Raw genomic sequence first — 57,671 nt, 5'->3', positions numbered from 1 at the left:
TCGGAGGGCAGGAGTTCGTGCAACAGCGCCCGGCCTCCCTCAGGCGCCCCGACCGCCGGCAGGCACGTGCCAGGGCCAGCCGCGTCTCCCACCAGGGCGTGCCCGCCACTGCCCCGCCGGCGGGCTTCGGTACGGCCCGCAGTGCCGCGCGCAACCAGGTGACCGCCGTGTCCGGGCTGTCGTCCATCACCGCCAGCGCCGCCGACACGAGGACCGCTGCCCCTTCCGTGTCCCCGTGGCGCAGCGCGATCCGGAGGTGCGGGGCGCACACGACATCCGGTGCGCCGCGTGAGCGCAAGTGGTCGGCGGCCCGCCGATGCGCGCCGATGCGCCGTGCGGGGCCGCCGAGCCGCGGGGCGTGAGCCCGCACCGGCTGTCCGAGGGCGCGGTTCCCGGAGTCCGGCAGCTCGCCGGGCGGACAGCCGAGCGCCGCGACGAGCCGCCGGTGGGCGGGTGGGTGGAGCAGGACGTGCCGCTGAACGGTGAGGGACTGCTCGTCGACCCGGTGGACGCCGTCCAGGAGGAGGAGTACGACCCCGCCGGGACCGGTGCTGCCCGCCGGCAGCTCCCCGGTCCGCTGCCGGACGACGGTGCCCGCCTCGTCCTCCACCCCCTCGGCCGGGTCCGCGCGTCCGACGGCGTCACCGTCGAGGAGACCGAGCCAGAGCCCGAACGGTGCGTCGGAGCTGTGGGGTCGGTCGCGAACCCACGTCGTGACGGGAATGCCCGCCAGGCGTGCCGTCACGCCGAGTTCCTCAAGGATCCTGCGTCGGTCGGACCCTGCGCTCATGGCGGGGCTCACTCCGGTCTCGTTTCCCGTCACGACGTGGGTTCGCGGGACCGGCGGCCGGGGAGACGGGCAGCGGGGTCGTAACGGGTTCCATAAGTTGACTGTACAGCCATTCAATGAACAGTCAATCACAATGACGGACCGTCATATCTGCTGTGGGAAAGCCCAGTTGGCGCAGACGGCGAACGGAACGCGACGGGGCGAGGGTGAGGGGGAATCCGCAGCCCGCCCTCGCCGCGGGTGTGCCGAGCGCGGGGCGGAGCGCTTCTTGTCGGGGTCGGTGGGGCCGCCTATCCTCTGTGCCAACGCGTCGAGGGAGACGAGTAACCGCGGAGTCGCATGAGTGGGAGAGAGCCGCCGGTAGCTGGGAAGGCGGCCTCATGTCCGAGGTGAAGACCCTCCTGAGTGCGGGGAGGAACGGCGTCGTGCGGCGCCCAATGCCCCGCCGGCCGGCTCCCGTCACAGAGCCCATCGAGGTCGCGGCCGGGGTATCGGCCCGCGACGAAGGCGTGGTGGCACCGCGAGCACCCTCTCGCCCACGCTCCCAAGGGATTCGCCGTCCCCGCCGGAGGCCTGGTTTCATGCGTCGTCCGAGAACGTCAGTCCCGTCCTCGCCCTTGCCGGTGAGGCGGACGCCGTCCGTCCCGTCGCGCGAGGTGTCCTGCCCCCGGCGGCACCTCGACGGGCTCACCCGGTGAGCGCCGACGGGATCTACGGGGTGGGCCCGGTCGCCGCACACGGTGTCGATGTCTCCGTCGTCATCCCCACCTACAACCGCGCCCGGGAACTCGAGGGCACCCTCAGGACCCTGGCCGCACAGGATCTGAGGACCGACCGGTACGAGGTGATCGTCGCCGACGACGGCTCGCACGACGACACCCGCGCCGTCGCGGAGACCGACTGGCCGATGCCGGTGCGGTACGTCCGCCAGGACGACCGCGGATTCCGTGCCGGGCAGGCCCGCAACCTGGGCGCCGCGCAGGCCGAAGGCGACGTACTGGTCTTCTTCGACAGCGGGATGCGGGCATCGCACACCATGCTGTCGGGCCATCTCGCCGTCCACCGGGCCGCCGGGAACCCGGTGGTGCTCGGCTACATGTACGGCTACAGCAACGACCCGGCGGAGCGCCTGCGTTCCGACGAGCTCGAAGCCGACGTGGACGAGATCATCGCGTGGTGCGGCGCCGGGGACCGCTGTCTGGACGCCCGCCACGACAACTACCGTGCGCTGGACGGCGATCTCGGCCGGTCGACCGTGCCGTGGGTCTACTGCTGGTCGGGCAACCTGTCGGTGCCGGCCGCGGACTTCCGGGCCGTGGGCGGCTTCGACGAGGACTTCGTCGGCTGGAGCGGCGAGGACGTGGAGTTGGGGATCCGGTTGCACCGCAGAGGTCTGCCGTTCGTCGTCGGCCGGGAGGCCGCCGCGGTGGAGATCCCCCACGAGCGCGATCTGGACGCCCTGTTGCCGAGCTACCGCGAGCACGCGATTCTCACCCTGCGCAAACACCCCGATCCGTGGGTCGAGTTGTCCACGATGTTCTGGGCGCACGAACTGGACGACAAGGTGTGGCAGCTCCAACCGGCGCTGCGGGAAAGGCGTCTTGTCGCCGGGCGGATCCCGACAGGGCGGGCGGTGACCCTGGCCCCGGCGGACGGCCGGGTGGTGGTCTTCGGGGCCGATGCCCTCGCGGCGGCCCCTGGTGCCGCCCTGTGCGTCGAACCCGCGGCGGAACTCCTCAAGGCGGCGGCCGGTCCCGGAGCCGCACCCGGCACCGTGCTGCCGCAGTTCGGATTCCGGACGCTGCGCGCGGAGCGTGAGTTCGACACCGCGCTTCTGGCGCCGACCCTGCGGTCGTATCCCGCCTGGGCGGTGGAACTGCTCACCGCCGAGGCGGAACGCATCGCGTCACGGACCCGGTGGGCCGGCTGAGGACCGTCGCGGGGAAGGCCGTCCGCTGCCGACGCGCCTCACACCAGCAGCCTGCGCCGCAGTGACCGCAGCGCCAGCGGTGTCAGTACGGCGGCCAGGGCGAGCAGGTATCCGAGGTGGACCAGCACTCCCGAGACCTGGCCCCGCGCGACCAGCTCCCGGCTGAGGGCCACGCCGTGCTGGAGCGGCGAGACCTCCGCGACGGCACGCAACGGCAGCGGCAGTCGGGAGACGGGGAAGAAGACCCCGCTGAGCATGGTCAGCGGGGTCAGCACCAGCGTGTAGAAGTACGAGTAGGCGTTGATCGCGGTGACCGAGCTGGTGAACAGCAGCCCCGCGCAGGCGAACACCAGGCCCAGCGGCAGCAGGCACGGTACGGCGAGCAGCGCCACGGCGGAAGTGACCTGCCCCGAAGCGGCGAGCACCCCGAGGAAGACCGCCGTGTAGACGGCGCACCGGGTCATCGCCCACAGGATCTCGCCCAGCGCGATGTCGGGCGGTTCGACCGGCGTGGTGACGGCGGCGTCGTAGCTGCGCGCGTGGCGCAGCCGGACGAACACGTTGTACGTCACCTCGAACACCGCGCCGTTCATCGCGGTGACGGCCAGCAGCCCGGGGGCGACGTAGAGCAGGTAGGACGAGCCCAGGGCCGCCTCGGGAATGTAGCTGCCCAGTCCGGCCCCGAGCGCCAGGAGCATGATCACCGGTTCGAAGAAGTTCGGCACGATGGTGGTCCGGTAGGACTTGCGGAACAGGACCAGATTCCGATGCCAGACATGGGCGGCCAGGGTGAGCGAGGCAGCCTGGTCGGTGCGGCGGGGCGAGCCGCGTCGGATGCGCGAGGGCCGTCCGGTGTCCCGGCTCCCGGCCGTGCCCTCGTGTGCGGTCGTGCCCTCGCCCGAGCCCGCCCCGTCCGCCAGACGGTCCGCGGCCCTCGCGTCCAACGCGTCCTCCAGCGTGCTGGGCCGGACGACGGCCGGTGAGCCGGAGTGCCCCGCGGGTCCGACGAGGCCGGCGGGCTCCCACGAGAAGGTGCGGACCCGGCGGCCTGTGCGCAGCCGCGTCCGGTCGGCGTTCCAGACCGGGGCGGGCACCGGAGTGCGGTCGGGGGCGTCGGACTCGGCGACATAGGGCGGGACGGTCGACGCCGTCAGTTCGGCGGGGTCGCCGGTCCACTCGACGCGGCCGGCCCGCAGCAGCGTGAGGCTGTCGCAGAGCCGGGAGACCTCCTCCAGGTAGTGGGTGGTGAACAGCAGGCTCATGCCGTCGGCGCAGCGGTCGTCGAGCAGATCCCACAGCAGGTGACGGCTCTCCGGGTCGAGGCCGGTGGTCGGTTCGTCGAGCAGCAGCAGACGGGGCCGGTTCATCAGCGCTCTGGCGATCAGCAGGCGGCGCTGCATGCCGCCGGACAGGGTGGCGGGCATGGCACGGGCCCTGTTCGTCAGGCCCATCGACTCGATCAGCTCGTCGGCCCGTTCGTCCGCCAGGGCACGACCGAGTCCGTGGTAGCGCCCGAAGGAGGTCATGTTCTCCCGGACGGTGATCTCGTTGTCGTAGGTCATGCCCTGCGGTACCACCCCGATGCGGGACTTGAGGGCACGCGGTGCGGCGAGGGCGTCGTGGCCCAGGACGCGCAAGGTGCCGCCGTGGGGTGCGAGGGTGGCGCAGACCATGCGCATCACGGTGGTCTTGCCCGCTCCGTTGGGGCCGATCAGAGCGTGTCTGCCGGCGAGGGGAACCTGAAGGGTGACGCCGTTGACCGCCCAGAGATCGCCGTGACGTCGGCGCAGGTCGACGGCGTCGACGGCCAGTTCGGCCGGGCTGGTCGAGGGGAGGGGGTCGTGTCCGGATTCCAGGAATTCCAGGGAGTCGTACACGGCCCGCATGCTAAAGGCTGTCCTCCGGCCCCACCATGCGCCGGCCCCCTCTGTCCACTAGTGGCCAGCGTCCCGACCGCTGTTTACAAGTCACTGACCCACAGCGTAGAAAAATTACCCCGCCCTCGGCCCGGGATCGTTGTCCGGGCGGCGTGTTCCGGATGGCGGCATCCGCTGCGACCTTTCTCCGAAAGGACCTCTGGCATGTCCGAAAACGCCGAGCCCGTGACCGAGCTGGCCGTCAGGACATTGACGGACGAGGAGAACGCGGACCTCCGCTCCCGGCTGAGCGGGGTCCGCGCGAACCCGTACACCGATTTCGACGCCTTCCTGGCGGAGGCACGCGCGGAGGTGGCCGCGCTGACCCCCGCCGTCCACGAGGCGCTCACGGAGATCGGCGCGGGACGGGGAGCGGGTGCCCTCCTGGTGCGCAACCTGCCGATCCCCGCGGACCTGCGGCCCACCCCCGACCGCTCCTTCCAGGAACTGGACGACATCGTGCCCATGGGCACCGAAGCGATGCTGGCTGTCGTCGCACAGACCCTCGGCGAGGCGTTCAGCTATCGGGAATGGGACGCCGGCGCGCTCGTGCACAACAAATACCCCCTTCGCGCGCACCGCGATGTGCAGTTCGGCTCCAACGCGGTGGAGTTCCTCCTGCACACGGAGACACCGTTCCGCGATGTCTCGCCCGATCACCTGGCGTTGCTGTGCCTGCGGGGCGACCCGACGGGCCGCGCCACCACCCTGGTCGCCGACCTGGCGAAGACCGTCGACGCGCTGGACGCCCCCCTGATCGCCCAGCTCTCCCGGCCCGCCTTCGCCTTCGAGACCGACAACCCGCTGGTCGTGCTGGCCGACGGGCGCGGAGTGACCGAGCCGCAGCCGGTGATCGGCAGCCGGGAAGGGCAGCGGGTGCTGGAGTTCGTCGGCGACCTGGTCGCGGTGGACGCCGAGTCGGCTGCGGCGCTGGCGGAGCTGACCGCTCGGATCAAGGCGGCGGCCGTACCGGTGCCACTCGCCTCCGGTGACCTGCTGGTGCTGGACAACCGGCGCATGGTGCACGGACGCAACGCCATCGACCCGCGCTACGACGGAACCGATCGCTGGCTGCAACGGATGCTCGTCACCTCAAGGCTGGTCCGCACGTCGCCGACCGCCGCGGAACGGCTGGTCTCGGACCGGCGGTACGCCAACTATCCGACCGAGTACCGGCAGGTGCTGTCGGGCACGCCCCGCTGACCACCCGGCCGCTCCCGTCCCACAGCCGTACCGACAGCTTCCTGACACACCGTCGGCAGGAGGAGACGCACCATGTGGAACGGCCACCAGGTCGTGGACACCGACAGTCACGTGATGGAACCGGGCACCCTCTGGGAGGCGTACGTCGACCCGCGGTTCCGGGCGACCTGCCTGCGGATCGAGCGCGACGCGCGGGACGGGGACAGACTGCTCATCGACGGCGCCCCCTCCCGGATGATCCGCCGCCTGGGCGGGATCGCCTACGCCGAGGGCGAGCCGATCCACGACTGGAACTCGCTGGCCAAGGACGACTACGCCTCCTACCGGGACTCCTGCGCGCCCGCCTCCTACGACGGCCCGGCCCGGCTGCGGTGGCTGGACGCCCACGGGATAGACGCCACCCTGCTGTTCCCCTCGCTGGGGCTGATCTGGCCGCGCGAGATCCCGCCCGCCTCCCCCTACGCGGTCGCTCACCTGAGGGCGTACAACCGATGGCTGCTCGACTTCTCCTCCGCCGATCCGGCCCGGCTGCTGCCGGTCGGGCAACTCGCCCTGTCACCAGACGCACCGGTCGGCGCGGAGGTCGACACCCTGGCGGCGGCGGGCTTCGGGCACGTGATGCTGCCCCACGGCATCGACCGGATCGGCGCGGATCTCGATCCCTTCTGGGCAGCGGCGCAGTCCCACGGCCTGGTGGTGCACGTCCACAAGGTCGCGGTACCGCACCTGCTGACCATCGAGCCGCCCACCCGGTTCGCCTCGCCGCTGGCCGGCACCTTCTTCAACCACGTCAACGAGCTGCTCCCCGGCCAGCTGTTCCTCGCGGGTCTGCTCGACGCCCGGGTGCCGGACCGCTACCCGCGGCTGCGCGTCGCCTTCCACGAGTGCAACGTGGGCTGGCTGCCCTCCTGGCTGGACCGGGCCGAGGAGTCGTACGAGACCCTGGCGGACGGAGACCGCCCGCGTCCTGACCGGGCACCGTCCGCGTACTTCACCGACCAGGACACCTTCTTCTTCTCCACCGGTCTGGGCGAGCGCATCGAGCGACTGCCCGAGGAACTGCACGGCCGGGTCCTGATGGCGACGGACTTTCCGCACCCCGGCACCCCGGTGGACCCCGAGGACGCATGGCGGGAGCGCATCGCCCGGCTGCCGGCGAGCTACGGCGCCGCCGTGCTCGGCGAGAACGCCCTGCGCATGCTCAAGGGCCAGTAGGCCCCGGGGCGCGCGGTTCGGGTTCGTGACATCTCTGGAGGGAAATCATGAAGCACACGAGCCAGGTGGAGCGTTCACCACTGGAACTCGCCAACGCCTCGAAGGTACGGCTGGAGGAGGTCTTCCGGCTCGGTGCCCTGCGGGACGGAGTGCAGCTGTCCACCACGGACATCAGGCTGCCCATCCTGGGGCAGGTCGTACCACGGATCGAGATCGTCGTCTCGGGACCGGACTTCCTGAAGAAGGTCACCGTCCGCGTCAACCAGGAGTCGCCCTTCGTCTTCTCCGGCGAGACCCTTACCGCGATGATCAACGGTGACGAAGTCTCCGTGGACTGCGCGCAGTTCGTGGACGAGGGCCGGGCACCGACCGGCATGTACAACTTCGGTCTCCTGCGGGAGAACGGCACCCGCAGTTTCGTCTTCGACTACCACACCTACTGCGCCTATTCCTGCGACTTCTGCTTCAAGGAAAGCGAATGGGAGGTGCTGTCGGTCCAGCAGGCCAACACCGGCAACTACAAGGCCAATTACCAGGAATGCCTCGACTACGTCGGCGAGCACGCGGAGGAGTTCCGGACGCGGTACGACATCGTCTGGCTGTGCACCGGCAGCATCCTCAACGAGCAGGTGGAGCTGGACCGGCACTGTGGGATGGCCGCCCGTCTGCGCGACCAGGGCTACACCGAGGGGATCTACGTCTCCCAGGTGATACCCCCAAGCCTCGCCAAGGACCGCGGCAGACGGCTGGCCTATCTGCGCAGGCTCCGCGACGCGGGTGTCTCCCGCTTCAACAGCGGGATCGAGATCGTGAACGCCGACTACCGGGCGAAGTACATCCACGGCTACAAGGGCACCCTGGACTTCGACGACTACGTGGCCGTGTTCGCCGACGCCGTCGAGGTCTTCGGCGCCCACAACGTGGGCAGTTGCCTGCTCGCGGGCATCGAGCCGTCCGCGGAGACGTTACGCGGGCTGGAGACCATCGCCGAGTTGGGCGTCGTGCCCTCGCCCACGGTGTTCACCGCGTTCGTGACCAAGCAGCACAGGATTCCCTTCCAGTACGACCTGGACGAACTGATCGACGTGCACGTCGCCTTCAACAAGATCATCGAACGGTACGAACTGCCGGTGTTCTCAGGGGTCTTCAGCCTTGCGTGACGCCCCGACGCCGCCGCTGCCCGCGGTCCGCCTGACCGCGCGCGCCGCCGACACGCTGATGGAATGGTCCACCGGGCAGCGGACGCGGCCCTACGGCACACCGGACGGCCCGTCCCGGCCGCCCGCCGAGGCGCCCCTGCCGGACGAGGTCGCCCAGGCCGTGACACGGTTCGGCGCACAACTCGGCGCGGCCGGCGCGCTGTTGGTGTCCGGACTGCCCGTCCCCGCCGACCTGCCGGCCACACCCGACCGCCCGTACCCCCTGATCCGGCGGAGCGTGGGCACCGAACCGCTGCTCCAGGCGGTCGCCGACCCGGTCGGAGAGATCTTCGGATACGCCGACTGGCACGACGGCGACCGGGTGCAGAACCTCTACCCGCTGCCCGAACAGGCCCGCGGACAGAACGCCAGCAACTCCGTGCGCCTGGAGATGCACACGGAGACCGCCTTCCGGCCCGACACGCCGGACGCGCTGGCCCTCTACTGCCTGCGCGGCGACCCGCGCGCCCAGACCGTGCTGTGCGACCTCGCGCGGGTGTGCGCGGGCCTGCCCGCGGCCCAGGCGGAGGCGCTGGCCGAACCCGCCTACGGCTTCGCCCTGCCCGACGGCACACTGACCGCGCCGCTGCCGGTGATCGGCCGCTGGCGGGACCGTCCCCGCTACCACTACGCCGACGCCCTCGTCCCGCACGACGCCGCCCACGCCGGCCCGCTGGAGGCCCTGCGCACCGCCGTCCGGGAGACGGCGACGCGGATCGTGCTGCGGGCAGGCGATCTGCTGCTGCTGGACAACGTCCACATGGTGCACGGCCGTACCGCCTACCGGCCGCGCTACGACGGCACCGACCGCTGGCTCCAGCGGTGCCTGGTCCACGCGCCCGCGACCGCCGGCCCGCTGGGATGACGACGCCCGCACCCGCCACGGCCCCGCCGCTGCGGATCGGCGCGGCCTGCACCGGCTGGATCGGCGGATGGGCGCTCCACGGCCCGGTGACGGCCGGCGCCCGCGCGACGGTGACGTTCGTCGCCTCCCGGGACCGCGACCGGGCCCGCCGGCACGCCGAGGCCAACAGTGTTCCAGCGTACGGGAGTTGGCCGGAACTGCTGATGTGTTCCGACGTGGACGCCGTCTACCTGGCCACGCCCAACTCCGACCACCTCACCAAAGCACGCCAGGCGGTCCTGGCAGGCAAGCACGTGCTGTGCGAGAAACCGCTGAGCTGCGACGCGAGCGCGGTCGAGGAACTGCTGGCCCTGGCCGCACGACGCGGGGTGCTCGTCCAGGAGGCCTACCACTACCGGGATCATCCGGCGGTGGCCCGGGTGCTCGCCGCGCTCCGGGCCGGGGCGATCGGGCGGGTCCGGCGGATCACCGTCGACTACGGCTGGCTGCTGGACCGCCCCTGCGACGTACGGCTGCGCCCCGAACTCGACGGCGGCGCCTTCCTGGACGTGGGCTGCTACGGAGTCGACCTCCTGCACAGCCTGGTGCCGGGAACCTGGAGCGTGCTCGACGTGCAAGCGGTACGCGGACCGACCGGAGTCGATCTGGAGAGCCGGGCCCGACTGGCCCTCCGCAGCCCTCATCCGGTGCGTGCGGAGGTCCGTGCCGCTCTGCGCGCCCCGGCCACCGTCTGCGAGGCCCACATCGAGGGCACCGAGGGCGCCGTACGTCTCCTCTCACCGTTCGCCCCCGTACCGCCGCCGGGAGCCGGCACGGCGGGCCTTGGGTTCCGGGCCGAATGGGAGCACTCCGCAGGCGCCCCGATCGAGCCGGTCCCGATCAGGGCGGCCACCTCCTACCACCATCAGCTCGACGCCTTCGCCGCCCGTGTCGCCTCCCGTGCACCGGCCGAGACGGCCGCGCTCGTATCCCGGGCCAGGGTGCTCGCGGAGGTCCGCAACCGAATGGAGAAGAACCGATGAGCAACGTCTGCGACGTGGGCGTCGATCCCCGCCGCTGGTATCCGGCCTGCCGCAGCGCGGAACTGCCGTCCCGAGCCACCAGGGAGGTTGTCTTCCTCGGCCGTTCCTTCATGGTCTACCGGGACACCGAGGGCACGGCACACTGCCTGGACAACGCCTGCGCACACCGCCGGGTCGCTCTTCATGAGGGAGAGGTCTCGGGCTGCCGCGTGGTGTGCCCCTACCACGGCTGGGAGTACGACCCGGACGGCACCGTGGCACGCGTCCCCACGCTGGAGCCAGGCAGGCCGCTGCCCCGGCTGGGCGTGCGCGGCTTTCCCGTCGTCGAGCGCGGCGGCTTCGTCTGGTTCCTGCCGGAGCCGGTGACACCAATGCCGCCCGAACCGCCGGACACCACCGAGTGGGACGCAGACGCCTGGTTCTCCTTCCGGCAGGACCGGGTCTTCCCCAACCACTACGGCATCGGCCTGGTCAACGGCATGGACTACACGCACTTCCATCTGCACCGCAAATACCAGCCGTGGTCGGACCTCGTGCTGGACGAACTGGTCACGGGCCCGGACAGCGTCCTCGGCCGCTACCGCATCACCAGCGGCCGAGGACGCTCCGAACGGGTGCTGCGACTGCTCCTGGGCTCCGGCAGGACGGCGGCCACCGTCACCAACCCGCTGGAAGTGCACTACGACTACCCGCACCACCACGCCCACCTGGGCGACGGCCTGGTGGTCTGGGTGTTCTTCCGGCCCGAGGCCCGCGACCGCGTCGCCGTCTACATCACCCTCTACCTCAAGGCCCGGCCCGCGACCCGCCGCCTCCGGCAGTTGTTCGAACCGTTCTTCCGCAAGCTGGTGCTGGCGCGGATCCAGGAACAGGACGCATGGATAGGCGAGTTGGAGCAGGTGGCCTGGGAGACCCGGCCCGACGAGCCGCGCAGCGAGCTGAACCCGGTGGCCTCCGCTGCCGAGCGGCTGCTGCGGTCCCGCTGGCGCGACTACGTCACGGAGGTCTCCCCGCCCGCCGACCGCTGGCCCGCCGCCCTCCTCGACGTGCCTCCCGCCACGCCCTCTCGCGCGCCCGCCCCCGCCCCCGCCGACCCGTACGGCACCTCCATGACCAGCGCCCCGGCCGCGTCGTGACCGGACGCCCCGCGGTCACCCCGCTGTCCGCCGACACCGGGACCGGCCCTGCCGCCCGCGCGACCGTCGTCCGGGTCGAGAACGTGTCCAAGACCTTCGGCGCGGGCGCCGGAGCGGTGCACGCGCTGCGCGAAATCGGCCTCGACATCGGGGAGAAGGAGTTCGTGGCGGTCCTCGGCCCCTCCGGCTGCGGCAAGTCCACACTGCTGCGCATGATGGCCGGCCTCGAACAGCCCACCACGGGCCGGGTCACCTGCTGGGACGACGACCCGCGGGAACTGGCGGCACGGCACGCGCTGGGCGTGGCGTTCCAGGACCCGACGCTGCTGCCCTGGGCGTCGCTGCGGGCCAATGTGGAGTTCGTCTACAAGGTGTGCGGGCAGCGGACCGACCGGGACCGGGTGACCGAGGTCCTGGAGATGGTGGGGCTGGCCGAACTCGCCCATCTGCGGCCCCACCAGGCGTCCGGCGGCATGCGCCAGCGCACCTCGCTGGCCAGGGCTCTGGTGATGCGGCCCCGACTGCTGCTGCTCGACGAGCCGTTCGGCGCCCTGGACGCCGTCACCCGGCACCGGCTCAACGACGAGCTGGAGGCCGTGTGGTCCCGTACCCACGTCACATCCGTCCTGGTCACCCACTCCGCGGAGGAAGCCGTCCGGCTGGCCGACCGGGTACTGGTGATGTCCGACCGGCCCTCGATGATCGTGCAGGAACTGGCCGTACCGCTGGAACGGCCGAGGCCGCCGGCCTCGGACCCGGTGATGCGCGAACTGATCCAGCACTGCCTGGGGGCGCTGCATGTCTGAATCCGGACGGCGACTCGCGCGGTGGTGCGCGGGCGCTCTCCTCGTCATGACGATCGCCCTGTGGCAGTGGGGTGGCACAGCGCACGCCCTGCGGCCGTCCACGGTCGCAGGTACGTTGCGCGCGGACCGGACCCTGCTGACCGAGGCGACGCTCGCGACACTGCGGTCCACCGGGCTCGGCCTGCTGGCGGGCTGCGCGATCGGAGTCGCCGCGGCCTGGGCCGCCTATCTGCTGCCGCCCGTCAGAGCACTGGTCAACCGCACGCTGCTGGTGGGCTACGTCCTGCCCCTGGTCGGCGTGGGGCCGCTGCTGGCGCTGGTGCTGGACCGCAACATCGTGCCGGTGGTGAGCGCCACCGTCGGCGTGACCTTCCCCGTCTTCGCCACCACCCACTCCGGACTCCTGCGCGAACCCGTCTCCTTCAAGGCACTGCTGGCCGTCCACGGCGCCCGCCGCACGCGCCGGCTGCGGCTGGTGACCCTGCCCTACAGCGTGCCCTTCGTCCTCGACGCGACCCGCCTCGCCGTGCCGACCGCGTTGCTCGGGGCGCTGATAGGGGAGTGGTTCGGCGCGGACAAGGGACTGGGCGTACTGCTGGCCTCGGGCATGCGCGACAGCCAGGACGATCTGGTGATGGCGGACACCGTGCTGGTGGTGGCCGTCTCACTGGCCGGGTACGGGCTGGTGTCGCACCTGGCCCGTGCGGTCGACCGGCGCCGCGGGCTGACCGGGGGCCCGGCATGAACCGGGCGTGGGCGCGATCGCTGCTGGGCTGGGCGCTGGCGGCGACGGCCGTGGGCGCCCTGTGGGTGGGGCTGTCCGCGGATTCCGGGGTTCCCGCGCTGCTGCTGCCCGCCCCGCACCGCGTGCTCGACTCCTTCCTGGACGACGTGCTCACCCCGTGGCACGCCCTGCCCGTCACCCTGGTCCGTGCCTCCGTCGGCACGGCCGTGGGCCTGCTGCTCGGTACGTCGCTCGCCCTGGTCGCCTACATGTTCCCCGCGCTGGAGCACCTGACGCGGACCTTCGGCATGGTGATGCGCTGTGTGCCGATCATCGCGCTCGCCCCGACCATCACGGTCATCGTCGGCTTCGGCTGGACGGCTGCTGTGATCACCACCGTGGTGATGAGCTTCTTCCCGGCCTTCGCCTTGGTGACCGGCGCCCTCCACCGGATACCCGTCGGTTTCGCCCATCTGACGGCCGCGGCGGGAGGGCGCCGCTGGCGGGCGCTGTGGCACGTCGGGGTGCCGATGGCGCTCCCGGAGTTCGTCCTCGCCGCACGGCTCACCTCCTGCATGGCCGTACTGGCCTGCATGACCGCCGAGTACCTGACGGCCAATGACGGGCTGGGCGCGTCCCTCGCCCATGCCCAGGCGTTGATGGCCACACAGACCGTCTGGGCGATCCTGCTCACCTCCACGGTGTTCTCCCTGCTCGCCTGGACGGTCGGCGAGCACGTCGACCGCCGGGTCCGGGACCACCTGTCCCTGGACCGGGCGTGACCGCCGCTCCGGCCCCTCCCTGCCGCTTGTGCATCCCTCCGGGCACGACACACGGAAAGACGAGGACGACATGAACGGGCACCACACAGCACGGCCGCTCTCGCGGCGCACCCTGCTCGGCGCGGTGTCGGGACTCGGCGCGGCCGGACTGCTGTCGGCGTGCGGCGGCGTCGCGGCGGGCAGCAGCGGCGGTGGCAGCGTGCGGACGCAGCTGTCGTGGCTCAAGGACGTGACGTTCGCGGGCCACTACATCGCCGACCACGAAGGCTACTTCAGGAGCGAACACATCAAGGGCGCCCTGGTGCCGGGCGGCCCGAGCGTCCCCGACACCGTCACCCCGGCGGTCGCGGGGGCCGCCGACGTGGCCCTCGCGGACTTCGCGGCCGTCATCGCGGCCCGCGCACAGGGCGCCGACCTGGTGGCGATCGGCGCGGTGCTCCAGACGTCGCCCGGCGGGTTCGTCAGCCTCGCCTCCAGACCGGTGCGCACCGCGAAGGACCTCGTGGGCAGCCGGATCGGGCTCTCCCCCGGCAGCGAGGTGCTGGTCGAGGCCATCCTGCGGCTGAACCGTCTGCCGGTGCGCTACACCCGCGTCCCGGTCGGCTCCGGCACCGCCGCGCTGACCAAGGGCCAGTGCGACGTCATGGCCTGCTACGTCACCTCCCAGCCGCTGGCCCTGAAAGCGGCGGGACACGACGTGGTGGCGGTGACCCAGAGCGACCTCGGCATGCCCGACTACGCTCTTGTCATGGCGGCCCGCCGGTCCGACATCGACAAGCGCCGCGACGACTACGTCGGCTACCTGCGTGCGGTGGCCCGCGGTTACCGGCGCAACCTCGACTCCCCCGCCCTGGGCACGAAGCTCACCCTGGAGGTCTACGGCAAGAGCCTCGGCCTCGACCCCGGCATCACCGCGGCGGAGAACCTGGCCCAGAACCACCTGGTGACCAACGCCTACACCGACGTGCACGGGCTGTGCGCAGTGGACCCGGAACAGTTGTCCGCCCACGTGTACCCCGGACTGCGGGCCCGCGGCACCAAGACCCTGCCGCCCGTCCCGGAACTGCTCGACGGCAGCCTCATCGCCGAGGCGCACGGATGAGCCGGACGGCGGGGCACCCGGCCCGCACCGCGTCCCGACCCCAACAGCCCCCCGCCGTACGGCTGAGCGCCACCGTGATGGCCCACCCCCGGCGGGCCGCCTCGGCCGGGCGACTGGCCCGACTGCTCGGCGGCGACGCGGAAGTGGTCTACGACCCGCTGCCGGACGGCCCGTCCAACGCCATGCGCACGGCGGTCGAGGCATGGTCACGCTGTCCGGCCGGCAGCACTCACCACATGGTGCTCCAGGACGACGTGGTACCGACCGCCGACTTCACCGCGCTGGCCGTGGCGGCGGCGGCCCGGCACCCGGACGCGGCCATCGCCCTGTACGCGAACTCCAACAGCTGGAACGGCGTGACCGCCCGGACGGCTCTGCTGGCCGGCTACCGCTGGGTGCCGACCGTGCCGTACGACTACTTCCCGACCCAAGTGGCGCTGATGCCCTGCGCGATGGCCCACGAGTTCGTCGCGTACGCCCGCCCGATCGTGCCCTTCGACGGCGCGGACGACGAGGCGCTGACCCGCTTCCTCGACGAGCGCGGACATCCCTCGGCACTACGGGTGCCGAACTTGGTCCAGCACGACGACCAGCCGAGCCTGACCGGCCTGGACCACCAGGGCATCCGGCGTTCGGTGGTGTTCATGGAGGCGGCGGGCTCCTCGCCCGGCACCGACGACGCCTGCTTCCACCTCCTTCCGGCGCTGCCGTTCTTCCGGCAGCGCCGGGCTCGGCTGCGCGTGCTGCTGAGCGGGCGCGGCCGGACGCAGGGGTACTGGACGGTCGGCCGCGGCGCCCAGCTGGACCTGCTGGGCATGGACCGGCGGCGCATCGCCGCGGTGGCCGACAGCGTGGTGGCACGGATGGGCGAGAGCGGCGGACTGCCTCAACGGCGTGCCGTGACAGCCGCGTTCGTCGCAGAGGTGTACCTGGGCGCGCTGGGCCTGGGCTGGGCGGCGGCCCGGCTGGCCCGCGACCACGGACGCCACATGGCGGTCCTGCCGTCCCCGGTCCACGACAGGGTGCTGGACTCCTACGTCGAGTCGGGTCTCGGCTTCGACGCGGACCTCACGGTGTGGCGCCCCCACCTCGGGCTGCTGCGGGAACTGGCCCTGAGAGGTGTCAACGAGTCGACGGGGGAGGGCGGATGACCGCTGGGGGCCTGTTCGCGTCCGCCGGACGATGGTGGACCCTGACACGTCTGCTGTACGGAGCCGGCCGGCCGCTCGCGGCGGGGGCGGTCGCTTTCAACGTGCTGCTCGGGCTGCTGCCGGTGGCGTTCGCGGTGAGCACGAGTGTGGTCCTGGGCGATCTGCCGACCGGGACCGCCGATCCGGCCGGCTGGTCGCGCCCGCTGGTCGTGGGCCTGGCCGGCGCGGTCGCCTCCTTCACGCTCCATCAGATCCTCACCCCCTTCCAGGCGGCCGTGGGCGAGACGGTGGCCCGCGCCGTGGACGGCCGGTGCGCCGAAGTCCTCATGACGACCGTCCTGGAACGGGCCCCGCTCGCCACCGCCGAGGCCGCCGAGGCCGACGGGCTCCTCGCGGACGCGCGGGACGGTCTCGCCCGCACCCCGCCGACCCCCGGCCACGCGGTGGCGGGCCTCCTCGCGCTGGTCGCCCGCTACAGCCAGCTGTCCGTCAGCGTGGCGCTGCTGTCTGCCGTACTGAATCCACCGGCCGGCCTGATCGCCGGGTGCACGGCGGTGGCCATCCGCTTCGGCCGCCGGGGCTCGTCGCGCGCCCTGGGCCTGGTGTGGACCCGACTCACCCCGCTGCGGCAGCGCGTCACCTATCTGCGCACGGCGGGCATCTCCCCGCGCTCCGCCAAGGAGTTCCGGATGCTGGGCATGTTCGACTGGTACCGCGAACGGCACCGCCGCGACTCCCGCGCCTACCTCGCCCCGCTGTGGGCGGGCCGACGGGCGGCGATGTTCTGGCCGTTCATCGGCTACACGGTCATCGGGCTGGCCGGGTTCGCCGTGGTACTCCACCAGCTCACCGTCTCGGCGGTGGACGGCGGGACGGACGTGCTGTCGTTCTCACTCGCGCTCCAGACCGCGCTGATGTGCTTCCGCTTCGGCACGCACTTCCCGGAGAGCGACGACCAGACACAGTTCGGACTCCAGGCCTACGACGCGCTGCGCGAGCTGGCGCGCAGAGCCGAGTGGGACCGGGCGGTGGAGACGCCCGCCCCGACCGCGGCGCGGCCTCGCGACACACCCCGCCCGGCCGTGCTGCCGGCACGCTCCGTGATCGCCTTCGAGGACGTCGAGTTCGCCTACCCCGGCCGGAACCGGCTGGTCCTCGACGGCCTGAACCTGGAGCTGCCGGCCGGGACCTCCACCGCGATCGTCGGCCTCAACGGCGCAGGGAAGACCACCCTGATCAAACTCCTCGCCCGGCTGTACGAGCCCACCGGCGGCCGGATCACCGTGGACGGTACCGATCTGCGCGACCTCTCCCCTCAGGAGTGGCAGCGCAGGCTGGCCGTCATCTTCCAGGACTTCGTCCGCTACGAGCTGTCCGCGCGGATGAACGTCGCGCTCGGCGCACCCGGTCTGCTCGCCGACGAACCGGCCCTGCTGGCGGCTGTCGAGCGGGCCGGGGCGGCGAACGCCGTGCGGGCACTGCCGTACGGGCTCGACACACCGCTGTCCCGTCAGTACGCCGAAGGGGTCGACCTCTCCGGCGGTCAGTGGCAGCGCCTCGCCCTGGCGCGGGCGTTCGGCGCGGTGGGCCAGGGCGCGTCGGTGCTGATCCTCGACGAGCCCACCGCCGAACTCGACGTCCGGGCCGAGGCCGCCTTCCACGACGAGTTCCTCGACCTGACCGCGGGCCTGACGACCGTGGTGATCTCGCACCGCTTCTCCACCGTCAGACAGGCCCACCGGATCGCCGTCATCGACGGCGGGCGGGTCGCCGAGTACGGCAGCCACACCGATCTGCTCGAAGGCGACGGCACCTACGCGAAGCTGTTCCGCCTCCAGTCCGACCGGTTTCGTCTCACCGACGGTGCGACGGGAGGCGAGCCGTGCGCGAACTGATCGCGACCGCGGGGGAGTTGCTGGCCCTGGCCCGCCGGGCGGACCGCGGCAAGCTGTGGCGGGCGGTGCTGCTGATGCTCACCGGTTACCTGGCCACGCCGTTCGCGGCCTATGGACTCGCCCGCTTCACCGACCTGGTCATCGCGGGCCGCCTCGGCGGAGCCCTGACCGTGATGGCGCTGGTGACGGTCGTCCTGGTCGGTGAACTGATGTGTGCCCACTTCGCCCACCTGTCCTACTTCGAGGTCGGTGAGAGCGTCGAGACGGAACTGCACGAGCGCCTGCTGCGTTCCGTCGGCGCCGAAGGGGATCTCGACGAACGCGAATCCGCCGGCTTCGCGGACCGGGTACAGCTGATCCGTGAGGAACTGTCCAAGAGCCGGTCGGCCCTGGAGTGCGTGCTGCAAGTCGCCTGCCTCCTCGCGCAGATGACGATCGCCGCGGTTCTGCTGGCCCTCGTCAGCCCGTATCTGCTGCTGTTGCCCCTGACCGCGCTGCCCTCGGTGGTCCTGGGCCGCAGGGCACAGGCCGTCATCGAGTCGGCCCGGGAAAGCACCGCCGAGAGCGCGCGCCGGGCCGACCACCTGCTGACCGTGGCGACCCGGCCCGCCGAGGCGAAGGAGGTCCGTGTCTGCGGCGGCGGAGCCGCGCTGGCCGCCGAGCGCCGCCGGTCCTGGTCCGAACTCGGCCGGGTGACGGGCCGGGCCCACTTCAGGGCCGCCGCGCTCCGCGCCTGCGGCCAGGCCTGCTTCGCGCTGTCCTGCGGCGCCGCCCTCGTCCTGGCCGTCGAACGCGCCCGGACAGGCCATGCCGGGGTGGGTGACGTGGTCCTGGTGATCTCGCTGGCGGGGCAGATCGGTATGCAGGTGGCGAGCGCGGTGCTGCTGGTCACCACCCTCCTGGGCACCGGACGGACCCTGCGGAGGCTGGAGGAGATCGAGGGGACGGGCGGAAGGGGTCCCGAGGACCGGAACGCGCCCGGGGGCGGGAGCGCGGACACCACCACGACGGCCGGTTCACGCGGGCGGGCGGCGGGGCCTTGGCCCGGCGCCACCCCACGCCGTCTGTACGACGGCCTGCGGCTGGAGGGTGTCACCTTCCGCTACCCCGGCCGGGAGGCGCCCGCGCTCGACGACCTGTGGCTGCACCTGCCGGCCGGCACGTCCGTGGCCGTTGTCGGCGAGAACGGCTCCGGCAAGAGCACGCTGGTCAAGCTGTTGTGCGGGCTGTACACCCCGACCGCCGGCCGCATCCTGGTCGACGGCGTCGACCTGCGGGACCTGCCGCCGCAGGAGTGGCGGGCCCGCACCGCCACGCTCTTCCAGGACTACACCCGCTTCGAACTGCTGCTGCGCGAGAACGTCGGACTCGGCGACATCCCGAGGATCGGCGACGACGCGGCTCTTCGCGCGGCGGTGCAGGAGGCGGACGGCGCGAACGTACTGACCGGGGTGCCGCACGGGCTGGACGGCCTGCTCGGGCGTGGCTACGGCCCTGGCACCGACCTGTCCGGAGGCCAGTGGCAGACCCTGGCACTGGCTCGGCAGTCGATGCGCCGCGACCCACTGCTGCTGGTGCTGGACGAACCCGCCTCCGCCCTGGACGCCGCCCGTGAGCACACGATCTTCGACCGCTTCAGCCGCAAGGCACGAAGCCGCAGTCAGGGCCCGGAGACCACCGGAGCGGTCACCCTGTTCGTGGCGCACAGGCTGTCCACGGTGCGGAGGGCGGACGTCATCGTCGTCCTGCGGGACGGGAAGGTGGCGGAGCAGGGCACGCACCGCACGCTGTGGGGCGCCGACACGCTGTACGCACAGCTGTACCGCATCCAACGCCGGCTCTACGCGTGACCGGGCAGACGGCGCCGACCGCGGCACGACTGGCCGAAACCCGCCCTTTCTGCCCCCTGACCCTCCAAACTAGTATGCCAGTGGCATACCTCCTTAAGAACAAGGGGTGATGATGCTCCACGACGGCGAAGGCAGTCAGCAGGCCTCTTCTGTGCCCATGGGCACAGAACCTGACCAGTTGTCGCCTCCCGCGGAGACACCCCGCGCGTGCCCCCTGCGGATCCCTTCGGCGGAAGGTGCCGACCGGGAGCCGTCCCACGTACCGTCGCCGCCCCCGTTCCCCTCCGTACCCCAGGCCGTGGCGGCCTGCCGCGAAGAGATACTGGTCGTCCTGTCGACGCCCGAGGCCCTGCGCCGGGCCATCGGCACCCGCCCGTCCGCTCGGGGAGAGGTACGCATCCGGGTGCTCTACGACCCCGCCGTACTCTCCGACGAACGCGTCCGGCGAGAAGCCTCAGCGGTGGGGATGTCCGGTGCGCAGCTCAGGACGGCACGCGGGCTGTTCGGCGACCTGATCATCGTGGACCACGACTACGCCTATCTGCGGGAGCGCGACGGCGGCCACTGGGTGGCACTGGGCGGCGATTCGTCGTTCCTGAAACTCCTGCGCGCTCTGTTCGACTGGTTCTGGGTCTCGGCGATCGGCGTCGCGGGAACGGAACCGGACGCCACGGACGACTCCCGGTGGGCCATCCTGCGCATGCTCGCTCAGGGAGAGAAGGACGAGGCGATCGCTCGCCGCCTGGGCATCTCGGTGCGCACCTGCCGTCGTCGCATCGCCGAGATCCTTGACGAGGTGGGTGCGGGGAGCCGCTTCCAGGCGGGTTTCCTGGCCGCCCGGCGACACGATCTGCGGGCGTCCGACTGAGCGCGACCCGGCGACGTGACGTGGGGTTGAGAAGCACGAAGACGTCGGCGCTCTGGTCGGGCAGCTGGACAGCGGCGGTCGTTTCGCAGGTACGTGTCAGTCCACGTCCAGGACGTCCAGGGCAAGAGTGTGGGCGATGGCGAGGCGGCGGTCGATGTCGGGCGTGTGGATCCGAAGTACGTACCGGGTGTGCAGGCCCAGCTTCTTGGCGACGGTCATCAGCGGCTTGCCGTTCCCGGTGTACTTGAAGCGGTAGGGCCAGATGAACGGCACGTATTCGAGGTACGGGACGAACTCCCAGACGAACCGGACGAGGGCGACCACCCGGCTGCGCTCGCGGCCGGTCAGCTTCATTCTCCCCGGCTGCCGCACATGCCACGTCTTGCGGAGAAAGGACGAGCCCGCGTCCTCGTGGAACGAGCCGAAGGACTGGCCCGAAGCGTCCCGCACGTCGTACATGTAGCCCACCTCGTGGTCGCGGCCCTTGAAGGCGGCGAGAACGGACGTCCTGGACGCGTCCGTGTAGACGGTCACCTGACCCCTGAGCGACAGCAGCTTCTCGCGTGCGTACGCGACAGGCTCGCCCTCGGAGCCGTCCGGCCGGGCCACGCTCACCACGTACTCGCCGGCCTTGAGGCTCAGTGTCTTCTTGATGACGAAGGTGTCGTGGGACTGGATGTCCGGTGCTTTTGCGGAGGCGGGGGCCGGAGTTGAGACGGGGTCGGGGGTGGGGGCGGCTTTGGTGAGACCGACGGTGGCCTTGCCCTTCTCCGCGCCCGTTGCCGTACCCGACTCCGTACCCGTGCTGTCCATGTGACCTCTCCCGTTTTCCCCGTGTGTCCGTGTCCGTGTTTCGGTCCGTCCATCGTCGGCCGCACGGCCGGTCCGGCGCAGCCTCCGGAAGTCGCGATCCCGGGCGACGAAGGTGTCAACTTTCGTCGTACGGTGGCACGACGCTCGGCCGATGCGCACGTTCTTCCGGGGTTCCTACCGTCGGTCCGGTGTATGCGGACAGGGAAATGGATGTGGATGTGAGGGTGGGTACGGATGTGGGAACTCGACGGGTACGTTCCGCCGGGCTCACCGTTCGGGGCCTGCGGCAGCGGTTGACCGGCGGTGTGATCTGGAGCCCCGCCCGTATCGCCGGGGAGACGGTGCTCGCCGTCACCCTTGCCGGGCTCGCCATGGGCATCGGCGCATGGGTGGACACGTTCGGGCCGCGGACCGTCCTGCTCGCGGGGGCGATCGCCCTGCTCGCGCCCGCGCGCCACGCGCTGCCCGCGACCGTCCTGATCCTCTCCGCCCCGCTGGCCGGGGGGTGGAATGTCATGGCCTCCGTGCTGCTGGTCTGCGCCGCCTGGTCGGCGGGGCGGCGGATCACGGAACTCTGGCGGGTGGCCGCCGCGTTCGGGGCCGCGTGTGCGCTCCACACCGTCCCGAGCCTGTACCAGGACATCACCTCGGGGTCCGCGCCCGTGCTGCTCGTCACCCTCGGGTGGAACGTCGCGACGTTCCTCACCCTTGCCGTGGTGCCGGCCCTCGTCGGCCGCTACCGGGACCAACGGCGGCGGCTGCTCGACGCGTTGTGGCAGAACAACGAGCAACTCAAGCGCGAGCAGGCGATGGTGGCCCGCGAGGCGCGGCTGCTGGAGCGCAACCGTATCGCCCATGACATGCACGACAGCCTCGGCCACCAGCTCGCCCTGATCTCCGTGCACGCGGGCGCCCTCCAGGTCGACCCGGAGCTGACCGGGAACCAGCGGGAGGCCGTACGGATCCTCCGGGGTGCCTCCGTCACCGCGATGGAGGAACTGCGGGCGGCGGTGGGGGTGCTCCACGACGAGGCGGACTATCAGGGGCACCGGAACGAGCAGCAGTATCAGGGGAATCAGGGGAAGCTCTCCCACCAGGAGCACCAGGAGCACCAGGAGCACCAGGAGCACCAGGAGCACCAGGAGCACCAGGAGCACCAGGAGCACCGGCGGCAGCCGGTGGGCGGCGCCGCCTCGGCACCGTACGCACCCCGTACCACCGCCGCCATCGACGGCCTGGTCGAGTCGTCCCGGGACGCGGGCACGGCGGTGTCACTGGACCGCAGCGGTGCCCGGCGGCCGTTGGCGCCCGCCGCCGACCACGAGGCGTACCGCATCGTCCAGGAAGGGCTGACCAACGCCCACAAGCACGCGCCGGGCGCCCCGATACGCCTTGCCCTGCGGTACGAACCCGACAGCCTGGTCGTGGAGGTCACCAACGGGCCCGTGCCGGGCGGAGCGCCCGAGGTGCCGCCCCAGATCAGCGGCGGCCAGGGGCTGAAGGGGCTGCGCGAGAGGGTCGGCCGGGTCGGCGGCATGGTGCACACCGGGCCCACCGAGGACGGCGGCTTCCGGATCGCGGGGATGCTGCCGTACGGGGAGGAGAGCGAGGCGGGAAGCGGCGCGGAGGGCTGGGCGGGGAACGGTGCCCCGGGCGCGGGGCCGTACGGCGCGACCTCCGTCGTACCGGCTCGCGACTTTCGGGGGCAGCGGCGTCCGGGGGCGGCGGGCGACGGTGGAACGGTCATCAACGGGGCCGATCCACAAAGGGAGTTCACCACCACTATGAGCAGCAGGAAGAACGTCGCCATCGGCTGCGCCGTCACCGCCGTCGTCCTCGTCGCGGGCGTCATCGGCCTGGGCGTCTGGGGGGTAGGCGTCATGACGGAAGAGGTGAAGAAGGCGGACATCTCGCCGAGCGTCTACGAGGAGGCGAAGGTCGGGGACGCCGAGGCGGACATCCAGGCCAGGCTCCCCAAGGAGGACTCGTGGCTCACCTCGGACCTGGCGGACCAGGGGCCCGAACTGCCCCGGGGAGCGACCTGCCGGCACTTCACCTCCAAGGACGACCAGGGGGTCGACGCCCTCACCGTCTTCCGATTCTGCTTCCAGGACGGGAAGTTGGTCTCCAAGGAGACGTACAAGGCGAAGTGATGCCGGCCTCCGTGCGGCGGGCCGGCCCCAACAGGGCATGATGGCGGAGCCATTCCGTCCGCTGCTCCATCACCACGTCATGATCGACACCGCGCAGGAGGCTGTGTGATCCGGGTCCTCGTCGCCGACGACGAGCCACTCATCAGGGCCGGCATCAGAATGATCCTCACCTCGGCCGACGACATCGACGTGGTCGCCGAGGCCGGGGACGGCCGCGAGGCGGTGGAGAAGGCCCGGGGCGGCGGGATCGACGTGGCACTGCTGGACATCCAGATGCCGGTGATGGACGGGCTGACGGCGCTGGTCGAGCTCGGCCGCGCCGCGCCGAAGGTACGGGTCCTGATCCTCACCACCTTCGGTGAGCGGGACAACGTACTGCGGACGCTCGGCCACGGCGGTGCGGGGTTCCTGCTGAAGGACTCCGCGCCCGGCGAGCTGATCCATGCGGTGCGGGCCGCGGCGGCGGGCAACGCGTATCTCTCGCCCGCGGCCACCCGGCACGTGGCGGACGCGCTCTCCGCCACCGGGGCCACCACACGTGGGGAGGCCGCGCGGCGCCGGCTCGACGGGCTCACCACCCGGGAGCGAGAGGTGCTGGCGCTGCTCGGGGAGGGGCTCTCCAACGCGGACGCGGGGCGGCGTTTGCATATGAGCGAGGCCACGGTGAAGACGTACGTCAGCCGCATCCTCACCAAGCTGGACTGCGACAACCGAGTCCAGGCCGCCCTCCTCGCCCGCGACGCCGGGCTCCAGCCCGGGGGACTCCAGCCGGGCGGGCACTGACCGGCACAAACGGGCCTTCCCAGCTGGAGCCAGAGCAGCACCGCCAACAGCACCGAAGTCCCCGCCACGATCGGTCCACTCGCCCAGACCGTCGACGACCGACAGCGGCGGGTCATCGGCCAGGGGCGCTCAGGGGCTGCGCGCGGTCGATCGCCCAGTTCTTCGCGCGGGTCAGTCGGCCGTGCTGCCCCGAGCGCCCTCGACGAGGCCCTCAGGTCTTGATCGTGGCGTCGATGAGGGCCTGGAGCTGCACTGCGACGCGGTCCAGGGGTTCGGTGCTGCGCTTGGCACGGCAAAGGGCGACAGTGCCCTCGACGGCCGCGACGACGAGCGTGGCGACCTGCGCCGCCTGCTCGGCGTCGGCGCCGTGGGCACGCAGGGAGTCGGCGAGCAGGCGCCATGCTGCTGGACGAGCTGATGGGCTGGGCCTGTGCCACCGCGGGAATGCCGGGCATGACCGTCTCCCTCCAGATGCGCTACCACCGTCCCGTTCCGCTGCAATCCCCGCTGCGCGTCCTCGCCCATGTCACGGGTACCGAAGGCCGCAAGGTGTACGTGACCGGCTCGATCACCACCGAAGAAGACACCTCCACCGTCCTGGTGGCAGCAGAGGCAGTCTTCGTCTCGCCGGACCCCGAACAAGCCCGGGCCCTGTTTCCCAGCCTGTGAAGCGCTCCTGGATAGGCTGGCTCCGCCCCGGCAGAAGAGGTCCCCACCGTAGACACCGCTGGCGGCGTCGGATGGTCAAGCTGGCTCCCGCCGGGTCAGTGGTCCGAGCTGAAGGAGACATGCGCTCAGCGAGGGATCCCCCTCGTGCAAGGACTCGCGCAGTCCGTTGAGCTCTGGCTTCGGCAGCACTCCGGCCCGGCAACGACCCCCTACGCCCGCCGCCTTGTGGTCTGCAACCAGAAGGGCGGCGTCGGCAAGACCGCTACTGCTGCGGGCATCGCCGGAGCCTGCGCCGAAGACTCCTCTCCGAGAGCGGCCTGGACGGCATTCCCCCGATCGACCGCTGAGGGGTGCCACCGCAGGTACGGTCATCATCACGGCACCGACGACGTCACACACCACCGGACCCAGGGGGCATTGGGCGTGGAGAACGGATCGCAGAGCATCCCGTGGGGCGGCGAGTGGCGACGTCACCTCCGCTCCGATGCCGAGATGGATCTCGTGCGCTCGTGGATGCACCTTGTCGAATGCCCGACCTGCAAGGCAGCCGCAGGGTGGGCCTGCCGCACAGCGGGCGGCCGCCCGACCAACGAACGCCGGACCCGACGGCGATCCGGAGGCCCTGTTCGACACGATGATCCGCGCGTAGATCGACATGGTCCGCAGGATGAATGCGATCGAGAAGGAACGAACCGACGGCTGACTGGCGGGCCAACACTGATGCAGTACCAACCTGCATGCTGGCGGTGTCCCGTTCGAGCGAAGGGATGAGCTGTGCCCGACCGACCTGAAATCGTCTGCCTCTGCGGCTCTACCCGGTTCGTGGACGAGATGCGTGCGGCGAATCGTGATCTGACCTTCGCCGGGGTCATCGTTGTCGCGCCAGGCGAAACAGACGAGTTGATCACCGACAAGCAGAAGAAGGCGCTGGACGCCCTCCACCTGAGCAAGATCGACCTGGCAGACCGGGTTCTGGTCGTCAACCCTGACGGGTACGTCGGCGAGTCCACGAGCAGGGAAATCGACTATGCCCGCGCCATTGGCAAGCCGATTTCGTTCACCGATCCCGCCCCCGCTGCAACGTAGTTCGCCGGGGGAGGACCCCAAGATTCCTGTAGAGCCAGTCGGACCAGACCTGTGCGGCGGGCGGGTAGGTGCCCGGGGCGTCGTCGGCGAGGCGGGGCGCGGTGACCGGCACGGCCGCCGCCATCGCTTCCGCCGCGCTCACCCGGCTATGGAAGGAGAGGACGCGGCGGAAGCGCTCTTCGGTGGCGGCGTGCATCAGGCCGGTCTGGAAGGCGGCGAGCCGGGCCCCGCGTACGGCGTCGGAGCGTGAGGGCCGGTGAGTGAAGCTCTTTCATCCTGAATAGTCGCAGGTCAGTAGTACGTGGATGGCTTGGACGGTGCGGCTGATGCGGCGGGTCGAGCAGCGTGCTCGGCGCATGATGTGCCAGGACTTGAGTCGGGCGAAGGCGCGTTCGCCGGGGGCTCTCAGTCGTGCGTGGTCGCGGTTGAACTGCTGGTAGTGCTCGGGCTGTTCGCTGTGGTGGTAGTAGGGGGTGCGGAAGGTAGCGCCGGCGCCCTGGTAGGCGCGATCGGCCAGGACAAGGATCTGCCGGGTGAGGCAGGCCTGCACGATGCCGTGGGCCCGGGCCGCGGTCAGGTCGTGTGTGCGGCCCGGTGTCGCGCGGGAGAACCACAGGGGGGTGCCGTCCGGACGCGCGATCACCTGCACGTTCATGCCGTGCTTCCGGTGTTTCATCGAGTAGTACGGCTCGTCCGCGCGGACGCGGTCGATGGGGATCACAGTGCCGTCAACGATGACATGGTCGCCCTCACCGAGAGCGGTGAGGGCTTCATGAAGGCCGGGAGCCCAGGCGGCCAACACTTCCAGAGCCTCGTCGACGTACCGCCAGGCGGTGGCCTGCGATATTCCGAACCCGGCGCCGAGCTGGGCGAACGTCTCGTTCTTGCGTAGGTGGACCAAAGTGAGCAGTGCCTGGTCGAAGCAGCCGAGCTTGCGCCAGCGGGTGTTGCGGGTCCGGCGGTGCCCGTGCAGCAACCACGAGACATGCTCGACGAGCTCGTGCGGGACGTCGAGCGTGGCAGGATACGGAACCAACAGGGCCCCTTTGGTCGCCGGTGTGCTGAGTGGAATCACCACGCCAACGACGAGGGGCCCTGCCTCGTCACCACACCCGCTGACCAGCCCATTTCACCCGCCAGCACAGGATGAAAGAGGTTCACTCACCTGAACTCCTCTTGGATCAGACTCTGTTCGGGCCGGGCCCGTAACCACCATTGCAGACGATAGCGAGGGCCCTGGGCCGGAAGGCCGGGTGACCGGGCACCGTCGGCCCTGAACTCCGGCCTTCTCTCGCCCGCCGCACGGCCACACGCCTCCCGTGAGGCACGACGATGTCGTCATGCAGAGTGAGTGCGTGACTGAGCAGAGCGTCTACCGCCAACTGTGCGAGTTCCGCGAGACCTTCGACCCGCCGGAGCTCCTGGCGTGGCCGGAGATCAGTCATGGCCTGTTGCTCATGATGATGAGCCGCAGGAAGCAGCACCAGCTGGTGTCGCAGCGTCTGCGCGTCCAACTCGAGCCGCAGTTGGACACGGATCTGGTCCTGAGGCGGCAGACCGACATGGAGGACGCTGCTCTGGGCGTCCTGCGCGTCCCGGACCTGGTGGTGATCGATGAGAAGGAGGCCACCGCCGACAGCGACGCGATCGATCCCCGGCGTTCGCATCTGGTCATCGAGATCGTGTCGCGGTCCAATCCGGCCAACGACTACGAGGGCAAGCTGCGCGACTACCCTGCGATGGGCGTTCCGCACTACCTGATCATCGATCCCCGGGACGGCAGCGCCGTGCACCACTGGGCGCCCACCCGTCGCAGCGGTGAAGCGGCGTACGACAATCGGCAGCACTACGTGTTCGGAGACATGGTTACCGTCGGCGGATGGAAGATCGACACGGCCGGGCTGCCCCGCTACGGGGAAGGCGGTGGCCGGTGAAGCACAGGATTGCCGAGTGAGACCTTGGGTGCAGTGCCGTCCGTGTCGGCCGGGTTCTGTGATCGACGGTGTCAGGTGGTCTGGTCTGGGTTCTGGCTGCTGTCGGCGGGAGGCGTTGCCGGGGTGGGAGTGGTGTAGAACACGGATGAGCCCTGCTTGTTGCGCTGGGCCTGGTTCTTGGCCACGAGTCCTTCGAGGGTGGTGCGCACGACCGTTGCCTTGATGGTGCGGTCGGGATGCTGCCGGGTGAGGGCTTCGGCGATTTCTGCGGCGGAGCGGGGTTCGCTCTGGCCTGCCAGGAACTCGCGTGCCAGGGCGACCAGTGAGGACTGCTGAGGCTCAGTGGCCTTCGCGGGCGCTGTCTTCTTCGCGCTGCGTGCCTTGCTTGTGGCGGGTGCCGACTTCTTGGCGCGTGTCTTGGTCCCCTTGGCCGGCGCCGTGGTGGTCTTCTTCTCGGCGGGGCGCGGGGCGGCGTCGGGGGTGGGGGCGACGGTTGCTGTGCCGAGGGCTTCCTGGAGGCTCAGCAGCACCGTACGGTCCCTGTCCAGGTCGGCCAACTGGCTTTGCAGGGCGTCTATCTCGGCGCCGAGACGTTCCTGCTCCTTGAGGATTCGCTCAAGGTCACCGGCCACCTGCGCCGCGTACTGGGAGGTAACCCCGTTTTGTGAAGCCGTAGTGTCAGGCATGATCGTGCTGCTCCTTCACAACTGTTGTGGGCAACAGGCCCGTGTTCCGCGCCAGACCGAGCGCACCCTCGTCCCGTTGACGCCACGGGTGTCCTGCGTCAGTGACAGTACGCATGTGACCAGAGAAGTGTCTCAACGCTCACTCGTCCCCGCTGCTCACTATAGGCATGGCCGTGAGGCACTTGGGCAAGTCATGGGGCTCTGCGTTGGATCTGCACACTCGGCTGCACCGTGCCAGGGACTGTCCGCCCGGGGACAACCGGGCGCAGGAACGGGCCCGTGAGAAGCACGTCGGTACCGGCTGCGGCAGTGCGCTGAGCCAGCAGGGGGAGCAGCATGTTGCTTTCTGGCAGCAGCCACGCCGTCGGACGTTTCGAGAAGGTGCGCCCACAGGGCCTGGCCGCCCAAGGCGCTGCCGACGCTTTGAAGGCGTCGGAAGAGGGGTGACGCGGCGCCGGCCCCGGATAGTCCATAGTGGACTGCTTCATGCTGATCTCCTGGGAAACGGATACCTGTGACCACTGCTGCCAGCGACCCCACTGCCGAACGTGTTCCCGGCCGGGTCTGGACAGTCCGCCTGGCCGGCTACGCGGACCGGAGCGCGGCGGTCACCTGCAGCACCGCGGCGTGCCGGATGCCGCCGCGCTCCAAGGACCTGGCCGCCCTGAGGGCGTTCGCCGAACAGCATGCTGCAGCGCATGCGCGAGTGGCCACCGTCCATGGCAACGCCTGGTGCCACTGCGGCTCCTCACAGTGCGCCGCCCACCCTGAACGTCCCGTTCACTGCGCGGGCGGCGTGGCACTGGTCCTGCAGCACGACCCGGTCGTGGGACGCGTCTGGACCCTGGAGGAGGTGTGCGAGGCATGCGCTCCGCTGATCCCCCACGCCCGCGTTCTGGACCGCGCAGGAAAGCCCTCACGCGCTGAGCGACCGCGAGAGGATCAGGGGTCCGCGCCTCACGCTGTCGTCTCCGCGCGGCCGGGTATTCCCGGCGGGTTCTCCTCGCCCGCAGCTCAACCAGCCGAGGGCGAGGTACGGAAGTCCCGCCGTTCCCGCTCGGCGTCACGGGACGCTGGCCCAGCACGTCGCGGCGGAAAGAGACCGGGCCGCTGAACGAAAGCCTCGGACTGCGTTATCGCCGCCCCCGAGGACTGGGTACGAAACGGCCGCATGCCCAGCCCTACCGGCAGCCGTACCCGGGAACTGTCAGAGACCTTGCCACCGCACGAGAACCTGACGTGCTCAGAAACGCGACCCGAGCACGGGACCTGGCGGGTGGCCGGGAAGCGCTGTGGGTGCGACGCAGGAGGTAGCTGCCGTGCCCAGCATTCTCGTCCATCCGCAGTGGGGCATCGGCACCTCATTCGCCTCGCGTGCCGCACACGGCACAGGCAACCGCAGTGGGGTGATAGACCGTGAACACGCTTCGGCGCTGCTCTGGGCCGTGGCACGGACGCGTGCCTCCTCGGTGTCTGCGCACTGATCTGATCCGCGCACGCTATGCTTGATCTTGAGCTGGTCGCCGCAACTGCGGTTGGCTGGTGTGGCGTTGGTGGTCCAAGGAAAGACGCCCCGCTTCCTGCGGGGAAATGCAGGTGCAAGGCCTGCCCGGCGCTCAAATACAGACAGGCCGGTCCGCACACGGTGCGGATCGGCCTATCTCATTGATCTGCGAAAGCGACGCGTGGCCCCTGACGCCGCGACCCCTCAAGGTGCTGGTCGGGTTTTCCGCGCCCAGGTGCGGGTGCGGCGGAGCGTCAGCGGCCTGTGGCTGATGCCGATGGCGACGACGTTGCATCGACTGGTGCGCTGTTACTGGTCCCTGACCCGCCAGCCAGGGACAGCAGTAACAGGAACAGCAGCAGAGCGCCCAGTCCGGAGCCGGTGGCTACCGCGACGGTGCGTGGGTTGAGGGAGCGGTGGTGTCCGCGGACGTGGGTGCCGTTGGCGCGTTGGTAGGGGCGGACGTAGGCGGTTGCCCCGGTAGGAGTCTGTCGAGGGCGCGGTGTGGAGCGGCGGGGCGTGGCGGCTGATTGTGCGGCGCGGGGTCGGGTCTGGCGGTGGTGGCCTTTGACGTAGGTACCGTCGCGGCGACGGTGCGGGCGTACGTAGGTCACGGGCAGTCCTCGGCGGTGGGGTGGGGGTAGTCCCCTTGGTGGAGCCGTGCGGTTGACGGCATGTCCTTCGAAGGTAGCGACCACCACTGACAATCCAGGACCGGCAACTCGTGTCCGATGCAACTCCGTTGAGCGTCTGCCGGTGGATTCCGGGTGTGTATCGGCAGGTGGTCGGTCGTTGTCAGTGCCGGGTGCTGTCATAGATGCGGCGGGGTATCGCCTGGCTAGGGGGGAATGTGCACGAGGTCGGCGTTTTACAGGAAGTCGATGACAGCTGTGAGGGCGTGCGTAGGCCGCGGTGCGGTGCGGCGGCCGAGGCCGAGCGGTGAGCCCGCGTCGGCGGCGCAAGGGTGACGATGATCTGCTGGTCGCGTTCGGCGGACTCGTGGTCGTCGGGCTGGTGCTGGTCAAGGTCGGGCAGTGGGTGCGGGCGCACTGGTGGATCCTGCTTGTGATCGGTCTGGTGATGCTGGTGGTCCTGGCTGCCGGGGTCCATCAGCGGGTGGACCGGATGAGCAGGGCGCGACGGCGGGTGGAGGGATTGACCTACTCGCTGGGGCAGTTGGATGCCATGCACCACAGTGTGTTCGAGGGCGCGGTGCGGGACTTGTTGGCCCGCGACGGTGCCCATGATGCGCTGCGGTGCGGCGGCCGGGGAGATCTCGGTGCGGACGTCAAAGGCCATGATCCGCTGGGGCGGTTGTGGGTGATTCAGTGCAAGCACCGCAGCAAGGGCCCTGCCGGGTCTGCTGTCGGGACTCCTGACCTGCAGACACTCAACGGTACGGGCCGACCGGTCCACGGCGGTGACGTCGTGGTGCTGGTGACGAACGGGAGGATCTCGGCTCCGGCCCGCGACTTCGCCCTACAGCAGCGCCTACACCTGGTCGACCGGCAGGTACTGGAGCAGTGGGCACAGGGCAGACGGCCCCTGTGGGAGATCCTTCCGTCTGTTCCACCGCCCCGCAGGCATCCGCGCGTCCAGTGACCGGCCGCGTCCGCTGCTACCCCGGCAGTGATACCGGGGCCCTCTTCCCAGCCGGGTGCAGACAGTGCGTCAGTGTCAAGCACGGCAGCGAGGCGAGCTGCGAAGCCGTACCGGCAGCCGACGACTTCGAGCTCTCTGCCGGAACGACGCCCCAAGACGCAGGGCGTCCTGCCCAGACCCCCGCCGCCTTGGTCTGCTGCCGCAGACGGGCGCCAGTCAGCGTTTCGGCATGATCCGTCACACAGCGGGGACGATCTAGTAATGCCGCTGGTCTGCTGCTCGGTGTGTCGGTGTGTCGGTGTGTCGGTGTGTCGGCGGTGCAGTCGGGCACGACGTCGATCCGTTCATGGGTCTCGGCGCATGCCGTGGATCACGGTCTTGGTGAACGTGTCGTTGATGTCGGTCGAGACAGTCCGCCACTCGACGCGCTCGGCGATGCCGGAGGTGAGGAAACGGCCCCGCCCCAGCTGGCCGTGCATCGGCCGGTTGATGTTCGGGGAGAAGCCGGACGTGCGTTTCCAGGACTCGCCGTGCGTCAGGAACAGGTCGTGGACCCGGTCATGAGACATCCCGTGTCCGTCGTCGTGAACAACGATTTCTTCGGGAGCATCCATGGCTCCGACGGCGACGGTCGTCTCGACGTTCATCGCCTCGGCGTCGAGTGCGTTCCAGATCAGCTCGGCAAGGATGTCCACCGGGCTGGCACGTTCTACGTACCCGAGGATGGTGTCCCGGCCTGCGCGTACCTGCTTGGTCTCCACCGCGACAGCCTACGGAACGGTGAGTCTTCCGAAGGGTATCCGAGTTCATCGCGATGGCGGCGATGTGGAACATGGCGAGTGCCTCGTGGTAACGGCGTCACGGTGGTGCCCGAGGAGCCTGCTGAGTGAAGCTCCGCATCTGGGGAGGTCGCATCCGAACCAAGTCGGGAAGGATGGGCGAATCGCTGGTCGACCCGGCATAAATGTGATCGACTTAACTCTCGGTCAAGGCTAGGGGGACGCCGGGTGTCGGACGCGTTGATTCGCCGGTTGGCCGAGCTGCTGAGAGAGCAAGGTCCCATGTACTCGGACGCCCTGCTGCGCGTTGCCCGTGAGTTCTGGCCCGGGGTGAGTCGCCGACGTCTGGCACAACTGATCCGTGACGCCGAGAGCCTGGGGCTTGTAAGGACAAGTGACGGGCTGGTCGAGGCATGTGTGGTGGCCGACATCACGGACTCGGAAGAGGGGGACCGGCGCAGGCCAGGCGTGTTACGAGCGGTGGTGCTGGATGTTGAGGCCGCGGTCCGGCCCAGTGCCCAGCATTCCGGTGGGGAGCGGCGGATCTACCAACTCGGTGCGGTGCGGCTGTCCGCCGATGCCGGATGGGTGGACGAGGCACCGGAGTTCGAGGCCTGGCTGCGGCTGCCGGATTCGGAGTGGGAGGGGCTGATCCGCAGCGATCAGGCCCTGGCCCGGTATCGGGAGGAAGTCCGGGCCGCCGAGGAGGTGTTGGGCGCCTTTCGGGAGTGGCTCGGGGATGCCGACGCGCTGGTGGCGTACAACGGTACGGCCGCGGACTTCGGCTGGCTCGACGAGGAGTGCTCGCGGGCGGGGCTTCCCGCTGTCGATGGTGTGCTGCGGGTGGACGCGCTGTACCTGGCACAGGCGGTGTGGCCGTGGCTGGACTCCTACCAGCTCGCTGATGTGGCCGCGTCCGGGGGTGTTCCGACGCAGGCCGGACGGCTGCATGACGCTCTGGTGGATGCCCGGGTGACCGCACTGGTCGTGGGGGCGGCGGTGGAGGATGTGGCCGGCTGGTCAGAACAGTGGTGGCGGTTGGTGGCGTGCGTCGGGGCGGGATCCGCCGCGTGGGAGCTGGTGGCGTCGCTGACGGACCGGAAGCCGGTCGGGGGAGTGGACGACGAGAGCGTCGCCGAGTTGCTGGCGGAGGCACTGCATGAGTGGGGCGAGCCGGTCCGCGCGCCGGACCGAGAGAGTTCGGGCCTGGCCGCTCTCACGCTTCCGGCTCAACTCCTGGGTCCTGGAGGTCGGGTAGACCCTCACCGGCTCGCTGTGGCCGTCGCGGTGGGCAGGGAGGTGGAGTGGCGGCCGGCGCAGCAGGAGATGGCACGGTGGCTCGGCGCACAGGTCGACGCCGGACGGGACGGGATGTGCGAGGCCCCGACGGGGACGGGCAAGAGTCTGGCCGTGCTGGCGGCGGCCCTGGACTGGTTGGCGGCCGACCCTGGCCGACGGGTGGTGCTCTCGACCTTCACCCGCCAGCTGCAGGGGCAGTTGGCGGGTGATGTGATGGCCCTGGCTCGGGTGACGCCGGGGCTGGAGTCGCTCGCCGACGTGGTGAAGGGCCGGCGCAATCGCGTGTCGTTACGGGCCCTGGTGGCCGCGCTCGTGGATGCGGCCGAGGCGGCCGGCGGGCGTCGGGCGGGCCGTATTCGCTTCGTCGGCGACGTGATCTTCCGTGAAGTGCTGGTGTGGTTCGTACGTCGCTTGGCGACTGCGCGGGGGCAGGCGCAAGTGTGGTCGGCGCGCAGTGTGGACGTACAGGATCTGCCGGCGTTTCTGGTGGAGTACGTGCAGGCCTTGTCCGGCGGGGTGCTGGCGCTGTGGCTGGCGAGTGTGAGCCAGGAGGCAGAAGACTACCGGCCTGGTTCGGGTTCGCCGCTCGCGCCGTGGACGGACTCGGTGGGCGAGGCCGTGGCCGGGCATCGACTCGTGATCGCGAACCATGCGTTGTTGCAGGCGCATGCCGGTGCCTTCGACCGTTCGACGCTGCTGGTGGCCGATGAGGCACACGCGTTGGAGCAGGCGGTGACCGTGGCGTCGACGGCGCAGGTCGACATCCGCGCGGTGGAGAACCTGTTCGCCGACATGGAGCGGTGGGCTCGGGAGTTCCAACGCGCCGATGTCTCGGAGTTCGCGAGGCTGCTGCGCGAAGGACAACGGCTGCTGGAGACCGAGGCGATGCCCCGTGCGGCGCAGGGGGTCTTCGACGCGGTGGGAGGCGAACCGGGACGGCGCGTCGCGACCTTGGCGAGTCCGTACGGGGGACTGATCACGGTGGCCGGGGCCCGTCAGCTGCTGGGTCGCCTTGAGCGGCTGGGGGGCTGGGCTCAGGCAGCGGGCCGGGAGTTGGTGCGGCTGACGCGACTGCCGGAGGTACGGCAGGCGCCGTGGTGGGAACGCGAACGTGCCGCACTGCTCATCGCGCGTGTGGGGGTGCTGGCGCAGGAGGCCGCGACGGTGGTGGCCGACGCTCGCGATGTGCTGGGGGCGTCCCCGGAACCGGTGGACACCACGGACGAGGCCGCTGCTGATGACGGCGACGACGAACCGGAGTGGGACGAGGAGTCGCCGGAGAGCATGCAGGACTTGGTGGACGAGCCGCTGCAACAGGTTCTGCCCGGGCTGACGGCGAGAACGGGTTTGGCGAATCGAGTCGTCTTCGCGAGCGAGGCTGGCGAGGTGACCGCCGCGGTGACAGCGCGCCGCTACCCCTTCTCGGTTTCCTCCGCGCCGATCGAGCTGAGCGCGGATCCGCAGTGGCACCGGGTCCGTAGTGGCTTCGGCCGCATCCTCTATGTGTCGGCGACCCTCACGGTCGCGGGATCCTGGGCCTACGTTCGGCAGCGTCTCGGCCTGGGCGGCGAGGTGGATGGGACCGCGCTGCCGAGCCCGTTCGACGCCTCCCGGCAGGCCCGGCTGCTGTGTCTCTCAGATTTCCCGAGCTGGGCCGAGCATCCGCAGGCCGCCCACCGAACGGTCGCGCACCAGCTGGCGGGCTACGCGCGTGAGGTGGTCCGTGAACGGCACGGGGCCTTCGAACACGGTGCGCTGGTGCTGACGACGTCAACGGCGGCGGCGGAGGCGGTTTCGGAGCGGCTTTCGGAGCAGCTGGCCGTGGACGGAGCTTCACTGCCGGTGGCGGTGGCGCCGCTGCTGGGCAACGCGCGAGCGGCGAGGGAGTTTCATGACCTGGGCGGCTTCTGCGTCGCCACGCGCGGCATGTGGCAGGGAGTCGACTTCCCCGCACGGCGGCTGGGCCTGGTATGGATCAACAAACTTCCGTTCGCACCCTTCGCGGACCCGATCATCGCCGCTCGGCGCGCGGCAGCCGCGGAGAGGGCGAGGGCGGCCGGGGCGGCCGACACCGAGGCAGCCGCGACGCGTGAGTACTACCTGCCGCTGGCGGCGATGGATCTGCGCCAGGCCGTGGGACGGCTGCTGCGCTCGGTGGACCACCGGGGCGTCGTGGTGATCAGCGACCGCAAACTCGCCGGGACGACCGCCCTGCGCCGCGCCTACCGCCAGGTTTTCCTGGAGTCGCTTGATCCGGGGCTGCTCACAGCCGATCCGCTCACGGGCGAGGCGGCGGGCGGGAACATCGTGACGATGGCTCAGGGATGGGAGATCATCTGGCGCTTTCTTGCCGAGCAGGGGCGCCTGGACGCCTCGCGCGCACAGGAGTTGTGCACACCGCAGGCGTTGGAGGAGCACACGTTGCTGCCCGCCACGCGTTTGATTCGCCAGGCCGGGATCAGTCCCGAGGAAGTCGTGCGTGCCCGCGAGGACGGGACGCTCCCTTCCCTGCTGGCCGAGCGTTGCGAGGCGGTCGCCGGACACCTGCGCTTCCAGGACGGCCCGATGACGTTGAAGCCCGAGCAGCATGCCGTGTTCCGCGCCGTGGGGGAGAACCGGGATGTGCTGGCACTGCTGCCCACGGGGTTCGGGAAGTCGTACACCTTCCAACTGCCGGCGCTGGTCCTGCCGGGCGTGACCGTGGTGGTCTCGCCGTTGGTGGCGCTGATGGCCGACCAGGCACTGGAGCTGTCGTCCGCGGTCGGCGGCGCGGTGCGGGCGCTGGTCGGTCCCATGGCGGAATCGAACAGCCGCGGCGGGAAGACCGAGGTCGCCGAGGAACTCCGCGGGACCGGTCGGCACGGCATCAAGCTGGTGTACGTCTCACCGGAGCGACTCGCCGATCGACGTTTCGCGGATCTGCTGAGGCAGGCCGCGCGCACCGGTGTTCTGGAGCGGGTGGCAGTCGACGAGGCGCACACGTTCGTGCAGTGGGGTGACGACTTCCGTCCGGGGTTCCGCCGCGTGGAGGTGTTGCTCCGCGAGTTGCGAGAGCGGTTCGGGGTGCGGGTCACGGCGGTGACCGCGACGGCGAACCGGCAGGTCCGAGCCGGACTCCGGGAGGGACTGTTCGGCCTGGAGGGCACGGCGGCGGGCGATGAGACTTTGGTGACGGTGCAGGCGTCACCGCTCCGGCCCGAACTGGCGGTCTACCGACGGACGATGCGGTCGGGCGGTTCTCAGGCTGTCGCCGGTCTCGCCGAGCGGGTCGCAGAAGCGTGCGAGGACCATGCGATCTTCTACTGCCTGACGGTCAAGGAGGTCGAGGCGCTCTACGCCCATCTGCGAGAGTTCGCTGTCCAGGGCAGCCAGCGCGTGAGGCGTTTCCACGGCCGGCTGTCGGAGGCGGAGAAGGCCGCGGTGCTCACGGAGTTCAAGGAAGCGCCGGGCCGTGGCGAGGACGGGTTCGCGCCGCTGCTGATCGTCGCGACGAGCGCGTTCGGGCTGGGGATGAACCGCCGCGACATCCGTTGTGTGTTCGTGGTGTCGCCGCCCACGGACTTGTCGGCGCTCTACCAGCAGCTCGGCCGTGCGGGCCGGGACCAGGCCGGGCGGGCACAGAACGAGGTCGACGCCCCGTCGACCGGTATGGCCCTTGGAACGGGGCGCGGGCTGCGGACCGTGGCCTGGCTGGCCGCCCAGGGCCTCTCACCGGATGTACTGCGTCGGCTGGGCCAGTCGGTGCTGCGAGCCGGTGTCTCCGGGATCCTCGACCCGGAGCGGCTCGCAGCCGACTGCATGGCCGCCGACCTCCAGGCGGGCCTGCTGCCGGCCCAGCAGGCTCAGCAGACCGCCGTGTGGGATACGTACCGCACTTCCGTGGTACGCGCGCTAGCCGTCCTGGCCTCGCTGGACGCGCTCACCGACTTGGGGGACTTCCCCGAGCGCGTGCGGATCACGCCGATACCCGGCGCAGCTCGCCCCGTCGGCTCCGAATGGGGCCCGGCCGCGGCGGTGGTCGGCGATCTCGCCGAGCAGAGGCCCGGAAGCCACCAGGTGACCGATGTGTACGCGCTCCTTCGGGACAGCGCAGCGGGTCCGGTGGTGCCCGACCCCGCAGCCGCGTGGACCGCGCTCGCCGCCCTGCACGATTTGGGCGTGGTCGACGTCTCCCAGGCTGGCAACCGGCGCACCCTGACGGCAGTTCGGGTACCCGACGGCACGGCTCTGCCGGGCACCTTCGACGCCCGCATGCGCGCCGCCCGGGAACGCGCCCGCCAGGACCTCGCCGACCTGCGAGACTGGTACAGCGCCGCCGACTGCGCGACCGAGGCGTTCAGCGTCTACTTCACTGGCAGCCCGCTCGGTGGCGACGGGCACGTGTGCGCGACTTCGGCGACCCGGTGCTCGGCCTGTTGGGCCACCGATGTCTCGGCCGCGAGGACACCGCGGCTGCTGCAGGCCTTGAACACCCCGCGGCCACGTCCAGTGGTGCACCGTGACAGCGAACCCTACCGGCGCGCGGCCGACCAGTGGATCTACGCCTTGCTCTGGGACAACTACCGAGGCCTGACACCGGCGATGATCCGCCGTGTGCTCCGCGGCGAGGAGACCTACCTCTCCCGCAAGGACGGTGTCCGCCGACCGCTGTGGCCGCGCCTGCTGTACCACCGACTGCGCGGTGTGGATCCCGGCATCCACTCATCGGACGTGATCGCGGCCCTCCAACGCCTCCATGCGGACGGCCACGTACTGCCCTCGCAGGACGGGGCCCTGTGGCGGCTGCGCCGCTACGTCGAGCACCCGCCGCAGGAGGTGTGAGCATGCTGCCCCTGACTGAGCCGCCCGCGTGGGCGCCCTTCGACGACGAACCGCTGTTCGTACCGGAACTGCTGCTCGGCGCGGATCAGATGGATGCGGCTGTCGCGGAACGTACGAGCCGTTATCTGCGCCAGGTCGCGGTCGGACGCGGCGGGGTCCTGCACGTCGCCTGTGCCTGGAACGCGCTGCACTTCGGCTTCGACCTTGCCCTCGGCGCCTACCACTCGGCGTTACTGGATCCTGAATGCTTCCACGCGGTCCGTCCCGCCGCGGACGCGGCCCGGTCCGCGGTACCGGTCGGCGCGTTCATCCGCATCGAGCGCGGAACACGCTGGCTGTGGGCGGAGGCCGTGGGCAAGATCGGCGCATCCCGGGAGTGTGACGACGACGGTTGGATGCCTGCCGCCCGTTCGGGCGACCGCGCCGGCGTCCTTCGTCCGGACGGCCTCTGGGAGCGCGAGGAGACCGTGGTCGTGGACGCCGGCGCGTTCGGCCCGCCCTCCGCGATCGAGTTGAAGGAGACCGCCAGACTGCGCCGGTCCGGACTCCTCGACACGCGTGGGCACCTGACGTCCACCGCCCTGTACCAGACGCCTGACCTCCCGCTGCTCGAGGACGCGGCGTTCTACCAGAGGTATCTGCTCAGCGAAGCGCGTCCTCTGCTGGCCACCGGTCCGCTCGCCGGGCTCATCGACGACCCTCACGACATCGACCTGCTGAACCAGGCACTCGCCGCGAGCTTCGACACCATCGCCGAGCTGCTTCGCCGTTCGCCCGGCTTGCGTATGTGGGGTCCGTACGCCGTGACCGCGATTGACAAGGTCGGCCTGCCGGGCTCCATGGTCGACGAGGTCGCCCAGCGGGTCCACCGTGCGCGTACCGGCCCACCGCGCTACACCGCGATCTGGCCTCTGCTGTGTGCCGCCGCCGACGCGGCAGGGGCACGGGACCTCACCGAGGGGACGAACGCGTTGGTTTCCCAGGCTGTCGTCAACTTCGCGATCGCCGACCGTGCGACCCGGTCCACGGCACAGGTCGACCTGCGTATCGATGACCTGTGGCAACAGGGCGGCATCTGGCGTGCACAGCAGCCTCCCGTTCCCTGGTATGTCGACGGTGCCGACCCGTTGGCGCCGCTGGGTGTCGGACACCACGAGCACACGGGCTCCCTTGCCGCCACACCGCCGGACCCCGACGAGGCCCCCGCCCTACAAGAGCCATCAGGGGAGCCCTGCACCCTGCCGGAGGACACTTCGGCACCAGCCCTGCTGGAGGAGAACGCACCTGACGAACCCGTACCGGCCGTCGAGCATCTCGACGACAGCCTCACCGTCTACACCTGCTGTCTGCTGCCGCGCCACATCGACGACGGCACGCTTCCGCTGCCGACCAGCGCCCGGGAGGATTTGCCAGACGGCCCGTTCATCCTCGAACTTCATCACGACGGTGATGCGGAGGATCCCCGGGAACCACAGGAAATCGGCCTGACGGTTGCAGGGTTGACCGGCGTGGCCTGGCCATGGTCGTTCTATCCCGGCATCAAACTCACCGTCACCGTGCCGCGCGGGGGACGTCGTCTGCACGTCGTCACGGCCCCGCTGGACGAGCCCCTTCATCTCGACGGTCACGGCCCCTTCTCCTGGGACTGCGACATCGGCGTCCTACGACGCCACCTCGGCCTCACACCGCAAGAGCCGGAGCGGCAGCCCTCGGCTCCTCGGCGACCGGCGCGCACCGGGTACGCCCCAGCGGTCGACAGCCTGTGTTCCCTCGTCGTCGCGGGACTGCGCCGCCACGGCACACCGGGCCTGTTCGACGCCCGCTCCATGCGGGGCCATCGACTCAGCGCCGCTCTTTTCGGACCTGGCCCCGTGCCGCCCCGGCTGATGTGGACGGTGATTCACACCTGTGAAGACATGGCCGCCCGAGGGCTGCTGGAGCGCGAGGCGGGAGCGGGCGAACCGGACCTGTTCATCTGGTGGCCGGATGACAAGGCGCCCACGACGCGAAAGCGTCCGGACGCGCTTGAACACCGGGTGCTACGAAATCATGTAAAAGCTCACTACGTACCACCTGATCGTCGTAGGCTCCCCCCGGGGCGGCAGGCGAGCGATCACGCACGCGCCGCATATGCGCGGTGGCGCATCGAGATGCTCGGTCCGGACGCCGATACAACCCTCCCAGCGGGCTACACCTTCGTCCGCGGTCATCGGCGCGGCACCGAACAACCCCCTTCCTGGCATGACGACTTGATCGATTGCACTTGAGGTCCACCATGACGCGACACACATCGAACACGCCTCAGCTGCCCGAGCCGCCGACCGACCTGGCCGAGAAGCTGCGCGAGGCCATCGAACATCTGGGCAACCCCGTTGGGGACGTGCTCGCCGCACTCGATGCCACGGCCCTACTCCAACTGCTGCAACGCGTACGCAACCGTGACCGCATCGCCATGCTCCAGACTCTGCGTGTGCCCTCCGCCCGGCTCAGTTCGCGGGCTGCAGAGCAGTGTCTTGCAACACTGCGCAAACGCAATGTCGATACGCAGATGCGGGCTGCGAGCACCATTTCCCAGCCCACCATCAGAGCGCTTGCCGACGCCCTTCACGACTATGAGTGGCATGGCGGTGACCAGCATCTCGACCAGGCCGTCGCCGCGTTCTCTGAGTCCCGTCCGGAGCTGTTGCTGGCCGCCTTCTCGGCTCCCTTCTTCTCACCTGGCCACACCGCCCTGCTACGCCACGCACTGCAGAGGTTCCCCATGCCCGCGTGGCCGAAGGAGGATGTGCAGAACACCATCGACGCCTGCTACGCCCTGGAGCGAGCCTGGCTCCTTCTCGTGCCCTATTCCCAGAACAGTCGCCATGACGAGACGGGGCAGTCACAGGCTGCGAACACAGGCCTCGCAGCTGGCCATTCGTCCGCGGGAGGGGAGCCGGAACGCGCCGATTGGAACACCCGGGCCGAGGACCTGGATGCGCTGCTCGTTTCTGCACTTTCTGCCGCAGCGCGCGTCACCGCCCATCTGGAGTCGGAGCGGCTGCCCACCCACGACGACATCGTCGCCCTCACTGCTCTGCGGAGTGCCGCGCTCGAGTTGCACGAAGAACTCGGCACCCGGGTCTCCGCGGCCGTGCCGCCGGATCCGGCAGATGTCCGGTCCTTGTGCGCCGCCGCCCGTACGGCCGCCGCCGAGCAGACGCAAGAGGCGATAAATCGTGCGGCGTTGCTGCGTGTCGCTGCGCTCAAGGGTCCGTCCGGCAGCACATCCCTGGAGTCCGTCCGCGAACAGGCACTGCGGCTGCTCGACGCCCCTGCGGCCGATTCGGAGCATCTGCGGTTGCTCGTCGCGCTGGCGGATGCCCACGAGGGTGACGACGACTCAGCCGTCGATGAACTCTTCGCCTTCCTCAAAGAAGCACCCCAGGACGTCAGCAGCGTCGCCGCACTGATCCTGCGCGGAAAGGTGACCGCACCGGGCGGCTCGGATGGCGACGCAGAGCAGCCGCCGGTCGATTCCCTCACCGCACAACTGCCCGCTCCACCTACTGATCCCGCCCCCGAATCCACCTCGGCAGAGTCTTCCGATGAAGTGCCCGATCCAGAGGCTGCTCCACCGTCCGAAGCCGCTCCTGTCGCCTTACCCGTGGTCGTCCGCACCGAGCCGCCGTTGCCGGAGGCCACGGAGACCGAAGCGACGGATGCCCTGGCACCGTCCGCCACCGAATTGGCGGCATCAGAACTTGGTCCCGCCGACATCGCGCTGATCACGCGTCTGATCTCCACCGGCGAACTCGCGCTGGCGGGACACGCGGCCCACGCCGCAGGCCGCTCTTCCCTCCAGCAGGCGCTGGAGACCCTTCAACTGGCGCACTGCGTACGTTCGGAGATGGGCCCGTGCGCTGGCGCCGTACGCGAGCGCGTCGACCTGGAAATCGGTCACCCGAGCGTGACCGGTCACGACGAGCGCATGTTGCTGCTCGCTGCCGCCCTGCGAGCAGCTCTTCTCACCGCCGACCCCAACGCCGGTGAACTGGTCAACGCCTTAGCCGCCAACTGCTCCGGCATGACACACCTTCAGCAGCTGTGCCGCGTGGTGGGGACAGCCTCCGCACGCGGTCAACTCAGCGCAGCAGACGGCCTCAACGTCTTTGAGAGCATCATCGAGGCCGACACCGAGGTCAGCCGGGCTTCGGAGGATGCCCGCCTGCACCTCGCTGCGCCGCGCCACCTGCACTTCCCCCGCGCAGAGGCGATCGTCCGCTCCTGGTGGGACGCCGACGGCCTGATCGGGTCACTGGTCACGACGGCGGCCGACGACCTGCGCGACCGCGCTGACCAGGTCGCCGTCCAGGTGCGCCGGCTCACTACTGCCGCCTTGACCAAAGAACTCAAGGACATCGACAACCGGCTCCGCCGCAACAGTGCCGTACTGCAGGGCGCTGCTCGGCGCCGCATTCTTCAGTACGCCGCGGAGTCGCTCGACATTGTCAACACCTGGTTGCTGGCCACCCGCAGCGCGGCCCGTAGCCCCTCGCTGAACAGCGTGCTCGCGAATCTCCGACGTGACGTCCGCGCGCAGACCGACGACGCCTACACCGAGCTGCGCGCTCATGCGGACACCGTCTCTGAGCCCTTTAGTGTTGCCGTGACCGAGACGGTCCTGGACAGCATCCGGACCACTATCCGGTTGCTGGACGGCGCCACACTGCCGGGCGCCGAGCCTGTGCCGGGCAGCGCGCTCAACGCCGACCTGCTGCGCTGCTCCCGTCTCCCGCTGACCAGGGCGCTGGAACCTGCGCGCGAGGTGACGTTGGACGACATCGCGCACGCTCAGACCCGTACCTGGGCACAGGCGGCACGTGACCAGGCGGATGCCGGCAATTTCGCGGCGGCACGTGCGGCGGTGGAAGCGGCCGAAGGCGAGTCCGAGGACGACGACACCTCCCTGCGGGACGCCGTCGAGCAGGCCCGCGGCCATGCGCTGGCCACGGCACGCGCGTCGATCGACGAGATCCGCGGCATCGTGGCGACCGCGACCCGACAAGGTCGCCTTCCCGAACCGGGCCGCTCCGAGGTCACGGCACGGGTCGAGGCCGCTGAAACCGACCTGGCAGGGGACGACTTCAGCGCTGTCGACCGGCAGATCGGCGCGATCGAAGACATCATGCCCCGGCTTGCCGACCGGGCCGGGTCCGACCTCATGCAACGTGCCAAGGAGGAGATCAACAATGCGCAGGGAGGCGTCCCGGGCGACGTCATGACGAGAATCACGCAACTCGTCGACGTAGGGGACTTGGCGACGGCGGAGGACTACCTGCTCACCGCGCTCGCCGGAGAACACCCGCCCACCTCGGCACCGGAGAACGACCTCGAACAGTTCTTCCCTTCGGTGCCCGACAGCCTCCCCAAGGGCATCACACCGGAACTCATCGAGGCCGTTGACGGTGGTGGCACGCACGCCGGTCTGGACTTCTCCCAACTGCGCACCCGCGAGCGCAATACCACTACCGAGACGCTGCGTGCCTGGGCCCAACTCCTCAGGAACTGGCGCACCCTCAAGAGCGGCAACCATCTGCTCCGCAGCGCACTGCGCATCGCGGGCATCGAGTACGGCAGCGAACATCCGGCGGGTCCGTACGCCCCCAACCGGAGGTGGATCGAGCTCACCGATGTCCAGCTGCTGGGTGGATGCCGGCTCCCGGCCTTCGGCTCGGAGGCGGGCGGCCGACTGCGCGTACTCCTGACTCCCGACGTGTCGGACGTGACCACCCTGACCGCGTGGGCGGACCAGGACACCAGCACTCTGCCCATCCTCGTCGTCGTCCTGGGCACGCTGCCCGCCGCATCCCGTCGTGAACTCGCCCTGCAGACGGCCAAACAGCCCATGAAGCCCTTGCTGTGCCTGGACGCGGCAGCGGTGGCCTACTTGGCGTCCAAAGCCAGCAACCGGTTCACCACCACGGAGCGCATCCTCGCGCCGTTTGCCGCCACCAACCCCTACCGCCCCGACGCGAACGAGTCCGTCCCCAGCGAGATGTTCTACGGGCGCCAGCAAGAACTCAGCGACATCACCTCCATGACAGGCGCCCAGCTGCTGTACGGAGGACGCCAGCTCGGCAAGTCGGCGCTCCTGCGCGCGGCCGCACGCCGTTTCGAGACGACGCCGGGGCATGTCGCCCTCTACATCGCGTTGCCCACCACCCTCGGGCTCGGTCAGAAGACCGACGAGCTGTGGGACATGATCGGTCGTGAACTCGACCGCAAGGACATCGGCCCGCCGGTCCGGCAGGCCCGGCGTGGCACCGCGCAACACCGTGTCACCGCCGCCATAACCGCATGGCTCGACGACGACCCCGCCCGCCGGCTCCTCGTCCTGTTCGACGAGTGCGACATCTTTTTTGATGCCGAGGCCCTGGAGAACTTCCCGCAGACGACGCGCCTGCGGGAACTCATGAGCAACACCAACCGCAGGTTCAAGCCCGTCTTCGCTGGCCTCCACCAGGTGCAGCGTTTCTCCGGCCTGCCCAATCAGCCTCTGTACGACGCCCACTTCGGCAAACCCGTCGTCATCGGACCGTTGGCGCCGGCACCGGCCTTCCGACTCGTCCGGCAGCCCCTGGAAGCCCTGGGAGTCCGGATCCCCGACGAGCTCATCCACCGGATCCTTGCCTACTGCAACTACCATCCCAAACTGCTTCAGCTCGCTGGGCAGGCGCTCGTGCAGGCCTCTCTCAACACCCGCGTGAGCACGCCGCCCGCTCCCGGTACACCGCCGTGGCATGTTGACAACGCCGTCCTCGAACGTGTCATCGGGTCGCAGGATCTCACCGACCGCACGCGCAACACCATCAACCTGACCCTCGAACTGGATCCTCGCTACAAGCTCATCGCGCTCGTCGTGGCCCTCGAAGCGCACGCGGGCGGTGTCGATCACCGGATGCCCACCCGGGCGCTGAGCAGGGCCTGCGACGAATGGTGGCCGCAGGGGTTCACCGGCCAGGGACCCGACGAGTTCCGCGCGCTCCTGGAGGAGATGACCGGCCTGGGGATCCTGGCCGGCGACCCGCAAGGCTGGCGACTGCGTTCTTCCAACGTCCTTCGCCTCCTGGGCAATCAGCATGCGATCGAGGAGGCTCTGGAGAACCACGACACATCCAAGCCGCTGACCAAGCTCACCGCGGCCCAGGCGAGGCGGCCCATTTCCGCAGGCAGCCGCATCAGCCCGCTCACCGAACAGCAGCTCGCCCGCCTCACCGTTCCGGGAAATGAGCTGCGCATCGTCATCGGTAGTACCGCCACCGGCTTGGACACTGTCGAGGCCGTGTTTGAGGACCAGCAGAACAGGGCTCCGTCCAAGCTGGAACCCATCGTCTGTTCCAAATCTCGGCAACACTACAAGGACCTACTTAGTACGGGCCGGCCCGGTCCTATGCACCGCATCGTGGTGGTGGAGCTCAGCCGTTTCAAAGATCTGGACAGGGCCAGGGAGAGCCTCCGGCAGGTGGAGACGATCCAGCCGCCGGTCGGTGTCACCCGGACCGTTGTTGCGCTGGCCGACGCCTGCAAGGCCGAGCATGTGGCGCTCGCGGCCGAGTTCGATCCCGACAACGCCCTGATCCCGCTGCGCCGGGTCACTCTCGAAGGAATCAGCAGTTGGGCCACGGACGTGGAGGCGCTCGAGCCCTTCGCGGAGACGGAGGCCCGTAATCGGCTCATGGAGGCCACCGGGGGTTGGCCGATTCTCTTGGACGCAGCACTCGCACAGGCCCGACAGGGGCGCCGCGTTCCGGCGATCTGCAAGAACGTCAGCGAGGCAGTAGCCACCGGTGATCTCGGCACTGCCCTCCTAGACGGGCTCGGGCTCACAGCGTCCCCTGACATGGGCACACTCCTGACCGAGTTGGTTGCCTTCGACGAGCCACTGCCGTGGGACGACCTGGTGGAGCTCCTTCAGGACTACCACCCCGCACCGCAACAAGCCCTGGAGGAGCTGTGCATCCTTGACGTCCTGGCCCAGGACGACGAACAGCTCTACCAGTTGGACCCGACGGTCCGCCGAGCCTGGCCACCGCAACAGCGCGTCAGGAGCTCCTCACTCGCGTGAGCATGGTTCCGGTGCCAGCAATGGCGCCGGACCACCCGCGAGCCGTGTGGCGCATCGTTGGTCGCTGCACAGAAGCAGGTGGTGGCATGTGTCCAGGAGGGGCGGTGGTGACACAACTTGCGGAGTCCGAGAGTGGTCACCGCGATCTGTAGAGGTACATCGTTCGGTAACAGCGCCGGGCTCCGGTCCGGCGGCTTACCGACCGCCTCTGTGAGGACCGGCCAGGTACGAAGATGAAAGATTTTCGACAGCTTCTCTCACTGCTGTAGGCGCCGAGATGTAGACGGGTTGGCTACCCAGAGGGGCGGCGTCAGAGGGAACTGGTTCTCTGGATTCTCGGAACGAGTTGTTTGCCGTCCGCCTGGGGTCCTGTGGTGATCATGACTTCGTGATCGTCTGTACTGAATCCTGAACGCGGTTTGCGTGGCCGCCGCCGCGAAGGCGGCCGGGGGTTTCCAGGGGACGGGCAACGACTGAGGTGTCCCCCGGAGTGTGGACACAGGGGTTCATGCTGCGAGTGTGAGTTTACGTCCTCGCTGGTGCTGCTGTTCGAACTCAGCTGGCGAGAGGTAGTTGAGGGCGTTGTGGCGTCTGCGGGCGTTGTAGTAGGTGAGCCACTGGAAGATCTCCAGCCGCGCCTGGCGCATCGTCGGGAACAGGCGTTGGTGCATCGTCTCCCTCTTCAGCCCCTGCCAGAAGCTCTCAGCGAGGGCGTTGTCGTAGCTCAAGCCGACGCGCCCCATGCTCCTGCGGATCCCGAAACCATCACAGACCTGCGCGAATGCGGTCGACGTGTACTGGGCGCCCCTGTCCGCGTGGAAGATCACTCCGTTGACGTTGCCGCCGCGGGTCGCCACCGCCATCTTCAGTGCGTCGATGACCAGCTCGGCGCGCATGTGCGAGGCCATCGAGTAGCCGAGTACCCGGCGTGAGTAGATGTCGATGACGCAGGCGAGATACAGCCACGAGCCCTCGACCTGCGCGTATGTGATGTCGCCCCACCACTTCTCGTCCAACTGCACGGCGGTGAAGTCGCGTTGGACAAGGTCCGGGGCGGGCGGTGCGAGCCGGTCGGGGACCGTGGTGCGCTTGCGGCGCTGCAGGTGGCGGCCTTCGAGCCGGTTGACGCGCATCAGGCGCTCGACGCGCTTGCGGTTGACCGTGTGCCCGAACCCGCGCAACTCGGCATGGACGCGCCGGACTCCGTAGGTGCCCTTGTGCTCAGTGTGGATCTTATGGATCTCCACAAGCAGGGCATCGTCGGCGGCCTGCCGCTCCTGGCGGGTCCTCGCGCCGGCGATCCACCGGTAGTAGCCCGAGCGCGAGACCCGAAGGACCCGGCATATCCGCTGGACGCCGAAGGTCTCGGCGTGGGCGGAGACGAAGTCCCAGCGGCGGGTCCTCACTTCATCTCCTTGGCGAAATACGCCGCTGCCCGGCGCAGGATCTCCCGCTCGAGCTCCCACTCCTTCTCCGCCTTGCGCAGCCGGCCGTTCTCCGCACGCAGCCGGGCCAGCTCCTCATCCCGGCTCTCCGCACTCTGCTCGCCGTGGCTGTAATCGCGGCCCGCGTGCTCGTCGGCCTGGCGCACCCAGCTCCGCAGCGTCTCACCGGTCACCCCGACATCCGCCGCGACCGCTGCATACGTGCGCTTCCCGCCCGCCGCGCGGTACAGCGCGACAGCGTCATTCCTGAACTCCGCCGGATACGGAGACTTACGTCCCACCAGGACACCTTCCCTTGGATCTGCAAGATCCATTGTCGGAGTGTCCACGTCACGGGGGTCGCCTCAACCTCCCGCGACCCCGACTACGCGGTCAAGAAGGCCCGCGTAGAGCACCTCTACGCCATCGCCGACGGCGAGGTCATACCCGAGCAGGGCGAGCCAGAAGTCGTCTTCTGCATGGACGAGTTCGGCCCCCTCAATCTCCAGCCCCACCCCGGCCGCCAGTGGACCGGACGCGGCGGCAAGCACAAAGACCCCGACCGCGAACCGCGCCCGCGCCGCCGCGCGACCTACACCCGCCCGCACGGTGTCCGCCACCTGTTCGCCGCCTACGACCTGGGCAAAGACCAGCTCTACGGCCACATCAAGAAAACCAAGAACCGCTCCAAGTTCCTGGAGTTCTGCCGCTACCTGCGCTCCCTCCACCCCGTCGGCAAGCGCATCGCGATCATCTGCGACAACTATTCCCCGCACCTGACCACCAAACGCTGCCGCCGCGTCGCCGACTGGGCCAAGGCCCACAACGTCGAGATCGCCTACACCCCGACCAACAGCTCATGGCTCAACCGCATCGAGGCCCAGTTCACCGCTCTGCGCTACTTCGCCCTCGATGGCACCGACCACCCCACCCACAAGGCCCAGGGCAGCATGATCCGCCGCTACATCATCTGGCGGAACAAGAACGCCGCCGACAAGCGCCTCAAAACCCTCGTGAGTATGGCCAACGCAGCCTGACCTGTAACAGCAGCGGCAACAGGCGACGTCACCACAGGTGAAGGAAGCTCCGGACATCGTCAAGGCCGTCGAGGGCCCGACCGTCCACATCCGACGGGTCCGCCTCGGCCCGCGCCGCCAGCGACTCCGCCAGGGCGCGGGCCTCATCGCTGAGTTGCCTGTCGGCGTACGGACTTTTCTCCCCAGTTGCGTACGGATGAACGTCCCCAGCTGTCAGGCCACGTCATTCTCTCGCTCGATGGCCTTGAGGCGGTTCTTGAGCCGGTAGCTGGGGCCGTTGATGGAGATCACTTCGCAGTGGTGCAGGAGACGGTCGAGGATGGCGGTGGCGAGGACTTCGTCGCCGAAGACCTGACCCCATTCGCTGAAGGTCTTGTTCGACGTCAGGATGATGGAGCCTTTTTCGTAACGCTTGGAGATGACCTGGAAGACCAGGTTCGCCTCGGCGCGTTCGAGGGGCTGGTAGCCGACTTCGTCGACCACCAGGACGCTGGGCCGCAGGTAGGTGCCGAGCTTGTTCGTCAGACGTCCGGCAGCCTCAGCGGTTTTGAGGTTGCGGACCATGTCGTCGAGGCTGGTGAAGTAGATCGAGTAGCCAGCCCGGCAGGCCGCGACCGCGAGGGCCACGGCGATGTGTGTCTTGCCGACCCCGGGCGGTCCGAGCAGGGCGGCGTTCGCCTTGCCGTCGACGAACGAGAGGGTGGCCAGGTCCTTGACCTTGCGCGGGTCGAGGTCGGGCTGGAAGGAGAAGTCGTACTCGTCGAGCGTCTTGTGGTGCGGTAGCCGGGAGAGCCGCAGGCCCTGGCGGAAGCGGCGGTCGTCGCGAACGGCGAGTTCCTCGGACAGGACCAGGTCGAGGAAGTCGAGGTAGCCCATCTTGCCCTCGTCGGCCCGCCGGGTGTACTCGTTGATCGTTTCGGCCAGGTGGGGCAGGCCGAGCTTGCCGGCCGTGTTGCGGATGCGGGTGGAGACCAGCTCGCTCAAGACGTTTCCCTCGTGCTCGGACGGGTGGTGAAGGGGCGGGTGCCGGTCAGTTCGTCGTAGACGGACAGCGGACGGCGGCCGACCTCGATGCGGGTGGCCGCGGTGCGGTTCAGCAGGGCCTGCAAAGGCCCTGTCTCCTCACCCTGGGCAGACTCGCGGCGAGGCTGCGGCGGGACATCACCGGTGGTGGTCCGGCGTCCCTTGCCGGCGGGCAGGCCGTCCCAGTGGGCCTCCTCGACGACACGGGCCCCTCGGCCGACGGCCCGCAGATGAGTGGCCAGCAGCGTCTCACCGTCGGCGTTCGCGATGGCGGAATGCAGCATGACCTGCGACTTCGTGGCCCGGATCTCCACCAGCTGACGCGGTCGGACCCTGCGGGCGGGCACCGAGTAGAGGTTGCCGCCGAAGGCGACCAGGCAGTCCTTGCCGACCGGCCGCAGATGCCGTTCGGCCACCAGATACGAAGTTTCCGGCAGCGATTTGAGTGCCATGTGGTCGCGGGCGGCCCGCTCTCCGATGATCTGCTGGTGCGTCCTGTGGGCCTGAGCCCTCCGCTGCGGCACCCAGGCGGCGAAGGCGGCGTCCATCTCCTCGACGGAGGAGAAGGACCGGCCGGACAGGACGTGGTCACGGACGATGAGGACCTGTCGTTCCACGCGTCCCTTCCCGGTGGGCCGGTAGGCGGCCAGGACGTCGATGTCGAAGTCGTAATGGCCGGCGAACCCGACCGCTTCCGGATGCAGCGGGACCGCCTCGCCCGGAGCGACGTGCCGGCGGACAACGGTTTTGGTCCGGTCGTAGACGATCGCCATCGGGACACCGCCGAAGTGGGCAAAGGCCCGGCGGTGGCAGTCGAAGAAGCTCTGCAGGTCCTGGCTGGTGGTGAAACAGCAGAACGGGTCCCGCGAATACGACAGCGTCATGTGGAAGGAGTAGACCTTCGGGATTCCCATGTGGGCAAGAATTTTGCCTTCGTCGCCCCAGTCCACCTGGGCCTGGGCGCCGGGGATCACCTCGAAGCGGCGGTGCATGCCGGCGAGTTCCTTCGGCGTGATGCCGAGTTCTTCGGCGATGCGAGGCCGGGCGTCCTGAACGTAGAGCTTGACGCGCTGGTAGTTGCCGGTGAACCCGTACTCCGCGGCCAGTCGCCCGTGGATCACCGCGGCCTTCATCAAGATCTCCGCCCGCAGCATCGAATCGACCAACGGCGCGAACTCGTCGATCACCCTCGCCTTCGACCGCCCGCTCGGCGACCGCCGCGGCGGAGTCGCCGGCCCCGGCGCCGACAGATACTTGCGCACGGTCTTCCGGTCCAGCCCGGTCTCCCGGGCCACCTCCGACAGGCTGATCGCCCCGGATTCCAACAGGCTCCGAAAGCGCCGCAGTTCCAACCAACGTTGCGGGTCCAAGACCACCGTCGACCGCCTTCCGCCACCTCTCACCGACCAAGCAGCAGAGTGCCGAGCAGCAGATCTCAACGCATCAACAACTGTCCCTTTTCATCCGTACGCGGGTGGGGACGTTCATGTGTACGCCGACATTGCCCAAAGCGTCGAGCGGTATGGCCCAGGCACAGCCCGGCTAGCCCGAGTAGCGGACTCCCCGACACAGCCCGCGTCCCGACCTGCACGCACCAGTGCTCGACGAACCCCGCGTCGTCGTCGTTCAACGCGGTGCCGACCAGGACTCCCGCCGCCTCGCCCTCTGCCGAGCGGTCACGCAAAGCCCGCTCCAACGTCTCGACCACCACCCCGTGAGGCAGCGCGGGAGGGTTCTCGAAGCTCAGATGAGAATGCATCCCGCGAGACTACGTGGACCACATCCCACGGCTACACGCCGCGGACCCGTCCGGCATGACGGGGCGAACGTTGCTTGATGCGGCACTAGTTCGAAGATCGTTCGGGCTGATACGAGGCTCCGTTACGCTGTCTCGGCGCTGATAACGACGTCAACGGCGCGAGCCCGTCCCTGCGGATCGTCAACCGAAACCCGAACCCGTCGCCTACCCGGCTTCCCGAGCAGAGAAGTGGTGAATCGGCTCTCTCCAACGACATCCCCCACTATGAGCCGACCGTCACTCAACAGAAGATGCCCGTCGAACACGGTGGTCAGAGGCTCTCTGTCAGTTCCGCGATCATCCGCATCACCGTGATCTTTGAAGATTCGAACCTTGACCAGCACGACCTGGGCCTGCACCCGAACGATGACGTGCGTATCGCACGCAGCGGCAGGAGCGCCGCCGAGGGCCAGCGTCGTGGGGATCCACTCGGTCGAACCGAGCGCCATCACCGGGTGATTCACATAGAGGTCTACCCCTGCGATCTGCACAGCCTGACTCCCAGTCCATCCGTGACGTTCAGCGGAGGATAGAACCAGGCACTGACAAGCGGGCCCCGAAGTTAAAGAACAAGCTAAGTACCTGTTCCTGATGCAGCCATGACATGGTGACGGCCGAGATCTGATGCTGCCGGGGAACTTGGTGAGCTCTGTTCTTTCTGATCACGAGCGGGCAGTGCGACGTATCGTGACGCTATGAAGAGAGCCCGTTGGCCTGCGATCGGCGCGTGGATGGCGTGGTGGGCAGCTGCCACTGTCGCCTTTTGGCTGCTCGGCAAGGTTACGGATCAGTCATTGGGCATCGTGGGGTCTGCTGTGGTGGTTGCTGCGCTTGTGATCGTCACGGGTGAGCTTGGTGACCGCCGGCGTCGACGCCGGAAGGCGAAGCGTGCTGGTCTGCGGGCTCAAGCCGACGAATAGACAGGTGCTGGCTTGCGAGAGCGGGCGAGGTGATGGTCCTGTCCTTGAGAACGATCAGTCCCGGTCGGCTTCGCGAGATGTCGGCTGTCTGCTCCTGCGGGAGCTTCGTCAGCGAATCCTGCGCCAGCAGATCCCGCGCCATCCCGGCCATCTGCCGCGCGAACTGCGCCCAGTCCATGAGGAGTTTCCTCTACTCCGTCGGCCCCGCCCCGCACTGACCGCCTCGCCGTCCGCTGGGAACGCCGAACCGAACTCCACGACGCCTTCGTCTCATTGGCCTGCGCCCTCATCTGCCGGAGACGCCTCAAGAAGCACCGAACATGATCGTGTTATGAGCTCTGAAGGCCGCCGAAGTCACCCGCTATCACGCACCAACTCGTTATGCGGCTTTTGTCCGAGAGGGCCTCGCTTTCCTCTATGAAGCTGCGGTAATAGGCAGAGGTCGAGGCGTGGTTTACCCGGAAGCTCGCTGTGGAGGCCGTGAGGCGGTTGGGGGCGGGCGATCGGGGTCAGGGGTCTGTCAGGCAAATACGGATCTCTCTGGCATCGCCGCTCCTGCTTCCGCATGCTTGTAATTGCTGCGCCTTCGCCCCGCCATACTGGCCGCTGTTGGCTTTCCGGTGTGCAATTCCACTGTGACGGAGGCGTGACACGTGACGTCGAGGGATAAAGCGGAATTATTCGAAGGATTTCGGCGCCGAAGATTTCATCCGAAATCGGATCGCCCGGCCATAACTCGGCTTCGGCGAAGCGCCTCGCTCGTCCGGATCGTCGTGGTGATCACAGGACTGGCGCTGCTGGCCGCCCTCAAAACGCTGACGCCTGTCACTGATGGGGGGCCTCACCAGTCGGCAGTGAGCACGGCGGTCGGGCAACTCGCCGGGATGGACATCGACGTCAACGGGGTCTCGCTGGCTGCGGCCACGGACGACGGTCCACCCGTGTTGGAGGCGGGGGACGACGCCACAATCGAGGTCGACCTCTCGGGCGATCCAGAGGTCGACGATGCGCTCCTGCGTGAGCATGTGGCGGCAGCCGAGGAGGAGTACCCGCAGTTCAGCGACTACGTCGCCGATGCGGTGACGGACTTCGAGACCTACGGTGTGGAAGATCTGTCCGACAACTACATCCCCCCATTCGACGCGGACGTCTCGGTCGAGGGAAGCGTGCTGACGTTCGTCATCCCCGCTGACGATGTCACTGCGACGACCAACTGGTGGCAGGGCGCGCTCATCGCCACGATGGCCGCTGCGCTCGGGTTCATCGCGGGCGCCATCTGCATCACGTACTTTCCGGAGGCGGCGCCTGTCTGTGGATTCCTGGAAGGATTCATCACAGGAGCCCTGGACAACCTGTTCACCGCCCTTGCCGACCACGACACCATCGACCAGGAGAAAGTGGGAGACATCCTGGCGCGCGCCATTGTCAGCGGGCTGGAAGGGGCTGGTGCTGGCAAGGTCCTCCAGGCCCATGCCCCACACGTCCTTGAGTGGGTGGCTGCCAAGACCACGACTGCCGGAGCCAATATCAAGCTCTGGTGGAAGACGATGGGGGTGGTCATCAGTTCCGGCGGTGACGTGCTGGGATTCGTCAGCGAGAGACTCGGATCCCTGCTGCGGGCCACCGACGACGGCACGGGAGGAGTGGAGAAGCCCGCGCTGAGGCTGCTGCCGGTGGGTGACTCGATCACGTACGGTGCGGCGTCCTCGGACGGCAACGGCTACCGGAAGCTCCTATGGGACGCGTTGGACGCGCAAGGGCTGGAGCCGGACTTCATCGGCTGCAACGCTTCGGGAGATATGTCCGATCCCCAGCACGAGGGGAACCGGGGCTACCTCATTGAGGCGATGGAGGACCCCGCGGTGCGGGACGCGACCTTGATGCGGCCCAACGTCGTGACGCTGATGGCGGGTACCAATGACATCTACAGGGACAGTGAGGTCGCGAAGGCGCCTGGCCAGCTGGGTGCGTTGATCGACCAGTTACAGGCAGCGTCCCCGGGTGTGGCGATCGCGGTGGCGACGATCGTGCCGGTGAAGAACGACTCGGAGGCGCAGAAGCGGCGCAACGCCTACAACGAACAGGTGCGGTTGCTGGTTGAGGACCGGCAGGACAGCGGGCAGAAGGTCATGCTGGCGGAGATGGGGCCGATGACCGAGTCGATGCTGTACGACACGCTGCACCCCAACGACGTCGGATACGCATACATCGCGGGGAGGTTCGAGGAAGCGGTCACCGCCATGGTGCACGAGGGCTGGGTGGTCGATACCGCGGACGGGACTGCGAACGCCGATGCGTGTGTGATGGCCGGTGGCGGCTGGCAGGAGTTGGGTCGGATCGCGGAGGGTCCGATCAACCCGGACAGTTCGAGTGCCGGGGTGCGGGGGCAGGTGCGGCTGGCGGATTTTGACGGCAATGGCAAGAGCGACTACGCGGTCGTCACCGACACGGGTGCCGTGTATCTGTGGACGAAGATCACCGGTGGCTGGGTGAACCGCGGCAAGGTCGCGGCGGGCAACGGTGTGCCCGGCCGGGGATCCCAGGTCCGTTTCGCCGACCTGGACGGTGACCATGATGCCGACTATCTCGTCGTCGACGCCTATGGTGCGGTGAGGGCCTGGCGCAACGACGACGTGTGGATCAACGGCGGCAGTGCCTGGCACTACATGGGCACCATCGCCCAGGGCACCGGGACCGGCGGCGGCACGGACCTCCACTTCGCCGACCTGGACGGGGACCTGGACGACGACTACCTGGTGGTCCACGACGACGGCTCGATCGGCGCCTGGATCAACGACGACGTCTTCGTCAACGGTCACAGTGCCTGGACGGGGCTGGGTCTGATCGCCGCCGGGGTCGGCGCCCCGGGCTCCAAGGTGCGTCTGGCCGACCTCGACGGGGACAAGGACGCCGACTATCTGATCGTGCACAGCGACGGCTCGGCCGAGGCGTGGCTCAACGACAGCGTGCCCGAGGACCTGGGCAAGGGCTGGAGGTCCATCGGGAAGATCGCGGCGGGCACCGGGATGGGCGGCGACGCCGTGCAGTTCGCCGACGCCGACGCGGACCGGGACGCCGACTACTTCGTCATCGACTCCGACGGCACCGTCACCGCGTGGGAGAACGACAAGGTCGCCACGCGCAGTGACAAGGAGAACGGCTTCAAGAAGCTCGGCCTGTACGGCGACCATCTCCTGGACGCCGCCGGCAACGCCCGCTCGGTGCGCTTCGCCGACCTCGATGGCGACGGGGACGACGACTATCTCCTGGTCGGTCCCAAGGGCGAGGTCGAGGCCTGGCGCAATGATGATGTCGCCACTCGCGGTTCGAACGCCTGGATCAAGATCGGCAGAGTTGCCGACGGTGTCTCCCCGGGCGCGACCGAACGTGTCGTGTTCGCCGACTACAACGGCGACGGGCGCGACGACTACCTCGTCGTCGACGACACCAACGGCCGCGTACGCGGCTGGCGCAACGACAGCCCCTTCACCAACGGCGCCGCCGCCTGGGCCGGCCTCGGTGCCATCGCCGCAGGCCCCTCCACCGCCCCCGGCCGCGAAGTCCAGTTCGCCGACATCGACGGCGACGGGGACGACGACTACCTCCTCGTCGCCGTCGACCACTCCGTCACCGCCTGGAAAAACAACGGCACCGACGCACCCGGCGGCGGAGGCTGGGCCGCACAGGGCCTCCTCGCCCAGCCCCAGGAAGCTACGGTCACGCAGAAGACCCTGTTCGCCGACATGAACACCGACAAACGCGCCGACTACATTCTGCGCGACCCCGGCGAGAACAACGCCCTCTACGGCTGGACGAACCTCGGTGCCTTCGCCAACCAGTGGAGTGCGAAGAAGAAGGTCGCCTACGGCGTCGTCATGGGCTTCCCCGTCGAGGTCACCCTCGCCGACATCTCCGGCGACGGCCTCGACGACTATCTCGTCGTCGATCCCACCAACGGCGCCACCCGCGCCTGGCTCAACATCGGAGGCAACCAAGCCGACCCCTGACACAACCCGCGAGGAGCACAGCCACCGGCCCCGAGCCGGGACACGAACTCGGGTGTAGGACCCGTTGCAGCCTCAGACGCTGAGCGGTGCACCATGTGACGGGCTGGGCCGAGGACAACAGCTCTCGGCCCAGCCGCCACGCTGCACATGGCCGTCGCGAAGATCACCGAGGATCGGGGCGAACTGCTCGCGTTCTACGATTTTCCTGCCGGGCATTGGGTCCATCCTCGGACCACGAATTCGATTGAGTTGACGTTCTCCACGCTCAAGCTCTGGACCAAGTTCACCCGAGGCACTGGCAGCCTGGCGGCCGCGCTCGCGAGGGTGTTCAAACTGGTGGAGTCCGCCCAGGCGCGATGGCGCGCGATCACCGGCGCCCATCTGGTTTGAATGGTCCGCGTCGGCGCACGGTTCGAGAACGGCGTCCTAGTCGAGCCAGAGGAACAGGCGGCATGAATGTCCGCGGCATCCCGCAGAATCCGAACGACCACGTTCGCTTCGCCGCCTACCTCGACGAGCTGTGGCAAGTCGCCAGTCCGGGCGAGGCCTACCTGTTCAACTTCGCGCTCACCGCTGCCGAACGGGACGCAAGGCGCTATGGGTGTCGGGCCTTGGGAGCGTGCCCGTGCCGTCGCGGACGGACCTGGCTGTCAGAGGTTCACGCCACGGGTCTGGGCAGCTGCTTCCTTCAGGCGTCGCACTGCGCTGGCGGGGTTCTCGCTGATCTGCTTGTTCAGTCGCTCCAACTCGCGCTTTGTAGCGTCCTCGTTGA

37 protein-coding genes and 3 pseudogenes (1 of these 40 running past the window's edge) are annotated in these 57,671 nt (G+C 69.4%); 28 read left to right on the top strand and 12 right to left on the bottom strand.

Going from position 1 to position 57,671, the window contains the following annotated elements; genetic code table 11:
* Window positions 1–790: the 5' portion of a hypothetical protein gene (locus tag ACIPSE_RS44975; protein ID WP_401675549.1), read on the bottom strand. Its footprint begins 38 nt before the window's first position; the window shows 790 of its 828 coding nt (coding positions 1–790); the start codon lies at window positions 788–790; its stop codon lies off the left edge, out of view.
* Window positions 791–1,484: 694 nt separating this feature from the next.
* On the opposite strand from ACIPSE_RS44975, the gene ACIPSE_RS44970 reads away from it, so the two are divergent.
* Window positions 1,485–2,720 carry a glycosyltransferase gene (locus ACIPSE_RS44970; RefSeq protein WP_401675547.1) on the top strand — a complete coding sequence of 412 codons (1,236 nt, stop codon included), beginning with the start codon at window positions 1,485–1,487 and terminating at the stop codon, window positions 2,718–2,720.
* Between the two features lie 38 nt (window positions 2,721–2,758).
* Here the strand turns inward: ACIPSE_RS44970 and ACIPSE_RS44965 are convergent, their stop codons facing one another.
* Window positions 2,759–4,597, bottom strand: a complete 1,839-nt coding sequence (locus ACIPSE_RS44965; RefSeq protein ID WP_401675545.1) for an ABC transporter ATP-binding protein/permease — start codon at window positions 4,595–4,597, stop codon at window positions 2,759–2,761.
* Window positions 4,598–4,801: 204 nt separating this feature from the next.
* Here ACIPSE_RS44965 and ACIPSE_RS44960 point away from each other — a divergent pair, with 204 nt between their 5' ends.
* The 14 genes from ACIPSE_RS44960 (at window position 4,802) to ACIPSE_RS44895 (ending at window position 20,454) form a co-directional block, all read left to right on the top strand.
* The gene (locus ACIPSE_RS44960; protein ID WP_401675543.1) at window positions 4,802–5,839 is read left to right on the top strand and encodes a TauD/TfdA family dioxygenase; all 1,038 of its coding nucleotides are present in this window, start codon (window positions 4,802–4,804) and stop codon (window positions 5,837–5,839) included.
* A 72-nt stretch (window positions 5,840–5,911) separates the two neighbouring features.
* Window positions 5,912–7,054 (top strand): amidohydrolase family protein, encoded by a 1,143-nt coding sequence (locus ACIPSE_RS44955; protein ID WP_401675541.1) that lies wholly within the window; start codon window positions 5,912–5,914, stop codon window positions 7,052–7,054.
* Window positions 7,055–7,101: 47 nt separating this feature from the next.
* Window positions 7,102–8,214 (top strand): hypothetical protein, encoded by a 1,113-nt coding sequence (locus tag ACIPSE_RS44950; RefSeq protein ID WP_401675539.1) that lies wholly within the window; start codon window positions 7,102–7,104, stop codon window positions 8,212–8,214.
* Window positions 8,207–9,118 (top strand): TauD/TfdA family dioxygenase, encoded by a 912-nt coding sequence (locus ACIPSE_RS44945; protein ID WP_401675537.1) that lies wholly within the window; start codon window positions 8,207–8,209, stop codon window positions 9,116–9,118. The genes ACIPSE_RS44950 and ACIPSE_RS44945 overlap by 8 nt, the downstream gene beginning before the upstream one ends.
* Window positions 9,115–10,140 carry a Gfo/Idh/MocA family protein gene (locus tag ACIPSE_RS44940; protein ID WP_401675535.1) on the top strand — a complete coding sequence of 342 codons (1,026 nt, stop codon included), beginning with the start codon at window positions 9,115–9,117 and terminating at the stop codon, window positions 10,138–10,140. Before ACIPSE_RS44945 ends, ACIPSE_RS44940 begins: the two co-directional genes overlap by 4 nt.
* Window positions 10,137–11,276: a Rieske 2Fe-2S domain-containing protein gene (locus tag ACIPSE_RS44935; RefSeq protein WP_401675533.1), complete on the top strand. Its 1,140-nt coding sequence runs from the start codon at window positions 10,137–10,139 to the stop codon at window positions 11,274–11,276. The genes ACIPSE_RS44940 and ACIPSE_RS44935 overlap by 4 nt, the downstream gene beginning before the upstream one ends.
* Window positions 11,273–12,082 carry an ABC transporter ATP-binding protein gene (locus ACIPSE_RS44930; protein ID WP_401675531.1) on the top strand — a complete coding sequence of 270 codons (810 nt, stop codon included), beginning with the start codon at window positions 11,273–11,275 and terminating at the stop codon, window positions 12,080–12,082. Before ACIPSE_RS44935 ends, ACIPSE_RS44930 begins: the two co-directional genes overlap by 4 nt.
* Window positions 12,075–12,827, top strand: a complete 753-nt coding sequence (locus tag ACIPSE_RS44925; RefSeq protein ID WP_401675529.1) for an ABC transporter permease — start codon at window positions 12,075–12,077, stop codon at window positions 12,825–12,827. The genes ACIPSE_RS44930 and ACIPSE_RS44925 overlap by 8 nt, the downstream gene beginning before the upstream one ends.
* Entirely contained in the window at window positions 12,824–13,588 is a 765-nt protein-coding gene (locus tag ACIPSE_RS44920) for an ABC transporter permease (RefSeq protein ID WP_401675527.1), read from the top strand. Before ACIPSE_RS44925 ends, ACIPSE_RS44920 begins: the two co-directional genes overlap by 4 nt.
* 70 nt (window positions 13,589–13,658) lie before the next feature.
* A complete protein-coding gene (locus tag ACIPSE_RS44915) occupies window positions 13,659–14,690 on the top strand; it encodes an ABC transporter substrate-binding protein (protein ID WP_401675525.1) in 1,032 nt (343 codons plus the stop codon).
* On the top strand, window positions 14,687–15,841 hold the full coding sequence (locus ACIPSE_RS44910; protein ID WP_401675523.1) for a hypothetical protein: 1,155 nt from the start codon (window positions 14,687–14,689) through the stop codon (window positions 15,839–15,841). The genes ACIPSE_RS44915 and ACIPSE_RS44910 overlap by 4 nt, the downstream gene beginning before the upstream one ends.
* Window positions 15,838–17,736, top strand: coding sequence for an ABC transporter ATP-binding protein (locus ACIPSE_RS44905; protein ID WP_401675521.1), 1,899 nt, complete (start codon window positions 15,838–15,840; stop codon window positions 17,734–17,736). Before ACIPSE_RS44910 ends, ACIPSE_RS44905 begins: the two co-directional genes overlap by 4 nt.
* Entirely contained in the window at window positions 17,724–19,586 is a 1,863-nt protein-coding gene (locus tag ACIPSE_RS44900; protein WP_401675519.1) for an ABC transporter ATP-binding protein, read from the top strand. The genes ACIPSE_RS44905 and ACIPSE_RS44900 overlap by 13 nt, the downstream gene beginning before the upstream one ends.
* A gap of 157 nt (window positions 19,587–19,743) precedes the next feature.
* Entirely contained in the window at window positions 19,744–20,454 is a 711-nt protein-coding gene (locus ACIPSE_RS44895) for a helix-turn-helix domain-containing protein (protein ID WP_401675517.1), read from the top strand.
* A 96-nt stretch (window positions 20,455–20,550) separates the two neighbouring features.
* Here ACIPSE_RS44895 and ACIPSE_RS44890 read toward each other — a convergent pair whose 3' ends face one another.
* The gene (locus tag ACIPSE_RS44890) at window positions 20,551–21,267 is read right to left on the bottom strand and encodes a hypothetical protein (RefSeq protein WP_401675515.1); all 717 of its coding nucleotides are present in this window, start codon (window positions 21,265–21,267) and stop codon (window positions 20,551–20,553) included.
* A 305-nt stretch (window positions 21,268–21,572) separates the two neighbouring features.
* Between ACIPSE_RS44890 and ACIPSE_RS44885 the strand changes: the two genes are divergently transcribed.
* The gene (locus ACIPSE_RS44885; RefSeq protein ID WP_401675513.1) at window positions 21,573–23,420 is read left to right on the top strand and encodes a sensor histidine kinase; all 1,848 of its coding nucleotides are present in this window, start codon (window positions 21,573–21,575) and stop codon (window positions 23,418–23,420) included.
* Window positions 23,421–23,525: 105 nt separating this feature from the next.
* Window positions 23,526–24,203: a response regulator gene (locus ACIPSE_RS44880; protein WP_401675511.1), complete on the top strand. Its 678-nt coding sequence runs from the start codon at window positions 23,526–23,528 to the stop codon at window positions 24,201–24,203.
* Window positions 24,204–24,414: 211 nt separating this feature from the next.
* Here the strand turns inward: ACIPSE_RS44880 and ACIPSE_RS44875 are convergent, their stop codons facing one another.
* Window positions 24,415–24,582 (bottom strand): hypothetical protein, encoded by a 168-nt coding sequence (locus ACIPSE_RS44875; RefSeq protein WP_401675554.1) that lies wholly within the window; start codon window positions 24,580–24,582, stop codon window positions 24,415–24,417.
* 20 nt (window positions 24,583–24,602) lie between these two features.
* Between ACIPSE_RS44875 and ACIPSE_RS44870 the strand changes: the two genes are divergently transcribed.
* Together ACIPSE_RS44870 and ACIPSE_RS44865 are read left to right on the top strand one after the other, a co-directional pair.
* Complete coding sequence (locus ACIPSE_RS44870; protein ID WP_401675509.1) at window positions 24,603–24,872, top strand: PaaI family thioesterase; 270 nt, start codon at window positions 24,603–24,605, stop codon at window positions 24,870–24,872.
* A gap of 774 nt (window positions 24,873–25,646) precedes the next feature.
* Complete coding sequence (locus ACIPSE_RS44865; protein WP_401675507.1) at window positions 25,647–25,958, top strand: hypothetical protein; 312 nt, start codon at window positions 25,647–25,649, stop codon at window positions 25,956–25,958.
* 271 nt (window positions 25,959–26,229) lie between these two features.
* Here ACIPSE_RS44865 and ACIPSE_RS44860 read toward each other — a convergent pair whose 3' ends face one another.
* A complete protein-coding gene (locus tag ACIPSE_RS44860) occupies window positions 26,230–27,036 on the bottom strand; it encodes a transposase family protein (RefSeq protein WP_401675505.1) in 807 nt (268 codons plus the stop codon).
* A gap of 277 nt (window positions 27,037–27,313) precedes the next feature.
* Between ACIPSE_RS44860 and ACIPSE_RS44855 the strand changes: the two genes are divergently transcribed.
* Window positions 27,314–27,892, top strand: coding sequence for a Uma2 family endonuclease (locus ACIPSE_RS44855; RefSeq protein WP_401675503.1), 579 nt, complete (start codon window positions 27,314–27,316; stop codon window positions 27,890–27,892).
* A 71-nt stretch (window positions 27,893–27,963) separates the two neighbouring features.
* Here the strand turns inward: ACIPSE_RS44855 and ACIPSE_RS44850 are convergent, their stop codons facing one another.
* Window positions 27,964–28,524, bottom strand: a complete 561-nt coding sequence (locus ACIPSE_RS44850) for a hypothetical protein (RefSeq protein ID WP_401675501.1) — start codon at window positions 28,522–28,524, stop codon at window positions 27,964–27,966.
* A gap of 2,497 nt (window positions 28,525–31,021) precedes the next feature.
* On the opposite strand from ACIPSE_RS44850, the gene ACIPSE_RS44845 reads away from it, so the two are divergent.
* The gene (locus ACIPSE_RS44845; RefSeq protein WP_401675499.1) at window positions 31,022–31,684 is read left to right on the top strand and encodes a restriction endonuclease; all 663 of its coding nucleotides are present in this window, start codon (window positions 31,022–31,024) and stop codon (window positions 31,682–31,684) included.
* A 344-nt stretch (window positions 31,685–32,028) separates the two neighbouring features.
* Here the strand turns inward: ACIPSE_RS44845 and ACIPSE_RS44840 are convergent, their stop codons facing one another.
* Complete coding sequence (locus ACIPSE_RS44840; RefSeq protein WP_401675497.1) at window positions 32,029–32,445, bottom strand: ATP-binding protein; 417 nt, start codon at window positions 32,443–32,445, stop codon at window positions 32,029–32,031.
* A gap of 246 nt (window positions 32,446–32,691) precedes the next feature.
* Between ACIPSE_RS44840 and ACIPSE_RS44835 the strand changes: the two genes are divergently transcribed.
* From ACIPSE_RS44835 to ACIPSE_RS44825, 3 genes are read left to right on the top strand one after another with little or no spacing between them, the layout of a single operon-like run.
* Window positions 32,692–38,583, top strand: a complete 5,892-nt coding sequence (locus tag ACIPSE_RS44835; protein WP_401675495.1) for a DEAD/DEAH box helicase — start codon at window positions 32,692–32,694, stop codon at window positions 38,581–38,583.
* Window positions 38,580–40,850 (top strand): hypothetical protein, encoded by a 2,271-nt coding sequence (locus ACIPSE_RS44830; protein WP_401675493.1) that lies wholly within the window; start codon window positions 38,580–38,582, stop codon window positions 40,848–40,850. Before ACIPSE_RS44835 ends, ACIPSE_RS44830 begins: the two co-directional genes overlap by 4 nt.
* A gap of 8 nt (window positions 40,851–40,858) precedes the next feature.
* Complete coding sequence (locus tag ACIPSE_RS44825) at window positions 40,859–46,690, top strand: hypothetical protein (RefSeq protein ID WP_401675491.1); 5,832 nt, start codon at window positions 40,859–40,861, stop codon at window positions 46,688–46,690.
* Between the two features lie 506 nt (window positions 46,691–47,196).
* On the opposite strand, the gene ACIPSE_RS44820 is transcribed toward ACIPSE_RS44825, so the two are convergent.
* A protein-coding gene (locus tag ACIPSE_RS44820) for an IS3 family transposase (RefSeq protein WP_401675489.1) occupies window positions 47,197–48,416 on the bottom strand; the annotation gives its coding sequence in 2 pieces (ribosomal slippage) (window positions 47,197–48,161 and window positions 48,161–48,416; 1,221 coding nt in all).
* Between the two features lie 66 nt (window positions 48,417–48,482).
* On the opposite strand from ACIPSE_RS44820, the pseudogene ACIPSE_RS44815 reads away from it, so the two are divergent.
* A pseudogene (locus ACIPSE_RS44815) lies at window positions 48,483–49,151 on the top strand (transposase); the annotation flags it as partial.
* Between the two features lie 213 nt (window positions 49,152–49,364).
* On the opposite strand, the gene istB reads toward ACIPSE_RS44815, so the two are convergent.
* The 4 genes from istB to ACIPSE_RS44795 form a co-directional block, all read right to left on the bottom strand.
* Window positions 49,365–50,135, bottom strand: coding sequence for an IS21-like element helper ATPase IstB (gene istB / locus ACIPSE_RS44810; protein ID WP_401675487.1), 771 nt, complete (start codon window positions 50,133–50,135; stop codon window positions 49,365–49,367).
* Complete coding sequence (istA, locus tag ACIPSE_RS44805; protein ID WP_401675485.1) at window positions 50,132–51,550, bottom strand: IS21 family transposase; 1,419 nt, start codon at window positions 51,548–51,550, stop codon at window positions 50,132–50,134. Before istA ends, istB begins: the two co-directional genes overlap by 4 nt.
* 505 nt (window positions 51,551–52,055) lie before the next feature.
* A complete protein-coding gene (locus ACIPSE_RS44800; protein ID WP_401675483.1) occupies window positions 52,056–52,463 on the bottom strand; it encodes a hypothetical protein in 408 nt (135 codons plus the stop codon).
* A gap of 349 nt (window positions 52,464–52,812) precedes the next feature.
* Window positions 52,813–53,070 (bottom strand): hypothetical protein, encoded by a 258-nt coding sequence (locus tag ACIPSE_RS44795; RefSeq protein WP_401675481.1) that lies wholly within the window; start codon window positions 53,068–53,070, stop codon window positions 52,813–52,815.
* A gap of 32 nt (window positions 53,071–53,102) precedes the next feature.
* On the opposite strand from ACIPSE_RS44795, the pseudogene ACIPSE_RS44790 reads away from it, so the two are divergent.
* The 3 genes and pseudogenes from ACIPSE_RS44790 to ACIPSE_RS44780 all read left to right on the top strand — a co-directional run.
* A pseudogene (locus ACIPSE_RS44790) lies at window positions 53,103–53,216 on the top strand (IS5/IS1182 family transposase); the annotation flags it as partial.
* 452 nt (window positions 53,217–53,668) lie between these two features.
* Complete coding sequence (locus ACIPSE_RS44785; protein WP_401675479.1) at window positions 53,669–56,899, top strand: FG-GAP-like repeat-containing protein; 3,231 nt, start codon at window positions 53,669–53,671, stop codon at window positions 56,897–56,899.
* Window positions 56,900–57,049: 150 nt separating this feature from the next.
* Window positions 57,050–57,274 (top strand): annotated as a pseudogene (locus tag ACIPSE_RS44780) (IS256 family transposase); the annotation flags it as partial.
* Between the last annotated feature and the right edge of the window lie 397 nt (window positions 57,275–57,671).

It is taken from the genome of Streptomyces sp. NPDC090106 (genome assembly GCF_044747265.1).
Lineage (GTDB): Bacteria > Actinomycetota > Actinomycetes > Streptomycetales > Streptomycetaceae > Streptomyces.
The sequence above is the reverse complement of the archived record's forward strand: the minus strand, read 5'-3'. Positions and strand labels throughout refer to the sequence as shown.

Excerpts from the sequence above, each read along its gene's own strand:
- ACIPSE_RS44960 (WP_401675543.1), top strand. The coding sequence starts at position 4,802 with ATGTCCGAAAACGCCGAGCCCGTGACCGAGCTGGCCGTCAGGACATTG.
- ACIPSE_RS44955 (WP_401675541.1), top strand. The coding sequence starts at position 5,912 with ATGTGGAACGGCCACCAGGTCGTGGACACCGACAGTCACGTGATGGAA.
- ACIPSE_RS44950 (WP_401675539.1), top strand. The coding sequence starts at position 7,102 with ATGAAGCACACGAGCCAGGTGGAGCGTTCACCACTGGAACTCGCCAAC.
- ACIPSE_RS44940 (WP_401675535.1), top strand. The coding sequence starts at position 9,115 with ATGACGACGCCCGCACCCGCCACGGCCCCGCCGCTGCGGATCGGCGCG.
- ACIPSE_RS44935 (WP_401675533.1), top strand. The coding sequence starts at position 10,137 with ATGAGCAACGTCTGCGACGTGGGCGTCGATCCCCGCCGCTGGTATCCG.
- ACIPSE_RS44925 (WP_401675529.1), top strand. The coding sequence starts at position 12,075 with ATGTCTGAATCCGGACGGCGACTCGCGCGGTGGTGCGCGGGCGCTCTC.
- ACIPSE_RS44920 (WP_401675527.1), top strand. The coding sequence starts at position 12,824 with ATGAACCGGGCGTGGGCGCGATCGCTGCTGGGCTGGGCGCTGGCGGCG.
- ACIPSE_RS44915 (WP_401675525.1), top strand. The coding sequence starts at position 13,659 with ATGAACGGGCACCACACAGCACGGCCGCTCTCGCGGCGCACCCTGCTC.
- ACIPSE_RS44910 (WP_401675523.1), top strand. The coding sequence starts at position 14,687 with ATGAGCCGGACGGCGGGGCACCCGGCCCGCACCGCGTCCCGACCCCAA.
- ACIPSE_RS44905 (WP_401675521.1), top strand. The coding sequence starts at position 15,838 with ATGACCGCTGGGGGCCTGTTCGCGTCCGCCGGACGATGGTGGACCCTG.
- ACIPSE_RS44895 (WP_401675517.1), top strand. The coding sequence starts at position 19,744 with ATGGGCACAGAACCTGACCAGTTGTCGCCTCCCGCGGAGACACCCCGC.
- ACIPSE_RS44890 (WP_401675515.1), bottom strand. The coding sequence starts at position 21,267 with ATGGACAGCACGGGTACGGAGTCGGGTACGGCAACGGGCGCGGAGAAG.
- ACIPSE_RS44870 (WP_401675509.1), top strand. The coding sequence starts at position 24,603 with ATGCTGCTGGACGAGCTGATGGGCTGGGCCTGTGCCACCGCGGGAATG.
- ACIPSE_RS44825 (WP_401675491.1), top strand. The coding sequence starts at position 40,859 with ATGACGCGACACACATCGAACACGCCTCAGCTGCCCGAGCCGCCGACC.
- ACIPSE_RS44795 (WP_401675481.1), bottom strand. The coding sequence starts at position 53,070 with ATGGACTGGGCGCAGTTCGCGCGGCAGATGGCCGGGATGGCGCGGGAT.